The sequence below is a fragment of the Klebsiella sp. CN_Kp104 genome (assembly GCF_040064515.1).
Taxonomy (GTDB): Bacteria; Pseudomonadota; Gammaproteobacteria; order Enterobacterales; family Enterobacteriaceae; genus Klebsiella; species Klebsiella aerogenes.
Window position 1 is genome coordinate 57,672 of sequence record NZ_JBEAII010000029.1, and the last position, 57,304, is coordinate 114,975.

Below are 57,304 nucleotides of genomic sequence, written 5' to 3' on the forward strand. Positions count from 1 at the left end.
CAACCGCGCCGTGAATATCGCTACGCAGGTTAATCTGCAGCGCTTCGGCACGCGCCAGCACCGCGGCTTTATCCGCCACTTCGACGCAAAGGGTGTCGAAGTAGTGAGCATGGCGCAGCTTCAGCCCTTTCTTCTTCAGGCCGTCGGCCAGAATGTCGGTCAGGCGATGAATGCGGCCAGCGATACGTTTCAGGCCCGCCGGGCCGTGGAATACCGCGTACAGGCTGGCGATGTTGGCCAGCAGAACCTGCGAGGTACAAATGTTGGAGTTCGCTTTCTCGCGGCGGATATGCTGCTCGCGAGTCTGCATCGCCATGCGCAGCGCGGTATTACCCGCCGCATCTTTCGATACGCCGATAATACGGCCCGGCATGGAGCGTTTGAATTCATCTTTCGCCGCGAAGAAGGCCGCGTGCGGGCCGCCATAGCCCATCGGCACGCCGAAACGTTGAGCGGAACCGAAGACAATATCGGCGCCCTGCTTCCCCGGCGCCGTCAGCAGCACCAGCGCCATAAAGTCGGCGGCGACGCTGACAATCACTTTGCGCGCTTTCAGCTCGGCGATCAGTTTACTGTAATCGTGGATTTCACCGGTGGTGCCAACCTGCTGCAGCAGCACGCCAAAAACATCCTGGTGATCGAGCACTTTGTCGGCGTCATCGACAATCACGTCGAAGCCAAAGGTTTCCGCACGGGTGCGAACCACATCCAGGGTTTGTGGATGAACGTCGGCGGCAACGAAGAAGCGGTTGGCGTTCTTCAGTTTGCTCACGCGTTTGGCCATCGCCATCGCTTCGGCGGCGGCGGTGGCTTCATCAAGCAGCGAAGCGGAAGCGATATCCAACCCGGTCAGATCCAGAGTGACCTGCTGGAAGTTGAGCAGCGATTCCAGACGGCCCTGGGATACTTCCGGTTGGTAAGGGGTATAGGCGGTGTACCAGCCCGGGTTTTCCAGCATGTTGCGCTGAATGACCGGCGGCAGTTGCACGGCGGTGTAGCCCATGCCGATGTAAGACTTGAAGCGCTTGTTGCGACCGGCGATCGCCTTCAGCTCCGCCAGCGCGGCGAATTCGGTAGTCGCGTCGCCCACCTGCGGTGGGGTCGCCAGCTGGATATCCTGCGGCACAATCTGGCCGATCAGGGCGTTAAGCGAATCCGCGCCGACGGTCTTCAGCATCTCTTGCTGCTGCTGAGCGTCCGAGCCAATGTGACGTTCAATAAAGGCGTCGCGGTTTTCAAGCTGACTTAAAGTCTGAGTCATGAGCGATGGTTCCTGAAACGTGCGGTGAATCGTGATTGTCTCTACTTACCTGAATTGCCCGGTGGCGCTAGCGCTTACCGGGCCTACAAAGTTCGTAGGCCGGATAAGCGCAGCGCCATCCGGCACACATTTATTCGTCTTCTAACAGAGCTTCATACGCGGCGGCATCCAGCAGCGCGGCAACCTGCGCTTCGTCGCTGGCTTTGATTTTGAAGATCCAACCGTCGCTATACGGGTCGCTGTTGACCAGTTCCGGAGAGTCGTTCAGCTCTTCGTTGACGGCAACGATTTCACCGCTAATCGGCGCGTAGATATCGGAAGCCGCTTTCACGGATTCGGCAACGGCGCAATCGGCGCCCGCTTCAACGGTGGCGCCCACTTCCGGCAGGTCAACGAAAACCATGTCGCCAAGCAGCTCCTGCGCGTGCTCGGTGATCCCGACGGTATAGGTGCCGTCCGCTTCTTTACGCAGCCACTCGTGTTCTTTGCTGTATTTCAGTTCTGCTGGTACGTTGCTCATCAATTCATCTCCAAAAAAGGGAAATCACACAATGGCTTTGCCATTGCGTACAAAACCAGGTTTAGTCACTTTTACCGGCATTTCACGGTTACGAATTTGCACCACCGCGGTGTCGCCAATCCCGGCCGGTACGCGAGCCAGCGCGATGCTGTAGCCCAGCGTCGGCGAGAAGGTGCCGCTGGTGATAATGCCTTCTTTTTGATTACCGTCGCTATCGGTAAAACGTACCGGCAGGCCGCCGCGCAGGACGCCTTTCTCGGTCATCACCAGGCCAACCAACTGCTCGGTGCCTTTTTCGCGCTGCATTTCCAGCGCTTCGCGGCCGATGAAGTTACGATCGGCGGGCTCCCAGGCGATAGTCCAGCCCATGTTCGCCGCCAGCGGCGAGACGCCTTCGTCCATCTCCTGGCCGTACAGATTCATCCCGGCTTCCAGGCGCAGGGTGTCGCGCGCGCCAAGACCGCAAGGCTTAACGCCGGCGTCCAGCAGACCGCGCCAGAAATCCGCCGCCTGCTCGTTCGGCATAGCGATTTCATAACCCGCTTCGCCGGTATAACCGGTGGTGGCGATAAACAGGTCGCCGGCCTGTACGCCGAAGAACGGCTTCATGCCTTCCACGGCCTGGCGCTGAGCGTCGGTGAACAGCGTCGCCGCCTTCGCTTTCGCCTGCGGGCCCTGCACCGCGATCAGCGACAGATCGTCGCGAACGGTAATTTCAAGACCGTAAGGTTCGGCTTGTTCGGAAATCCAGGCGAGGTCTTTTTCACGAGTGGCGGAGTTAACAACGAGGCGGAAATAATCTTCAGAAAGGAAATAAACAATCAGGTCATCGATGACGCCGGCGGAAGCGGTTAGCATGCCGGTGTAGAGCGCTTTGCCTGGGGTGGTAAGCTTCGCCACATCGTTTGCCAGCAAATAGCGCAAGAACTCTCTGATCCGGCTGCCGTGGAAATCGACGATGGTCATATGCGACACATCGAACATCCCTGCATCGCCGCGCACCGCGTGGTGCTCATCAATCTGGGACCCGTAATGCAGCGGCATCATCCAGCCATGGAAATCCACCATGCGAGCGCCGCACAGCGTGTGTTGTTCATACAACGGAGTCTGTTGAGCCATCTTTTCCTCATCGAATAAAACGGAACCAGCCACGATATTGTCGGCGATTTTGCGCCACGAAATCCGGCGACGGCACCGCTTACGGACACCGACGCAAACGTTCTCTTTTGCCTGAACTTACCACCGAACCCGGTGCTAAACCATAAGGTAAATCAGGACATCACATTAGCTTATGACCAAAGCGCGCCGAAAAGCCTACAGAGTTATTGACTGGAAAAAAGCGATTTGTGCCACATAAAATTAACATAATGAGCAAACCAGTCAGGTGATGATGGTGTTTTATGCGATTTTATGGGCCTAATTTCTTTAACAAAAAAAAGAGCACATTAATAAAACTAATGCGAAAAAAGAGGTGAAATTAGAATATTTCAAATGAGAGAGAAAACCCGGCACGCAGGCCGGGTAAAAGAAGTGTGACGGGGTTAACGTAACCAGGCGGGGAGATCGTTGAGGCCCATGGCCTGGCGAATCAACTGTGGTTTTACGCCAGGCAGCGAATCGGCCAGTTTGAGCCCCATATCGCGGAGGAGTTTCTTCGCCGGATGGCTGCCGGAAAACATTTCGCGGAACCCCTGCATACCCGCCAGCATCAGCGCGGCACTGTGCTTGCGGCTGCGCTCATAGCGGCGCAGGTACAAATGCTGACCGATATCTTTACCCTGCGCATGCAGGCGCTTCAGCTCGTCGATAAGCTCGGCGGCGTCCATAAAGCCAAGGTTCACCCCCTGCCCGGCCAGCGGATGAATAGTGTGGGCGGCATCGCCAACCAGCGCCAGACGATGGGCGGCGAACTGACGCGCGTAGCGTCCGGTCAGCGGGAAAACCTGCCGATCGCTTTCAAGCTGGCAAAGGCCAAGGCGATTATCAAAAGCGATGTTCAGCGCCTGGTTAAACGCGGCTGCATCGGCCTGCTGCATTCGCTGCGCCTCCTCCGGCGACAGCGACCAGACGATCGAGCACAGATGCGGATCGCTAAGCGGCAGGAAGGCCAGAATGCCTTCACCGTGGAACGCCTGACGCGCCACGGCCTGATGCGGCTCGGTGGTACGTATCGTCGCCACCAGCGCATGATGGCGATAGTCCCAGAAGGTCAGCGGAATATCGGCTTTATTACGCAGCCACGAATTGGCGCCATCGGCGCCGACCACCAGCCGCGCGGTCAGCATGCTGCCGTCCTGCAGGCTCAGAAAGGCTTCGTTTTCGCCCCACGCTACCTGCTGCAGTTGCGCAGGCGCCAGCAGGGTAACGTCAGCACAGCGCTGCGCCTTCTGCCACAGCGCGTGATGCACCACGGCATTTTCAATAATATGGCCCAGATGGCTAAAGCCCATGCTCTGGTCATCGAAGCTAATGCGGCCAAAGCTATCTTTGTCCCACACTTCCATGCCGTGATAGCAGCTGGCGCGCTGGGCGATGATTTCGCTCCAGACGCCCAGCTTATCCAGTAACTTTTCGCTGGCGGCATTAATAGCCGAAACGCGCAGCGCCGGCGGCGCATCGGCGTCAAGAGGCTGCGGCGCCGCTTGTTCCAGCACCGCGACGCGCAGGCCGCTGCCCTGTAAACCACAGGCTACCGCCAGTCCCACCATTCCGCCGCCAACAATGGCAACATCAACACTTTGCACGTTCTACTCCTTAACGGGGAACCCAACCGAGGGTACGCTGCGCCAGCGCATCGCGCGCCGGGGTAAATAATTCCATCGCCATCAGACCGACGTTGCGCCCCGCCACCAGCGGCGCCCAACGGTTGGCAAAGAGATGCACCAGCCCATCGGTCACGCCGATGGTGGCGGCTTTATCATCCGCTCGCCGCGCCTGGTAGCGGCACAGCAGAGAATAATTGCCCACATCCTCGCCGAGCGCATGGGCGTCGGCAAGCATTTCAGCCAGGCTCATCACGTCGCGCAGACCGAGATTAAAGCCCTGCCCGGCGATCGGGTGTAATGTCTGCGCCGCGTTGCCGACCAGCGCCAGACGGTGCGACACCGAACGGATAGCGGTGGTTAACGCCAGCGGATAAACACTACGCTTACCGGCATGGGTAATGCGCCCCAGCCGCCAGCCGAACGCCTGCTGTAATTGTTGGCAAAAACGTTCGTCAGACCAGCTCAGCACCTCATCGCGCCGCGACTGCGGATGGCACCACACCAGCGAACAGCGCCCTTGCGACATCGGCAGCATCGCCAGCGGACCGTGCTCGGTAAAGCGCTCGAAGGCGCGGCCTTCGTGCGGCAACGCGGTGCTAACGTTGGCGATAATCGCCAGTTGCTCATAGGGCTGCTGCTGCCAGCTAATGCCGCAGCGGGCGCCCAGCGACGAACGCGAACCATCTGCCGCCACCAGCAGCTTACCGTTGATCGTTTCGCCGCTATCGAGGGTGAGGCTGACGCTATCCTGGCTGCGGTTGACCGCTTCCACTTTCGCCGGACAGTGCAGGGTGACGCCCGGCGCCTCGCGCAGCAGGCTAAACAGCCGCTGGCCGACATCGTGGAGTTCAACCACCTGCCCCAGTGCCGACAGGCCGTAATCGGCCGCCGCCAGGTTTACAAACCCGGCATGGCCGCGGTCACTGACGTGTACCCGCTGGATAGGCGTCGCTCGTTTAGCAAGGTTCTGCCAGATACCGATGCGCGCCAGCTGCTGGCAGGTGCCCGCAGCGAGGGCGATCGCCCGATCGTCAAAACCTGGGTGGCGTGACGACGCCGGATCCTGCGCTTCAATCAGATGAACCGGCAGCGCGCCGCCGGTCATACGGGAGATGGCCAGCGCGAGCGTCGCGCCGGTCATCCCGCCGCCGACAATCAGCACGCTCATGACTGGCGCGCCGCCGCCATCAGCGCCTCGATCTCATCCGCCTTCTTCACCACGCTGGCGGTGAGATTTTCGTTGCCATCTTCGGTAATCACGATGTCATCTTCAATACGAATGCCGATGCCGCGATATTGTGCCGGTACGTCGGCGTCGGTGGCGATATACAGCCCCGGCTCGACGGTCAACACCATTCCCGGTTCCAGCACGCGCGAACGGTCGGTGTCGTAATTACCGACATCGTGCACATCCAGACCCAACCAGTGGCTCAGGCCATGCATGAAGTAAGGGCGGTGGGCGTTGTTGGCGATAAGCTCGTCAATCTCGCCTTTCAGGATCCCCAGCCGCACCAGGCCGGTAATCATAATGCGCACCACTTCCTGATTAACCTCATAAATGGAGGTACCCGGACGATACAGCTCCAGCGCGGTTTCCAGCGATTCCAGCACGATGTCGTAGATTTCACGCTGCGGTTTGCTGAATTTACCGTTAACCGGGAAGGTGCGGGTGATATCGCCCGCATAGCCGCGGTATTCACAGCCGGCGTCAATCAGCACTAAATCGCCATCACGCAGTTCGGATTCGTTTTCGGTGTAGTGCAGGATGCAGGCGTTTTCGCCGCCGCCAACGATGGTGTTATAAGACGGGAAACGCGCGCCATGGCGGTTGAATTCGTGGAGAATTTCGCCTTCCAGCTGATATTCGAACATGCCCGGGCGGCATTTTTCCATCGCCCGGGTATGGGCAAGGGCGGAAATTTCACCGGCGCGGCGCATCACTTCCAGCTCTTCCGCGGATTTAAACAGGCGCATTTCATGCACCACAGGCCGCCAGTCGATGACGGAGTTCGGCGCCTGCAGGTTCTGACGTGAACCTTTACGCAGTTTTTCGAGGGCGTTAAACACAATTTCATCGGCATAGGCATATTCGCCCTGGGCAAAATAGATAGCGTCCAGGCCGTTGAGCAGTTGATACAGCTGCTGGTTGATTTCGCTAAACGCCAGCGCGCGATCGACGCCGAGTTTACCCGGCGCGGCATCCTGGCCCAGACGGCGGCCAAACCAGATTTCCGCCGTCAGATCGCGAACGCGGTTAAACAGCACGCTATGATTGTGCGTTTCATCGCTTTTGATCAGCACCAGCAGCGCTTCCGGTTCGTTGAAGCCGGTGAAGTACCAAAAATCGCTGTTCTGCCGGTAGGGATATTCCGAATCTGCGCTGCGTACCGCTTCCGGCGCGGCAAAAATCAGCGCCGCGCTGCCCGGCTGCATCTGCGCCAATAATGCCTGGCGACGAGAAAGAAACTCCTGCTGTGTCATGACGCCCCCTGAATGTCGTTTTTATTTAGTGTAACGTTGGCTTGCGTACTTCCGGTGCGGTTGGCTGCTGGCGCGCGAAGGTATCGTGGCACAGTAACGCGGCGACGCGTACGTACTCAATAATCTCTTCGAGAGACATTTCCAGCTCTTCCTGGTCTTCATCTTCGTCGTAGCCGAGTTGCGCAATGTTACGCAGATCATCGATGGCTTCGCCGGTCTCATCCTTCACTTTATCCAGCTTCGGCTGGGTCACGCCAAGGCCGAGCAGGAAATGGTTTACCCAGCCCGCCAGCGCGTCGGCGCGGTCGAAAACGCTGACGTTGTCGCCTTCCGGCATATACAGCTGGAACAGGAAACCATCATCTTCCAGCGAATCGCTGGTGGCGGAATGCATGCTACGCAGCGCCTGGGCCAGTTCATGACCAAAGGCAAGGCCTTCGTTGGTCAGGTCATGCACCAGGGGCTGCCAGCTGCTGTCGGTGTTGCCGCCGCAAAGGATGCCGCTTATCAAACCGTGCATTTCGGCCGGGGTTAATCCCACCCCTTGTTGGTTCAGTAACTGGTCTACATCGTTGTAACCAGGCATTTCGTTCTGTATAGACATGCGCATTCGTCATCGTTGGGAGGAATATTCATGATATGCTACCACTTTGGACCCTGGTGAACCAGAAAAGGGCTTGTATCCCCGCACCAGGGTAGCTATAGTGTCGCCCCTTCGCAGAGCCGGGCTCGGACGTGAAGGCAGCGCAGTCAATCAGCAGGAAGGTGGCATGTCTGCACAACCCGTAGATCTCCAAATTTTTGGCCGTTCACTGCGAGTGAATTGCCCGCCTGAACAAAGGGATGCCCTGAATCAGGCAGCTGAAGACCTTAATCAGCGGTTGCAAGATTTAAAAGAACGCACTAGAGTCACAAATACTGAGCAGCTGGTCTTCATCGCCGCGTTGAACATCAGCTATGAGTTGACTCAGGAAAAAGCGAAGACCCGCGACTACGCCTCCAGTATGGAACAGCGCATTCGCATGCTTCAGCAGACCATCGAACAGGCATTGCTTGAGCAAGGTCGCATAAGCGAAAGACCGGGGTCGAAGTTTGAATAACACTTTGTCGTTAACTGTGTTAGAGTAATCGCAAGAACAAAATTTCTCTGAGATGTTTGCAAGCGGGCCAGTCCCCTGAGCCGATATTTCATACCACAAGAATGTGGCGCTCCACGGTTGGTGAGCATGCTCGGTTCGCCCGAGAAGCCTTAAAACTGTGACGACGCATTCACCTTGAACCAAGGGTTCAAGGGTTACAGCCTGCGGCGGCATCTCGGAGATTCCCTTCTTAAGTTCGCATTATCCCCTCAACGTTGTTTTCGGCCTGTGCCGCCCTGTATTACACTTTCCCGTATCGTTTCGCCTGCTCGTAATGAGACCAGCATGACTATACAGCCCGATATCCCGCTCTCCAGACAGCAAATTCGCCAGCAGATCCGCGAGCGTAGACGCGCGCTTAGCGCCGAACAGCAGCAGCGCTTCGCCCTGCAGGCCGCTGAACGAATGATGGCGTATCCGCCCGTCGTTCTCGCTCATACCGTGGCGCTGTTCCTCTCCTTCGACGGCGAGCTGGACACCCAACCGCTGATTGAGCAATTGTGGCGGGCGGGCAAGCGGGTTTATCTGCCGGTACTGCATCCGTTTAGCCCCGGTAATCTGCTGTTTTTACATTACCATCCGCAAAGCCAGCTGATTTTCAATCGCCTGAAGATTTACGAACCCAGGCTCGACGTGCGCGATGTCCTGCCGCTGGCCGAGCTCGATGTGTTGATTACCCCGCTGGTCGCCTTCGATGCCAGCGGTCAACGCCTGGGGATGGGCGGCGGTTTCTATGATCGTACTTTACAGAACTGGCGGCAGTATCGCCTGCAGCCGGTAGGCTACGCCCACGACTGCCAGCAGGTGGATACGCTGCCGAGCGAACAGTGGGATATACCGCTGCCGGCGGTGATTACGCCAGGTAAAACCTGGCGCTGGTAGAAAGTGATGTGGGTTCGAGAATTGCGCCCGGAAGGCGTTAAAAAAATACGGGCAGGTATGCGACCTGCCCGTGAGGCAACAACAAATTAGTACAGCAGACGGGCGCGGATGGTGCCCGGGATCGCTTTCATCGCCAGCAGCGCCTGCTGCGCGACGTCGCCATCGGCTTCGATATCAATTACCACATAGCCCATCTGCGGAGTCGTTTGCAGATACTGGGCGGCGATGTTGATGTTCTGCGCGGCGAAAATCTGGTTAAGCGCCGTCAGGATGCCCGGGCGGTTTTCATGAATATGCAGCAGACGGCGTCCGCCGTGCAGCGGCAGAGAAACCTCCGGGAAGTTCACCGCCGACAGCGTAGAACCGTTATCGGAATACTTCGCCAGCTTGCCTGCCACTTCCAGACCAATGTTTTCCTGCGCTTCCTGAGTTGAACCGCCGATATGCGGCGTCAGGATCACGTTATCGAATTCGCACAGCGGAGAGTTAAACGGATCGCTGTTGGTCGCCGGCTCCGTCGGGAAGACGTCAATGGCCGCGCCGGCCAGGTGTTTACGCGACAGCGCATCGCACAGCGCCGGGATATCGACCACCGTGCCGCGAGAGGCGTTGATCAGCAGCGCGCCCGGCTTCATCAGCGCCAGTTCTTCCGGCCCCATCATGTTTTTGGTGGAGGCGTTTTCCGGCACGTGCAGGCTAACGACATCGCTCATGTTCAGCAGGTCGGAGAGATGCTGAACCTGCGTGGCGTTGCCCAGCGGCAGTTTGTTTTCGATATCATAAAAATAGACGTGCATCCCCAGTGATTCCGCCAGAATGCCGAGCTGGGTGCCGATATGGCCGTAACCGATAATCCCCAGTTTTTTGCCGCGCGCTTCAAAGCTGCCTACCGCCTGCTTATTCCACACGCCGCGATGGGCCTTGGCGTTAGCTTCCGGCACGCCGCGCAGCATCAGCAGCAGCTCGCCGATGACCAGCTCAGCCACCGAACGGGTGTTCGAGAACGGGGCGTTAAATACCGGGATACCGCGCTTTGCCGCCGCATCCAGATCGACCTGATTGGTGCCGATACAGAAGCAGCCCACCGCCACCAGTTTTTCCGCCGCGGCGAAGATCTCTTCAGTCAGATGAGTACGGGAACGCAGGCCGATAAAATGGGCATCACGGATCGACGCTTTCAGCTCTTCAGTATCGAGCGCGCCTTTGTGAAATTCGATGTTGGTGTAACCTGCCGCACGAAGGTTATCGATTGCTTTCTGATGCACGCCTTCAACGAGCAGAAATTTAATCTTGTCTTTTTCCAGTGATACCTTAGCCATTTCCCCGTCCTGTTTTTATTGGTACTGATGTCGTGCTGAACAAAAACTCTTCCAGCAACATATCAAAAAAAACTATCGCGGCAATATGAACGTTTGCCTCGCCGACCTGAAGAAATATCACGTTGAAGCAAAAGACAGGACAAAACACCAGAAAGAGAATAGATGGCAGATTGTTACTCAGAAAGGTTACGTAAATGTGACACAAGTCACCAAATTAAGGCCATAGAAAAAAATTTAGGGGGAAGCGCGAAACTTCCCCCCGATCGTCTTATTTGTTGACGATGGTCTTCACGCCGTCGGCGGTACCGATCAGCGCCACGTCGGCGCCGCGGTTGGCGAACAACCCGACGGTCACCACGCCCGGGATACCGTTAATGGCGTTTTCCAGCGCGATAGCGTCAAGAATTTCCAGGCCGTATACATCGAGGATCACGTTGCCGTTATCCGTCACCACGCCCTGACGATATTCCGGGCGGCCGCCCAGTTTCACCAGTTGACGCGCGACGGCGCTACGCGCCATTGGGATCACTTCCACCGGCAGCGGGAAGTTGCCGAGGATATCAACCTGCTTAGAGGCGTCGGCGATACAGATAAACTTATCGGCAACCGAGGCGATGATCTTTTCGCGGGTCAGCGCCGCGCCGCCGCCTTTGATCATCTGCATGTGGCCGTTAATTTCATCCGCGCCGTCAACGTAGATGCCGAGGCGGTCAACGGAGTTAAGGTCGAATACCGGGATACCGAGGCTTTTCAGCTTCTCGGTGGAGGCGTCGGAGCTGGAGACCGCGCCTTCGATCTGCCCTTTCATGGTCCCAAGCGCATCAATAAAATGCGCCGCCGTGGAGCCGGTGCCGACACCGACAATGGTGCCCGGTTGTACATATTGCAGCGCTGCCCAGCCGACTGCTTTTTTCAGTTCATCCTGCGTCATGATTATCGTCCGAGATGTGAATACTTACCGCGCATTATAGAACATCGGCGGATGAAATGTCCCTGCGATGGCGATCACACATCTGAGCAGACCATTTTCGTCTTTATCAAAAACAAATTTATGTCATAGTGCGGGTTAACGAAAAGTTATGGGGGTACGCCAGAATAATGAAACGACCGGACTACAGAACATTACAAGCGCTGGATGCGGTGATTAGGGAACGTGGGTTTGAGCGCGCCGCGCAGAAGCTATGCATTACACAGTCCGCCGTCTCACAGCGTATCAAACAGCTGGAAAACATGTTTGGCCAACCGCTGCTGGTGCGTACCGTACCGCCGCGCCCGACCGAGCAGGGGCAAAAACTGTTGGCTCTGCTGCGCCAGGTTGAGCTGCTGGAAGAAGAGTGGCTGGGCGATGAGCAGACCGGCTCCACGCCGCTGCTGCTGTCGTTGGCGGTCAACGCCGACAGTCTGGCGACCTGGCTGCTGCCGGCGCTGGCCAACGTGCTATCCGACTCCCCTATTCGCCTCAATCTGCAGGTTGAAGATGAAACCCGCACCCAGGAGCGCTTGCGCCGTGGGGAAGTGGTCGGCGCGGTGAGTATTCAGCCGCAGGCGCTGCCAAGCTGCCTGGTCGATCAACTCGGCGCGCTCGATTACCTGTTCGTCGCCTCGAAGGAGTTTGCGCAACGCTATTTCCCTAACGGGGTAACGCGTTCTGCGCTGCTGAAAGCGCCGGTGGTCGCCTTCGATCATCTCGACGATATGCACCAGGCGTTCCTGCAGCAAAACTTCGACCTGCCGCCGGGCAGCGTGCCCTGCCATATCGTCAACTCGTCGGAGGCCTTCGTGCAGCTGGCGCGTCAGGGCACCACCTGCTGTATGATCCCGCATCTGCAGATCGAGAAAGAGCTGAAGAGCGGCGAGCTTATCGACCTGACGCCGGGGCTGTTCCAGCGCCGGATGCTCTACTGGCACCGCTTTGCGCCGGAAAGCCGCATGATGCGCCGGGTGACCGATGCGCTTATTGATTACGGCCACAAGGTGCTGCGCCAGGATTAAACGGCGGGCATAAAAAAAGCCACTTCAGTGAAGTGGCTTTTTTGTCGCTACGGCTTACTGAGCCGGTTTCGGCGCTTCAGCTGGTTTTGCCGGCGCGGCAGGCGCGGCGGCCTGTGCTGGCTGCAGTTCAAAGACCACGTCAACCTGATCATCAAACTGGATGGTCGCCTGCTCGTAGGTTTCCTGCGCGGAGACCGGCGCGGCGTCAGCCGCTTTCATCATGCGAACCATCGGGCTCGGCTGATAGTTGGAAACATGGTAACGCACGCTATAGACCGGACCCAGCTTGCTGTGGAAGCCAGCAGCCAGTTCCTGCGCCTGATGTACCGCATCATCAATAGCCGCTTTACGCGCTTTATCTTTATAGGCGTCAGGTTGCGCAACGCCCAGCGATACGGAACGAATTTCATTCAGCCCCGCTTTCAGCGCGCCGTCCAGCAGGCCATTCAGCTTATCGAGCTGACGCAGGGTTACTTCGACGGTACGCACCGCGCGATAGCCTTTGAGGATGCTTTTGCCGTTCTGATAGTCGTAATCAGGTTGGGTACGCAGGTTTGCCGAGCTGATATCCTTTTTGGCAATGCCGCTCTTTTCGAGGAAAGAGAGATATTGCGCAACGCGATCGTCAGCCTGTTTTTTTGCCGATGCCGCATCTTTTGCCGCGACGTTAACTTCAATCGCCAGAGTGGCGATATCCGGAACCGCTGCAACGCTTGCTGTGCCTGAAGTCACAATGTGCGGGCCATCCGGCAATTCACTTGCCTGCGCCGCCATAGTGCTGAATCCGAGTGCTGCCGCCAGGGCTAAGACTTTTAACTTCACTGTCGTTTCTCCATCTTGCTTAGGTCGCCCATTTTAAGGACGCATGCCAGCTAGCTTAGCGCTTACGCGCGGAAAGTCCATCGGACTAAGCCTGGTTGATGAGCATCTGTATATGTTGCAGGCCATCTTTTGCCAACTGCAGGGCGATAAACCACATCACCAGCCCGACAAGCACGTTGATGATTCGCTGCGCCCGCGCGGTACGTAAACGCGGCGCCAGCCACGCGGCCAGCAGCGCCAGGCCGAAGAACCATAAGAATGACGCGCTAATCGTCCCCAGCGCGAACCAGCGTTTGGGCTCGACCGCCAGCTGTCCGCCGAGGCTTCCGAGCACCACAAAGGTATCGAGATAAACATGAGGATTAAGCCAGGTCACCGCCAGCATGGTGACGATGATTTTCCAGCGCCCCTGCTTCATGACCTCGGCGCTGGCCAGCTCGAGATTATTGCTCATCGCCGTTTTCAAGGCGCCGAAGCCGTACCATAACAGGAAAGCGACGCCGCCCCAGGTGACCAGCGCCAGCAGCCACGGCGACTGCATCAGCAGCGCGCTACCGCCGAAAATTCCGGCGCAGATCAACGCCAGATCGCTAAGCGCGCACAACAGCGCAATCATTAAATGATACTGGCGGCGGATCCCCTGATTCATCACGAAAGCGTTTTGCGGCCCGAGCGGCAGGATCATCGCCGCGCCCAGCGCAAGCCCTTGAAAGTAATAAGATAGCATCGTTTTATTTTCCGGTTTCATCGTTAATGCCGGAGAATATAGCGCGCCGTCAACATTAGCGGAAATTGATAATTTTAATCATTAATAAGCAAAGCTAATATACAAAGACAAAAAAAGACCGGCAGTGCCGGTCTTGCACCATTGCTGGAAAAAATTACTGCGCTTTTTCCTGCTGATTCACCATGTGTACGTCCATCTGCGGATACGGGAAGCTGATGCCGTTGGCGTCGAAATCGCGCTTAATGCGCTCCAGCACGTCCCAGTAGACGTTTTGCAGGTCGCTGCTTTTGCTCCATACGCGAACCACGAAGTTTACCGAAGAGGCGCCCAGTTCGTTAAGACGAACGGTCATTTCGCGATCGCGCAGAATGCGGTCGTCGGATTCGATAATCGCGGTCAGCAGTTGTTTCACCTTATCGATATCGGCATCGTAGGAGACGCCGATAATAAACTCATTACGGCGCGCCGGCTCACGGGAGAAGTTAATGATATTGCCAGCGATGATTTTGCCGTTCGGCACCACCACGATTTTGCCATCGACGGTACGCAGAGTAGTGGAGAAAATCTGCACGTTCTGCACGGTGCCCGCGATGCCGCCGAGATCGACATATTCACCGGCGCGGAACGGGCGGAACATCACCAGCAGCACGCCTGCGGCAAGGTTCGACAACGACCCCTGCAGCGCCAGACCCACGGCCAAACCGGCGGCGCCCAGCACGGCAATCACTGAGGCAGTCTGCACGCCAACGCGGCCCAGAGCGGCAATCAGCGTAAAAGCGATAATCGCATAGCGCACCAGCGCAGAGAGAAAATCGGCGACAGTTGCGTCGATCTTACGCGCCAGCATCAGGCGGTTGACGGTGTTAGAAACGATGCGCGCCACGATCATCCCGATGATCAGGATAACGATAGCGGCAACGATGTTGACGGCATAGCTCAGCAGCAACTCCTGGTTGCGCGCCAGCCAGGTCCCGGCATGGTTGATGCTATCGACAACGTTCAAATCTTCCATTTAGTAATCCTTGGGTCATATCAAAAAAAAGCAAATGAGATCATTCTCACGAAAATGACCTTTTAAAGGTAAACAAAAACCACCGAAGATGCCATTTCTCAATCTGATCCAGTTGAAACTAACGCAGCATTACGCTTGCGCAGGACAATCCACCATCCGCAAAAAACCGCTGACTAATGCCTCTTTGCGCTCGAACGCCCTGGCGATTTCACTGACAACTTTACCGCTGCCGGCATTCTTCCAGGCAACGGAGAGCGGCGAAGGCTGGCGGGGGTTGGCGACCGCACGGGCCACCAGCGCGCCGGACTCCAGGTAAGCGCGGCACATTCTTTCTGGCAAAAAGCCGACCCCCAGACCGCTAAGATGGCAGGCCAACTTGGTGCTGAGATCCGGAACCTTGATCTCTTTTTGCCCATTGAGCAGCCAGGCGACACGACGCGTCAGAGTCCGCGACGTATCCTCAATGTTAATTGCCGGATAGCGGCGTAGCGCGTCGTCGGAGAGTACCGCCGCGGGGTGACTGGCAAGGGGATGATTCTGCGCCACCACAAACTGCCAGCGAATATCGCCGAGCGGCAATAAAGAGATATTGTTGGACAGGGATTCCGAGCCGGTGACGCCAATCGCCAGCTGGAAATCGTCGTATAGCAAAGAGTCCCAGACCCCCATATAGACCTGGCGGGAAAGCTGAAAGCGGGTAAAGGGAAACTGCTGATGTAGCCAGGTCAGAAGATCCGCGGCGCTTTGCGGCTGATACAGAAGATTATTGATAACGATATTAACCTGTCTTTCGACGCCGGCATTAATCTGCTGGAGTTCATCGGGCATCACGTCCAGCCAGTTCAACCACTGCCGACAGTGCTCAAGCAGATGTTGCCCGGCCAGCGTCAGGCTTACCGAGCGGGTCGTGCGTAAGAAGAGCTGCGTTGCCACCTGCTCCTCCAGCGTTTTGATACGATAGCTAATCGCCGCCGGCGTTTTGTGCAGCAGGCTGGCCGCGCGGGAGAAACTCCCGGTCTCGGCGACCTGTATAAACGTGCGGATGGTTTCCTGATCGAGCATGCGTTCTCCTTGAATCCACTCTCTGTAACCAGTGCTGCGCGAATGCCATCCCCAGCAGCGTATCAGCCCCAGAAGTATGACCTACCGCCAGCAAACGCTGAATTGCCCGCCTGGGATCGCCTGTCGACCGCAGCCCGCGCATTACCTTAACCACCGGCAGCGAAAACTCGCCGCGCCTGGCGCTATTCAGATAGCTACAGCTTACCGAAGTTGTCAGCGAGGTAAGTTGATCCGCCGGGGGGATAAACGCGTGCAGGCGGTCAGAAAAACCGGCGCCGTACAGCATCGCCAACATCCCGGCGAGCATATCATCGCCGCTGGGGGTTAATCCCGGCCCGTTGCCAATCAGCCATCCCCAGTCCGGGAGATCGCCGTGCCGCCAGCGCTCAAGCTCGCCCATAATAGATGAATAAAGCGGCATATCCGCTAACGGTTGATTGAGCGCAACGCGAAGTCCGCTCTGACATGAATAAGACGAAAGATCGAGAGGAAACGAGTGGCCGACGGGAAAGCGAAGTTTGAGCGTCCGACGCGGGCGGATGGCGACTCCCGCCCCCCATAACAAGCGCCCTTGCTTAACCAGCCGCGGAAGATTAGCCAACTGCGCAAACTGTGTGCTGCTAAGCAGAATCCCCGTCGGACCCATACCTTTGCCGTAGCGAAACAACGTCAGTAAAGTCCCATCGGCGTGGACGAAATTAACCGCCTGTGAAAACCGGCTATGACGCTGCCACACGCCATCGGCTAACTGTTCAAGGCCGGTACAGGCCAGCGCATTGAGGGTTTTCATCGACGTCTCTCCGGGGCGGCAGCGCCGCCCCTTTCTCGACTCAGGCAGTGATGTGGTGCAGTTCCGCTAACGCTTCCAGCGCCTTTTCAAAGCACAGCAGCGGCGCGCGAACGGTTCCCGCCCCCACCTGACCTATCCCTGCTTCGCGGTGGGCAATACCGGTATTGATAAGCGGCGTGATGCCGGTTTCTACGACCCGACGAACATCCAGCCCCAGACAGGCGCCTTTGAAATCCCATGATGGGATCTGGAACAGCGGGTTGTTGGCAAGATAGATTTCAGACATTTCTTCAGATGTTTCCAGCGCCGCGCCCATTCCGCCAGCGCCGACGAACCGCGTCACGCCCGGGGCGGCAATCATCGCCGCGCCGCCGATCCCCAGCGTTTCGGTAATCGCGCTATCGCCGATATCCGGGTTAGCATCCGCCTGGCTGTAGCCGGTGAAGAACAGCCCCTGCGGCGTATTCACCGGTGCGGTAAACCAGCGATCGCCGGTACCGCTAACGCGAATGCCGAACTCGCGGCCATTGCGGGTCATGGCGGTCACCACCGAGCCGGCTTTGATTTCCGCCGCCGCATCCATCACCGCTTTGCTGTAAGCCATCGCCAGGTTGAGGAAGAACTGATCGGTGACGCTGAGGAACTGCAGCACGGCGACAATTTCCGCATTCGGCCGATCCAGGCCGGCAATGACCGGCGATAGCGTGCGCAGCAGCAGCGACGAGGCGGCGATATTACGCTGGTGAAACTCATCGCCCATGGTAATCGCCTGCGCCATCATCGCCGTCAGGTCAACGCCGTTTTCCATCCGCGACAGCGCCTCCTGCAGCACCGGCGCGAGCGTGTCGCGCATCCAGCGCAGACGCGTTTGCACATCCTCGCCGTAAGCGCCGAAGCGCATCACTTTGCCGATCCCTTCGTTCAGGTTGCAGCAGGATTGGTTGCCATGAACCATATCGCGCACCACCAGCACCGGCATGTTCGCCGAGGTGATCCCGCCCATCGGCCCCACCGCGCCCACGTGATGACAAGGGATGAATTCCACCTCTCCCTGCTCCAGCATCCGCACGGCTTCTTCTTCGCTCGTCGCCCAGCCTTCAAACAACGAAGCGCCGATACAGGCTCCGCGCATCGGCCCGGTCATCTCTTGCCAGGCGATTGGCGGCCCGGCGTGCAGTAATTTACGTCCAGAAGATAATTCAGCCACCGCCTCTTTCGCAGGGCGGACGGCAACCCAATGCGGGCGCGCGGCTTTAATTCGTTCGATAATGGCTTCGTTAGCCTGTGCAATTGATGAGTACATATCCATACCTCTGAACTTAATGTAACTGCTTGAGTAAACTGGCAAGACGAGCGTTACCGCCGGCAACGGGCGCCCACTGATAATGCACTACCGGCGTACCGCTGCTTTGTAGATCCAGCGCGAAGCTGCGCAACCCGGCATTAATGACCTGCACGCCGTCGAGCAGCGGGTTATGCGCTGTCGATTCGCTCTGCGGCTGATGCTGCGTCAGGCTAACCGCCAGTAGCGTCGCCTCTTCGAGGGTTTCGACCACCGCGACCCCGGCATTGTCCAGGATGGCTATCTGCTCGCTACGGCCCTGCGGGTCGGCATCGGTACCGGTCATGGTGGCGATAACTACCAACGGCGCGACACGTTTACGGCGAACCTGCTCGATGGCCTCAACCACTGCCCCGGCGGGATCGGCGCAGGCGCCATAGCCCAGCACCACATCCAGCAACAGCACGCCAACTTCCGGCATCGCCGCCAGCTTCTCAATTTCAATGCTGCGGGTGGTGGGGTCGATCATCGGGTGCGGTCTGCCGAGGGTGTAGCTATCGTCGCCAAGGTCGACAATGCGATGCCCGCCGGCTTCCAGCATCACACCGTCGGCGTGGCTGTCGCTGACCGGCACTCCCAGATGGGCGGAAAGCAGCATCGCGGCCTCGGCGGCAAGGGTACCGCCAGCGTACAGGCCATAAATCCCCTTGCCTGCAACCTGCGGCTGGCTCTGCCGCTGTTGCGCGACCCGCATCAGCAGTACCGCCAGTTGCGCGGCGTCCGCCAGCGAGTTCGCCAGCCAGACGTTGCCCTCGCGGCGCTGCTCGGCACGGCTGCCGAGGAACAGCGCCACCACCGGTTTATTCTGTTTTTGCATGGCGGCAATGATGCGGGCACGCACCTGTGGCGAAGGCGGTTTGGAGACAAAAGCGATAACCTGCGTCGCGCTATCGGCCGCCAGCATCTCCAGCGCGGTCAGGGCGCTGATACCGCCGACTTCGGCGCTGAGATCGCGCCCGCCAAGGCCGATGGCGTGGCTAATTCCCTGTTGATGCAGCGCCACCTGCGAGGTGATTTCCTGGATGCCGGTCCCCGATGCGCCGATGACGCCAATTCCGCCCTGCGGCAAAACGTTAGCGAAAGCCAGTGGACTACCGGCGATCATCGCCGTCCCGCAGTCCGGACCCATTACAATGAGCCCCTTCTCGCGAGCCAGCGTTTTCAGTTCAACTTCTTGCTCCAGCGGGACGTTATCGGAAAACAGCATCACGCTCTTATTGGCTAACAATCCCTCTTTCGCCACCCCGGCGGCGTACTCGCCTGCCACCGAAACCAGCAACAGATTCGCGTCCGGTAATTTCTGGCAGGCGCTCTCCCAGCGCCGCGCCTTGACCAGCTGCGTTGAACTGCCCGATGCATTAGCGATAGCGCTCAGCTCTTTCTCTAATTGTTCACGGATTAAATCGAGAATTTCCGGCTGCGCTTCCTGCGTGCGGACTGCGACACAAATATCGTTGGGCGTCGCCTCGGCGAAATCCGGGTGCCAGAATCCGGTCGACTCCAGCATCGATTTATTCGCCGGGGTACCCATCATGACCGAAACCTGATCCACTTCCGGGCGTTCACTTAATTTTCGGGAGATAATCATCAGGCTTACGGAATCCTGAAAGCTTCCCTTTTTAATAAAAGCGTAAATCATTACCGCTACCTCTTTATGTGCGTTTTTCTTTTAAAAACAGCATGGCGACCAGACCAATGACCAGCAGCGCCGCGGAAACATAAAAACTCGAAGCCAGACTGCCGGTAATATCACGCGCCGCCCCTGCAATAATTGGCGCCAGAATCGATGAGCTCATCCCAATAAAATTAAATAAACCAAACGCGGTACTGTAATTGGTCTCATCGACGCTATCGGCGACCAGCGCCACCAGCACCGGATCCAGCGCCAGTTTGCCAACCAGGCCGTACACGCACAGCGCCACGATGACGCCGGTCATACTCGGCATCCAAATAATGGAAAGCATGCTGGCAATCGCCACCGGCACGAGGAATAAAATTAACGGTTTGCGGCGGCCTAATTTATCCGACAGCCCCGAGAACAACAGCGCGCCGGGAATAGAGATCCACGCGACCAGCGACGAAATAAACCCGGTTTCGCTACCGGCAATACCGCGCTCGTTTTGCAGATAATAAGGAAGCCAGGTCAGAATAACGAAGAAACCAAACAGGCTGCAGAACACCATGATATAGGTCAGAATTAAATTACGATTCTTCAACAGATCGCTAAATTTGCCTTTTTGTACCGGCTTGCCCTCGGCGTCGGCGGTGCGTTTTTTCTCTTTCACAAAGAGCCAGATAGCAACCCCTACCAGCACCGAAGGTATCGCCATGGCATAAAACGGCATCCGCCAGGAGTAACCCTGGTCATAAACCAGCCAACTGGAGGTCATCAGACCCAACGCGATGCCAAAGGCCATTCCGCTATTGATAATCGCGCTACCCAGCGAGCGGAACTTTTTCGGGATCTGCTCGGAAGACAATCCGTACTGCGGGCCATAATATGTCCCCTCGCCTGCGCCGGTGACCACGCGGGCAAACAGCAGCATATACCAGCTTTTTACCCAACCGGTGACCGCGGTAAAAACGCCAAACAGAATAAACCCAGGCACCAGCACTTTTTTCTTACCGATTTTGTCCCCGAGGATCCCCGCCGGCACCTGCAGCAATGCATAAGAAAAATAAAATACGGAGTTGAGCACTCCTAATTGCGTACCGCTTAAACCAAATTCTTTTTCCAGTTCGCCCATCACTGGATTTAATACCGTGCGATCGGCATACATAAATACCCAACCTAACCAGAAAAGAAATACCGTGACCCACCAGGCGGGTATTCCTTTTCTTTTGGTCACCTCGGTTACCTCATACGTTCCTGACATAAGCTATCTCCCGGCAATATTCACCTCAGGCCATCCCAGCGGATGGGTGAAGGATTGATGTTTTAACTCTGCTAACCATATCGGGGTAACCATGTATTTCATTTGAACAAAGTCACACAAAATCCATTGTTTTAAATTCCTAAAGACTGCTGACGAAATTATTAAAAAAAATCTAATAATCATCTTTAAAAACATTTAAATAAAACCAGCGAATATAATATTTATTAGCGAGATATTTTTTACTCTCGATAAAGTGGCGATCTCATCACATTACCTGGCCGCTAAAACGATATTTTTAGCGCACTTCTATAATTCAATGAGGTCATCATGAAAAAGAAAATCGTCATTGCGCTGGGTGGTAACGCACTGCTGCAGCGCGGAGAAGTGCTCAGCGCGGAAAACCAACAGCGCAGCATTCAACTTTTTGCCCGGATGGCGGCGGAATTAGCCCGCGATTACCAACTGGTGATCGTACACGGCAATGGCCCGCAGGTCGGATTGCTGGCGCTGCAAAACGCCGCCTATCAGGAATCTCCCGCCTGGCCGCTGGATATTCTGGTCGCGGAAAGTCAGGGGATGATAGGCTTCGCTATCGCTCAGGAACTGATGCAGTACGCCGGTGCGCCGGTCAGCACCCTGATGACGCGCGTAGAGGTGGCGGCAAATGATGACGCTTTCGCGGCGCCGGGGAAATATATTGGCCCGGTTTATCCGCCGCAGCAGCAGGCGGAACTGGAAAAACGCTATGGTTGGCAGATGAAAGCGGATGGCGACTATATCCGTCGGGTGGTCCCTTCCCCCAGACCGCTAAATATTGTTGATAGCGCGGCCATTCAGACGCTGATGGATGCCGGTCATCTGGTGATTTGCTGCGGCGGAGGCGGGATCCCGGTGGTTGCCGATACTCACGGTTACCGGGGAGTCGAAGCGGTTATCGATAAAGATCTGACGGCGGCGGCGCTTGCCAGCGCCATTCATGCCGACCACCTGCTGATACTGACGGATGCCGATGCGGTCTATGTTGACTGGGGGACGCCGCAGGCTCGCCCGTTGCATCACGCCACCATTGCAACGCTCGCGCCATTTGCCGCGCCGGACGGCGCAATGGGGCCGAAAGCGGAAGCGGTCATTCAGTTTGTCAAACAGACCGGAAATAACGCCTTTATCGGCGCGTTAAAGGATGCGCCACAGATATTAGCCGGGGAGAAAGGGACCTGTGTAAGTCGCTAAAAAAAAGGCTTCCCGCAGGAAGCCTTTTTTATGCCGGTAATAAAAGGAAACGCCGTTTCCCTTCATTACCTCGCAGCAAGCTAAATTACAGAACGTCGATCGCGTTCAGCTCTTTGAATGCCTGCTCCAGACGGGTCACCATAGAGGTCTGAGCGGCACGCAGCCATACGCGCGGGTCGTAGTATTTCTTGTTCGGCTGGTCTTCGCCTTTCGGGTTGCCCAGCTGGCCCTGCAGGTAAGCTTCGTTCGCTTTGTAGTACTGCAGGATACCGTCCCAGGTCGCCCATTGGGTATCGGTATCGATGTTCATTTTCACAACGCCGTAGCTGACGGAGTCTTTGATTTCCTGAGCGGAAGAACCGGAACCGCCGTGGAAGACGAAGTTCAGGCTGTTGTGCGGCAGGTTGTGTTTCTTAGAAACATATTCCTGAGAGTCGCGCAGGATAGTCGGGGTCAGAACCACGTTACCCGGCTTGTAAACGCCGTGTACGTTACCGAAGGAAGCGGCGATGGTGAAGCGCGGGCTGATTTTGCTCAGCTCGGTGTACGCGTAATCAACGTCTTCCGGCTGGGTGTACAGTGCGGAAGCGTCCATGTGGCTGTTGTCCACGCCGTCTTCTTCACCGCCGGTGCAGCCCAGTTCGATTTCCAGAGTCATGCCCATTTTGGCCATGCGAGCCAGGTACTTAGAGCAGATCTCGATGTTTTCGTGCAGGGACTCTTCGGACAGGTCGATCATGTGGGAAGAGAACAGCGGTTTGCCAGTGGCAGCGAAGTGTTTTTCACCCGCGTCCAGCAGACCGTCGATCCACGGCAGCAGTTTCTTCGCGCAGTGGTCAGTGTGCAGAATAACCGGCACGCCGTAGTGTTCAGCCATCTGGTGAACGTGATGCGCGCCAGAGATAGCGCCGAGGATAGCAGCGCCCTGCGGAACGTCAGTTTTCACGCCTTTGCCCGCGATGAACGCAGCGCCGCCGTTAGAGAACTGTACGATAACCGGAGAACGAACTTTCGCAGCAGCTTCCAGAACGGCGTTGATGGAATCAGTACCCACGCAGTTTACCGCTGGCAGAGCAAAGTTGTTTTCTTTAGCTACCTGGAACACTTTCTGAACGTCGTCGCCAGTGATGACGCCCGGTTTTACGAAATCAAAAATTTTAGACATGTTACTTAGTCCTGTATCTGTATCTTCGACCGTTGAAGAAGGTTCGCGAGCTGTACAAAATTGTACGTTAGCGCGCTGAAAAACAGGCGGGTTTCCCCGCCTGAACTAAATTACTGCTTAGCGCGCTCTTCGAGCATTGCTACTGCCGGCAGAACTTTGCCTTCCACGAATTCGAGGAATGCGCCGCCGCCAGTGGAGATGTAGGAGATTTTGTCAGCGATGCCGAACAGGTCGATCGCCGCCAGGGTGTCACCGCCGCCTGCGATAGAGAAGCCTTCGCTGTCTGCGATAGCATTAGCGACGATTTCAGTACCTTTACGGAAGTTCGGGAATTCGAATACGCCAACCGGGCCATTCCACAGAATGGTTTTGGCGTTTTTCAGGATTTCAGCCAGTTTCTGTGCGGAAACGTCGCCGAGGTCCAGAATCTGCTCGTCATCTTTGATGTCGTTAACGGATTTCAGGGTCGCAGTGGCGGTTTCAGAGAACTCGGTAGCGACGCGAACGTCAGTCGGAACCGGGATATCGCAGGTGCTCAGCAGGCGCTTAGCTTCGTCAACCAGGTCCGCTTCGTACAGGGATTTACCGACGTTGTGGCCTTGAGCGGCAACGAAGGTGTTAGCGATACCGCCGCCTACGATCAGCTGGTCAGCGATTTTGGACAGAGAGTCGAGAACGGTCAGTTTGGTGGAAACTTTAGAACCGCCAACGATAGCAACCATCGGACGAGCCGGCTCTTTCAGCGCTTTACCCAGCGCGTCGAGTTCAGCGGCCAGCAGCGGGCCTGCACAAGCGACATCGGCGAATTTACCGATACCGTGGGTGGAAGCCTGCGCGCGGTGCGCGGTACCGAAAGCGTCCATGACGAATACGTCGCACAGCGCAGCGTATTTCTTAGACAGTTCTTCGTCGTCTTTTTTCTCGCCTTTGTTGAAGCGAACGTTTTCCAGAACCACCAGTTCACCGGCAGCAACGTCAACGCCATCCAGGTAATCTTTAACCAGACGAACCGGGTTAGACAGTTTGTCTTTCAGGTAATTAACAACCGGCAACAGAGAGAATTCTTCGTTGTACTCGCCTTCGGTCGGACGACCCAGGTGAGAAGTAACCATTACTTTAGCACCCTGTTTCAGCGCCAGTTCGATGGTCGGCAGGGAGGCGCGGATACGCGCGTCGCTGGTCACTTTGCCATCTTTAACCGGTACGTTCAGATCAGCACGGATGAAAACGCGTTTACCAGCCAGATCCAAATCGGTCATCTTAATTACAGACATGGTGAATCCTCTCGTTGATTCTTGATAAAGTTTTGCAAGCGCCGCAGCGCCTTACCTGAAACCTTGCGCGGCCATCGCTAACGTCGTGTCGAGCATTCGGTTAGCAAAGCCCCATTCGTTATCGCACCAGACCAACGTTTTGATCAGATGCGCGCCACTGACCCTGGTTTGCGTGCCATCGACGATGGCGCTGTGCGGGTCGTGGTTAAAATCTGTCGAGACCAACGGTAATTCCGTATAGTCAACTATACCATGAAATGCTCCCTGTGCTGCTTTTTGCAGCAACTGGTTGACTTCACAGGCCTTTACCGGTTTTTTCACCGTCACGCTCAGGTCAATTGCGGTGACGTTAATCGTCGGTACACGTACCGCGATCGCCTCAAAACGGTCGTTAAACTGCGGGAAAATACGGGTGATCCCCGCCGCAAGTTTAGTATCAACCGGAATAATTGACTGGCTGGCCGCACGGGTTCGCCGCAGATCCGGATGATAGGCATCGATCACCTGCTGGTCGTGCATCGCGGAGTGGATTGTCGTGACCGTTCCTGACTCAATGCCGTAGGCATCATCTAGCAGTTTAATGACCGGAATAATGCAGTTGGTAGTGCAGGAGGCGTTGGAGACAATGCGGTGCTCCGCGCGCAGTTCATCATGGTTGACGCCGAAGACTACCGTTGCGTCGAGATCGTTGCCGCCAGGATGTGAAAAGAGCACTTTCTTCGCGCCAGCCTGAAGATGGGCTTCGCCATGTTCACGGCTACCGTATACGCCGGTACAGTCCAGCACCACATCTACCGCCAGCTCCTGCCAGGGCAGCGCGGCGATAGAAGGCTCATGCAGTAGACGAATGACGTCATCGCCGACATACAGCTGTTCCCGCTCCTGGCGAACATCCCAGGAAAAACGGCCATGGCTGGTGTCGTACTTCAATAAATGCGCGATGCCTGCGGCATCCGCCAGTTCATTGATCGCCACCACGGTGATTTCCGCACGACGCCCGGATTCATACAAAGCGCGAACCACGTTGCGTCCTATGCGACCGAAGCCATTAATCGCGATGCGTATGGTCATAGGTCTCCTGCAAGGTTATCCCTGATTTGAGGTGGCTGACAGAGTAATCCAGCAACGCCTTTAGGGGAACCTTACCTGTCGCAAACTGCGACTGATTGATTAATTGTCGAACATTTATACGACTGAAACGCTTCAGCTAGAATAAGCCAAAGTCGGAATAAAAGGAATGTTTGTCCAGAGCAATAAACCAGCTATATGACTTGCGTCACATTTTCTTTGGAATAATTCACAGGGTGGTTACATGTTCGAGGAATAGTGCCTTCAAAAAAACCGGGTGGCGAGATAAAAGCAAAACGGTAACCCAGGGGTTACCGTTTTTGGTGTTCGCACCCTCTCCCACAGGATAGGGTTGAGGTGCGGGCATCAGCCCGCACCGTACCAGCGATTACAGCAGTGCTTTCGCTTTGGCGACAACGTTGTCAACGGTGAAGCCGAACTCTTCAAACAGCTGCTCTGCCGGCGCAGACTCACCGAAGGTGGTCATGCCAACGATGGCGCCGTTCAGGCCAACGTATTTGAACCAGTAGTCCGCGATACCGGCTTCTACCGCTACGCGGGCAGAAACGGCTTTCGGCAGTACGGATTCACGATAGGCCGCATCCTGCTTGTCGAACGCGTCGGTGGACGGCATGGAGACCACGCGCGCCTTCACGCCTTCAGCGGTCAGTTTGTCCCACGCGGCAACCGCCAGTTCCACTTCTGAACCGGTGGCGATGAAGATCAGTTCCGGCTGGCCGGCGCAATCTTTCAGCACATAACCGCCGCGGGCCACGTTTGCCAGTTGCTCTGCGGTACGCTCCTGCTGCGCCAGGTTCTGACGGGAGAGGATCAGCGCGGTCGGGCCGTCCTGACGCTCTACGCCATATTTCCACGCAATCGTGGATTCAACCTGGTCACACGGACGCCAGGTGGACATGTTCGGCGTGACGCGCAGGGAAGCCACCTGCTCTACCGGCTGGTGAGTCGGGCCATCTTCGCCCAGACCGATGGAGTCGTGGGTGTAGACCATCACCTGACGCTGTTTCATCAGCGCCGCCATGCGTAGCGCGTTACGCGCATATTCCACGAACATCAGGAAGGTAGAGGTGTACGGCAGGAAACCGCCGTGCAGCGAGATACCGTTGGCAATCGCGGTCATACCGAATTCACGTACGCCGTAATGGATGTAGTTACCGGCGGTGTCTTCGTTGATCGGCTTAGAGCCGGACCACAGGGTCAGGTTGGACGGCGCCAGGTCGGCAGAACCGCCGAGGAATTCCGGCAGCAGCGGGCCAAACGCTTCAATGGCGTTCTGCGATGCTTTGCGGCTGGCGATCTTCGCCGGATTCGCCTGCAGCTTAGCGATGAACTCGTTAGCTTTCGCGTCGAAGTCAGACGGCATTTCGCCTTTCATACGGCGGGTGAATTCGGCTGCTTCCTGCGGGAAGGCTTTGGCGTAGGCGGCAAACTTGTCGTTCCACGCGGCTTCTTTCGCCTGGCCAGCTTCTTTCGCATCCCACTGCGCATAGATGTCAGACGGGATTTCAAACGGGCCGTAATTCCAGCCCAGCGCTTCGCGGGTCAGCGCGATTTCCGCGTCGCCCAGCGGCGCGCCGTGGGAATCATGGGTGCCTGCTTTGTTCGGCGAACCGAAGCCGATGATGGTTTTGCACATCAGCAGGGACGGTTTGTCGGTGACCGCGCGCGCTTCTTCTACCGCGCGTTTGATGGCGTCAGCGTCGTGACCGTCAACGCCGCGCACCACGTGCCAGCCGTAGGCTTCAAAGCGTTTCGCGGTATCGTCGGTGAACCAGCCTTCAACGTGACCATCGATGGAGATGCCGTTGTCATCATAGAACGCCACCAGTTTACCCAGTTTCAGGGTACCGGCCAGGGAGCACACTTCGTGAGAAATGCCTTCCATCATGCAGCCGTCGCCCATGAAGGCGTAGGTGAAGTGATCGACGATGTCGTGTCCTGGACGGTTAAACTGCGCCGCCAGCGTTTTTTCCGCGATAGCCATACCGACTGCGTTAGCGATACCCTGGCCCAGCGGGCCGGTGGTGGTTTCCACGCCTGCGGTGTAGCCGACTTCCGGGTGGCCCGGAGTCTTAGAGTGCAGCTGACGGAAGTTTTTCAGTTCTTCAATCGGCAGATCATAACCGGTGAGGTGCAGCAGGCTGTAAATCAGCATGGAGCCGTGACCGTTGGACAGCACGAAGCGGTCGCGATCGGCCCAGGACGGGTTCTGCGGGTTATGGTTCAGGAAATCACGCCACAGGACTTCGGCAATGTCAGCCATGCCCATCGGGGCGCCAGGGTGGCCGGATTTGGCTTTCTGTACAGCGTCCATGCTCAGCGCACGAATAGCGTTGGCAAGCTCTTTACGTGAGGACATTTTGACTCCAGTTCGGATGTTATAAGGCCATGCCCTTAACGACTTGACGAGAGCGCGTTTTGGGCTACGCCGGAAAAAAGTGTGAACAATGTAACCCAAGCGACAAAGCATGTACATGGAGCATCCTTTTGCCCATTAAGAAATCTCTGGAACACGTTGTGCTGCCGCGGAATCCACTCGCCCGGATCATGAGATACTATTTATACTTTGCACAGGACGAGGCGGGTCCGTCGTCGCCCATTATTCAGATAAAAAACCATAAGATTGTGGAAGATAAAAATGAAAATTCGCTCAACCCTTCTTGCCTTCGGGATCGCAGCAACGTTAACCGGATGTCAGAACATGGACTCCAACGCCCTGCTGAGCTCGGGCGCGGAAGCATTCCAGGCCTACTCTCTTAGCGACGAACAGGTAAAAACCTTAAGTGACCAGGCGTGTAAAGAGATGGACGCCAAAGCCACTATTTCTCCGGCCAGCAGCGAGTACAGCAAACGCCTGAGCAAGATTGCCGCGGCGCTGGGCGATAACATCAACGGTCAGCCGGTCAACTACAAGGTTTATGAAACAAAAGACGTCAACGCCTTCGCGATGGCCAACGGCTGCATCCGCGTTTATAGCGGCCTGATGGACCTGATGAACGATAATGAAGTGGAAGCGGTTATCGGCCACGAAATGGGCCACGTTGCGTTGGGCCACGTGAAGAAAGGGATGCAGGTCGCGCTGGGCACCAACGCCGTGCGCGCGGCGGCGGCCTCCGCTGGTGGTATCGTCGGTAGCCTGTCGCAGTCGGAGCTGGGCGATCTCGGCGAAAAACTGGTGAACTCGCAGTTCTCCCAACGCCAGGAGTCGGAAGCGGACGACTACTCTTACGACCTGCTGCGTAAACGCGGCATCAATCCATCGGGACTGGCCACCAGCTTCGAAAAACTGGCCAAGCTGGAAGCCGGCCGTCAGAGCTCCATGTTTGACGATCACCCGGCATCGGAAGCCCGCGCGCAGCATATTCGCGATCGCATGAAGGCCGACGGTATTAAATAAGCGACAGCGGGAGGCATTATTGCCTCCCTTTTTTATATACCCGTAAAAATATTTAGCCGCATCAATTGATAATTTAAGCGCACAAACCGTTAATTATTATCACAGCGCATCACAGCCAATTATTTTATGCCCGGCGATTCAGAAATATATTATTTGGTAAATTAAAAAGGCCGCACACTATCTGGCTTCCAGAATCGTCTTTAGCCGAATAATAAATAGTCCACCCCTTACTACCTGGCGCACGGCTCATGCGCCATACAGCCTGTTTCCGGCTGCAATAACTGCTCACACAATGATTGCTTTCGACATTATTTCAGGAGAATATCTGACTGGCAGTGATTCCCATGAATATATCGACAGACAGAGAAGTGCCCTCAGTGAAAAAAGAATTATCATTACTCGCACTTGGCATTATTGCCGCCGCGCCGGCTTTCGCCAGCCAACAATCTACCAGTCAGGGCTTTATTGAAGACAGCCACCTCGATCTCTTTTTACGTAACGCTTATATCAAACGCGATTATCGCGATGGTTTGCCGGATAAAGCCGAATGGGGTCAGGGTATCATCGCTACCTTCGAGTCCGGCTTTACTCAAGGGCCGGTCGGCTTCGGCGTTGACGGCATTGCGCAGTACGCCGTGCGCCTCGACGGCGGCCGCGGCCGCAGCGGCGCGGGCGGTATCGACTTTTTCGCCCAGGATGATGATGGCCGCGCGAAGTCCGATTTAGCCAAATTCGGCGCTACCGCTAAAATGCGCTTCTCGAATACCGTACTCAGCTACGGCAGCCAGCGCCCGATGCTGCCTATCGTCTACGCCGATGACTCGCGGCTGCTGTATGAGAGCTATACCGGTACCATGCTGACCTCAAGAGAAATCGACGGCCTGGAAATTAACGCCGGGTATTTCACCGATCAGCAGCGCAAAAGCGACGACAGCCACAATAGCGGCCTGAAGAGCCTGACCTTTGGCGGCGCCAGCTATCAATTCAACGACCAGCTTAGCGGCGCGCTTTACGCTTCACACGTCGAGGACGTGCTGAATAAGCAGTATCTCGGCCTGAACTACAAGCAGCCGTTCGCCGCCGACCAGCAGCTGATTGTTGACTTCAATGGCTATAACTCGCGCTTAGATCAAGAATATGCCGACGCCAATGACACCGGGCGCAGCAACAGCATCTGGAGCCTGGCCGCCAGCTACATCTGGGATATTCATACCTTTAAAGTCGCTTACCAGCAAAGCAGCGGCAGCACCGGCTACCACTACGGCGGGTATCAGAATCAGGGCGGCGTTGGCGATGGCGGCAACACCATCTGGCTGGCTAACTCCTACTGGTCCGATTTTAACGGCGAGGATGAGCGTTCCTGGCAGGCCTCCTATGGCCTGGATTTTGCCGGACTGGGCGTACCGGGCCTGAGCTGGACCACCGCCTACGTTCGCGGCGATAACATTAAAACCGCCGAGACCAGCAACGGCAAAGAACACGAATGGTTCAACCAGGTGCAGTACCAGGTGCAAAACGGCATGGCGAAAGATTTGAAATTGAAACTCCGCTATTCGATGCTGCGCGTTTCCAGCAACGCCAGCGACTATAACGTCAGCGGTAATGAAGTGCGGTTCTACGTCGAATATCCGTTTAACGTGTTTTAACCGTGTCATGAACCCTCTCCTGTGAGCCGGCCCTCTCCCGGCGCGCAGGAGCAACCGTCCGGCGCCTTGATTAACCCCCTGTGCCGTGCGGTACCCTCTCCCCGGAAGGGAGAGGGTTGGGGTCACTGGGTTATCATTAATACAGCGTCTTCTGCGGCGGGCCGGCAAAGCGCAGCGCGCCAATCTGGCCCATTTTCACTTCCACCACCGATGGCCCCGGCATCGCCAGCGCCTCGGTCATCACCGCCTGGAAATCCTCCGCGCGTTCCACGCTCCACGCCTGCAGGCCAATCGCCTGCGCCAACAGGGTAAAGTCCGGCGTGTGCAGCTCGTTGTAATACTGGCGGCCGCCAAAGTACTTATCCTGAATACCGCGCATCACGCCGTAGCCGCCATCGTTCATAATCAACAGCGTCACGTTGGCCTTCTCCTGCGCCAGAGTCGCCAGTTCGCCAAGGTTGAGGCTCAGGCCGCCGTCGCCGACCAGGCCGACCACTTTCCGTTGCGGATTGGCAATCGCGGTACCCACCGCCATCGGTAGCCCCATACCGATGGCGCCGGCCAGAGAATGGATATTCATCAGCGGGCCGTGAGCGCGGAACAGACGGCTGCCCCACAGGCTGCCGGAAACGGTAATATCGCGCACCAGGATGCCGTCATCGGGCAGCGCCTGCGCAATCGCGTCATTCAATTTAGCGTAAGCGCCGCACTGGTCGCGCAGCCCCTGCTCCGCCGCCTCTACCGCCGCTTTAAGCTGGCTATCCCAACGCGCATCGCCCCACATCCGGCCCTGTACTCGCTTCGCCAGCGCGTCTAATAAAGCGCGGCAGTCCGCCACCAGCGTGTTGTCCATCAGGTAGTTACGGCTGGCCGCCGCCGGGTCGATATCAATCTGCACCCGCGGCGTGGGCAGTTCCAACGTCCACGAGCGCGTTTCGTTACTGCGTAGCCGGGAACCGGCCACAAGTGTGAAATCACATTGTGAAATCAGCGCTTCAACCGAGGGAGAATTATGAAACGCGCGTAGGCTGGCGCGATGGCTGTCCGCCAGAATGCCGCGGCCGTGGGTACTGGAAATCACCGTCACCCCGGCATCCGCCAGCGTCTTCACCGCCTCGCCGCTCTCTAACGCGCCGCCGCCAAGCCACAGCAGCGGCTGCTTCGCCTGCTTAAGCTGCGCCCACAGCGCATCGACCAGCGACACTTCCGGCTCAACCGCCGGAGCGCGTTCCAACGGCGCGGTCAGCAGTGAAAGCGGAATTTTGGCGCTCTGAATATCGATGGGAATTTCCACCGATACCGGGCCGCACGGTGGCGTCTGCGCCTCCTGAATCGCCTTATGCAGGATAGCCACCGCCTGGTTGGCGTTGCTAATGCGGTAAGCGCGCTTCGAACTGGCTTTAAGGAAGGTCAACTGATCGCGGGTTTCATGAATAAAACCGGTGTCGGCGTCCAGCCAGGCTTTTTCGACCTGTCCGGTCAGGTGCAGCAGCGGCGTACCGGCGTTCATCGCCTCAACCAGCGCGCCAACCGCATTACCCGCGCCCGCGCCGGTACTGGTCAGCGCCACGCCGAGCCCGGAAAAACGGCCGTGGGCGTCAGCCATGGTCACCGAGCCCGCTTCACCGCGCGCCGGAACAAAGCGGATTTTTTCCCGCTGGCCGACGGCGTCGGCGATCGGCAGGTTATGGATAGAAATGACGCCATAAATGGCTTCAACGTGATACTGCTCCAGCGTTCTGGCGATGGCATCGCCGACGGTTATCATTTCGCTCATTGCTCACCCTTTCTCAGTCGCACCAGTGGTTGACGCTATTACCCGTCGCCAGATAAATGCTCTTTTGTTGCATCCAGGCTTTCAGCCCCTGGATCCCTTTTTCGCGGCCCAGACCGCTCTCTTTAAAGCCCCCAAACGGGGTCGAAATGGAGAAAACTTTGTAGGTGTTGATCCACACCGTACCGGCTTCCAGTTGCTCGCTCAGACGCAGCGCGCGGCCGGTATCGCGCGTCCAGATCCCCGCCGCCAGTCCGAAGACCGAATCATTGGCCTCGCGGATCAACGCCGCTTCATCGTGAAAACGCATTGCCACCAGCACCGGCCCGAAGATCTCTTCCTGGCAAACGCGGGCCTGATTGTTCAACCCTTCAATGATGGTCGGCAGGAAGTAGCTCCCCGCCGCCAGCGCCGGATCCGCCGGGATCTCGCCGCCGCATAGCACGCTGCCGCCTTCGCGTTTCGCCAGCTCGACGTACTCCAGCACGCTCTGGCGGTGTTTATCGTTGATCAGCGGCCCGACGTGGGTGCCAGCGCTGAACGGATGACCAACCCGCAGCCCTTGGGTTAACTCCAGCAGGCGGGCCATTAATTGTGGATACACTTTGTCATGAACAAACAGCCGCGAGCCGGCAATGCAGGCCTGACCGCCGGAGCTGAAAATGCCGTAGCAGATGCCCCGCGCCGCCTGTTCGATATCGGCATCTTCCAGCACGATGGTCGGCGATTTACCGCCCAGCTCCAGCGACGCCGGGATCAGCTTTTCCGCCGCCACGTGCGCCAGGTGACGTCCGGTGGTGGTGCCGCCGGTAAAGGAAATTTTGCGCACCTTAGGATGGCGGGCCAGCGCATCGCCGATAATCGATCCTTTACCCGGCAGCACGCTCAGCAGTCCCGCGGGTAAACCGGCCTGCTCAAAGATCTTCGCCAGCTCCAGCGCCATGAGCGGCGTGGCTTCCGCCGGTTTGAGGATCACCGCATTTCCGGCGGCGATCGCCGGAGCCACCTTCTGCATTTCGCTGGCGATCGGCGAGTTCCATGGGGTGATCGCCGCCACCACGCCCAACGGCTCATAGCGGCTCAGAGTCAATAGATCCGCCTGCCGCGGCGTCGGCAGCTCGCCTTCCAGTAACTCGCAGGCGGCGGCAAAATAGCGCGCCGTCCCCGCCGCGCTCATCACCAGCCCTCGCGCTTCCGCCAGCGGTTTACCGTTATCGCGGCTCTGCTTTTGGGTGAGCGCATCAAGCTGTGCTTCAATCAGATCGGCGACTTTATGCAGGATCTTCGCCCGCTGATGCGGCAGCATCGCCCGCCACGTTGGCTGCCGCCAGGCGCGGTCGGCGCAGTCGATCGCCTCCTGTAAATCATCGAGGCTTGCCGCATGCAGCGCCGCGTTAATAGCGCCATCCGCCGGAAACTGGCTGTGCATCAAATTGCCGCCGCCGCGACGCCACTGGCCGCCGATAAAAATGTCTAATTCGTCCATCTCAGCCTCTCTGCGTTATGCCAGTTCACGGCAGGCGCGTACCGCGCTCAGTGCCGCGAGGGTCGATGTTTTCGGATTGCTGGCGAGCGGCAGGCCGCTCAGCTCCAGGTGAAACTCGCCGAACAATCCTTCGGCGTGTAGCGTATGGGTGTTGCGTTGCGTCGCCGGATCGACCATCAGCTGTACTCGGGTCGCGTCAAGGCCGATACCGCCCAGCGCGATGGTTGCCGCCACGTTGGCATTTGCCGGGAATAGCCGCGCCGCCTCGCGGGCGCTGCCTTCGAAGAAAATTTGCGCTTCATTGACCGCGCTGAGGTCGATAAGCTGTTCGGCATAGCTGCCGCGCCAGCTGGCCGGGCTTTTACGCGACTGATAGGTCACTCGTTCAAGCCCCCCCTCTTTGGCCGCCGCCAGGCCGTCAATCCCGGCAACTGCGCCAGCCAGCAGCGTCAACTTGCCGCCCGCCTGACGTAAACGCTGTTCCAGTTCGCTGTCCGCCAGCGCGCCGGTCGAGATCACCGCCAGATGCCAGCCGCGCGCCAGCACCGCTTCGCCGTACTGCGCGACCGCCTGCTGGCTGGCGCATTCCAGCACCAGATCCGGTGTCTCTTCGCACTGCAGCGGATCGGTAAGCGGCGTCACCGTGTGGCCGAACTGCTGGCGGATCGCCGCATGATGCGATTCGCGGGCGACGATCCAACCCAACGTCACCTGCGGCGGCAGGCGTTCAATCACCGCCTGCGCCATCGCGCCATAGCCGATTAACATGACCTTTTTCATCATCTTTCCTTACAGATGGCGGCAGAAACCGCCGGAAACGTCCAGCGCCGCGCCGGTGGTAAAGGAGGCCAGCGGCGAAGCGAGGAATAGCAACGCCTGTGCCGGTTCCTGCGGTTTGCCAAGGCGCGCCATCGGGATCCCGCGTTTGCGGGCGATATCGGCGGTCCACTGCGGCCAGCTCTGGCTCTTATCGCTGCGGTTTTCGAAACGGCGCTGCCACTGCCCGGATTCGACCATTCCCAGCAGGATGGAATTCACGCGGATGCCTTTCTCCACCAGCTCTTTCGACAGGGTCAGCGTCATATTGAGCAGCGCGGCACGGGCAGCAGAGGTGGCAATCATGTGCTCTTCCGGCTGCAGAGCCAGCAGCGAGTTCACACAGGTAATCGAGGCGATATCCGACTGTTCAAGCTGCGGCTGGAAGGCCTTTACCGGGTTAATCACGCCGAACAGTTTCAGTTCGGCTTCGTGCAGCCAGGCCTCGCGCGGCGTATCGGCGAAATGGGCGACATAGCCCTGCCCGGCGTTATTAATCAGCATGTCGGTGCCGCCGAAACGCGCGGCGACCGCGTCAGCGAAGGCCTGAACTTCCGCTTCGTTCAGTACGTCGCAGCGCCAGGAGAACACCTCGCCTTCTGGATATTCGTTTTGCAACGCCGCATGGGCACTGGCCAGCCGATCCGGGTTGCGGCCGCAAAAGGCGACCTTCGCCCCTTCGCCCAGCAGCAGGCGCAGCGTTTCAAAACCGATCCCTGACGAGCCGCCGGTGACTACCGCGACGCGTCCTTCAATTTGTGCATTCATCGCGCACCTCTTCCCCTATGCGTAAAAGCTGTTGATTAAAAAAGGTTTCGTTATCGAGATAGCTGGCATGTCCAGCCTGCGGGATGGCGATGTAAGGGGCGCCGTAACGCAGCGCCACTCCCTGCACCAGCTCCGGTTGGGTAATGGCATCCTGCTCGCCGCACCACACCGAGAGACGACCGCGATAGTCGGCAAGCCAGCGGTGGATGTCGTCATGCGCCAGCATCCAGGCGGCGGCGAGGTAGCCTTCGCTACGCAGCCTGCGCATACCTGCCGCCACCGTCGCCACATCGGCTTCGCGCGCGCCGGGGCGTAGCAGTTTTGCCGCCCGCCCCTGCGCCATCGCCTCGCCGCCCAGCGCTATCTGCTGTTGACGTCCCTGCCAGACTTTTTCCCGCTGTGCGGCTTCCGCCTGGCCGTAGCCCTGCGCGACGTCGGCGAGCACCAGGTAAAGCACCCGCTGCGGGTATTTCGCGGCGAAGGCGGCCGCCACCAGCGCGCCCAGCGAATGGCCGACCAGTACGGTTTGCTCTACTCCAGCGCGGTCCAGCATTCGCGCCAGCGCGTCGGCGTAATCACCGGCATCCGCCGACGCCGCCGCCAGCATCGGGCTTTCGCCATAACCGGGCATATCCCAGGCCAGTACGCGGTAGCCGGGAAGCGCCATCTGTTTATGCCAGGAGGCCGCGCCGGAACTGATGCCGTGCAGCAGCGTCAGCGGAATACCGCTTCCTTGTTCACGAAACCCCGTCATCATCGCCCCTTAGTTACGTTTTACTTTTGCCAGCGGATGATCTTCCGGGTAGGTCGGAATATGCGGCTTATGGGTGCCGAGCATCACGCACATCAGCGCCTCTTCTTCGCCGTGGTTAAACAAACCGCGGTAAATTCCAGGCGGCACCGAGATCAGATCGCGTTCGCGCAGCACGGTTTCGGTATAGTTGTCACCGTCCTGAATCATCAGGGTGATCTGCCCTTTGAGCATGAAGAACACCTCTTCTACGTCATCATGCAGGTGCAGCGGGCCTTCACATTTGGACGGCAACACCATGGTGGAGAAGGTGAAGTGCTCGGCCGGAACGGTGTTGGTATCACTGGCGACGCCGGTGGCGCCGGTGCCGATGTAGCGCATCTGCGCGCGGCGATATTTCGGATCGAAATCGGCCTGGAATTTCAGCGCATTCCAGTCGTATTTACGGCCTTCAAAGCGCGCGATACGCGACTCCACCCACTCTTCCATCGTCATATGGTCAGGTTTCAAACTCTGTTTTGCAGTTACGGTTGAATCAGTCATCGTTTTATCCTCAGTAACGTCTCAGCAGCGGCAGTAACAGGGCGCAGCCCACCGCCGCCATCACCGCCAGAAAAATCAGCCCGGAATCCATGCTATTGGTGAAGGCGATAAGCGCGCCCATCACCGCCGGCGATAGCGCCCCGGCAAAGTTTCCCAGTCCGTTGAAAATTCCACCCGCCGTGGCGCTGACCCGTGGATGGGTCGCTTTAGCCAGCAGCGCGAAAATGTTTGGCGCGCCGGTGCCCCACATAAAGGTGCTAAAGCTCATCGCCGCGATCACCGGCAACGGCGCGCTAAAATGCATCACCGCCGCCAGCCCGATTCCGGCGCCCGCCAGGGAAATAAAGCAGGCGGCGGCGCGCTTATCGACGCGGTCGGACAGCCAGGCGCCGATAATTTCGCCCAGCAGCATGGCGATAAACGGCATCGAAGACAGCCAGCCGGCGTGTTCCAGATGAATGCCTTTGCCTTTAATCAGGTAGCCCGGTAGCCAGCCGTTGATCCCCCACAGATAGGCGAGAAAGGCGATGTTGAAAATGCAGATCATCCAGAAATGCGGACTCACGAAGAGCTCGCGACGCGCGCTGCGGCGTGCTTCCTGCGACGTTTTATCGCTGCCGACTTTCGCCTCCAGCTGCACGCCGCGCAGCCCGATGCGCACAAAAATCAGCACCGGTACCGTCAGCATCGCCATCACGAAAAAGGTGCTCTGCCAGCCGAAGGTATTGAGTAGCCAAATTGACAGCGGGAAACCCAGCGCCGCGCCAACCGGCGTGCCAAGCAGCCACAGCATGGTGGCGCGGGCCTGTAGCCGCTGCGGGAAGGTGTGACGCACCACGGCGAACGCCAACGGGAACAGCGGCCCTTCAGCAATGCCCAACAGGATGCGCAGCGTCACCATCAGCGCGTAGTTGTGGGTGAAACCCATGATCACCATCAGGATGCACCACACCACCATCATTCCAGTTAGCAAGCGCAGCGGCGCAATCCGGTCACCAAGACCGCTTAACAACACTGATGAGAAGCCATAGCTCAACAGAAAGGCGCTCATCAAGATGCCCAGCCGGGTGGTATCGAAATCGATCCCCATCGCCTGCTGGAAATGGCTATCGGAAAACAGCGCGGCGATGCTGATTTTGTCGAAAAACGCCAGCAGTACGCAGGCCAGCAGCGACAGCGGAATGGCCCAACGAACCGCCTTTTCAGGCGTGCGGACGCCCTCGCCGCTCGCCTCAGCAGGCGCGGCGTTAGTCTCTAATGTGGTCATTTCTCTCCCTTAAGGGTTCGCGTTAATTATCGCAATGACATCAGCGAGAAAGTCGGGTCAGCGAGCGGGACGTCAGAGAGCTCCCTCCCCGCCGCCATCCAGCGCTTCGCCAGCTTCACGGTACGTGCATTATTGAAGGCCACCAGTTGCGTTAAACGTCCATCGGCATTGAGCGAGAAATAGAGCGCGCCCTGCGGCTCGTCACGCACGATAGTGCGGCTGCCCGCCTGAGGGATCCCGAGGATCTGGATATTGCGATCGTATTGATCCGACCACAGCCACGGCGCCTCGTCGTAGCCGCTGGCCTGCGGATCGAGCATCGCTTTCGCCGTCGCGATGGCCTGATTTTGCGCAAAGGCCCACGACTGAATGCACAGGCCATACTGATGATGCTGAGCGACATCGCCGGCGGCGAAAATCGCCGGATCGCTGCTGCGTCCCTGGGCATCGACGACAATCCCGCGCTCGATAGTGAGCCCGGCATCGCGCGCCAGTTCGAGATTCAGATCGACGCCGATCCCCACCACCACCGCATCGAAGGTTTCCCGCTGGCCATCGCAGTGCAGCGTCGGCAGGCCGTTATCATCTTCCAGCTCCAGCGCGCCGCAGCCGCGGCGAATATCAACGCCCTGCCCGCGATGCAACTGATCCAGGGCCTGCGAGACCTCCATACTGACCGAACGCATGCACAGCGCCGGCTGCTGTTCATAAAGGGTCACGGCCACGCCGCTTTTGCGCGCCGAGGCGGCGATTTCGAGGCCAATCCAGCCGCCGCCGACGATCGCCAGCCGCGTTGCCGACGCCAGCCGCTGCTTCAGACGCTGCGCGTCCTGCCAGTGGCGCAGGGTATACACCTGCGGATGCTGCCCCCAGGCCTCGGACGGCAGCCGCGCGCGGCCGCCGGTGGCGATCAGCAGTTGGTCGTACGCCAGCGTTTCGCCGTTGCTCAGCGCCAGGGTTTTATTTTGCCGGTCGATCGATTCCGCGCGCAGCGGGCGGTACCAGCGCAGATCCAGCGCCTGCTGCGCCTCGGCGCTGAATAACCGCGGCAGCGCCGGTTCGGCCTCCAGCAATGCCGCTTTCGACAGCGGCGGGCGCTCGTAAAAATCCCATTGCTCTTCGGCAACCACGCAAATCTCGCCGCTAAACCCTTCATCACGCAGCGTTTTCGCTGCCCAGCCGCCAGCCTGGCCGCCGCCGATAATGACTATCCGCGCCGTCATACCGCCTCCGGTTTTTTCTGCTGGCGACGGGTATCGTGATCGATACCGCCTTCCACCGCCCATTCGGTAAAGGACACGAGTGAATGCTCCAGCTCGCGCGGCTGCCAGTTTTCCGTCAGATAGTCATCGTTGGTGTAGTACTCAAAAGCGCCGCCGGTCGGGCTGTTGACATACCAGAAGTAGGCCGAGGAGACCGGATGGCGGCCGGGACCGATAAACGTGCTCCACGCGTTTTTATTCATCGCAATGCCGCCGCCGATCACTTCATGAATATCCCGTACGGTAAACGCGACGTGGTTTAGCCCGCGCTTGCGGTTGGGCAACTGCAATAAGAAGAGGTTATGGTGTCCGCCGCGCACGCCGCAGCGCAGGAACACCGCGCGATTGATGTAGCGGTCTGACACCTGGAAGCCGAGTACTTCGCGATAGAAACTTTCCACCGCCGCCAGTTCTTCCACGAAGAAGACCACGTGGCCGACATTAATCGGCTGCGCGCGGTCGTACACCGGGCTCGGGGTGTCGATGCGACGCACATCGCCCCACTGGTTGATCGGTTCAACGTTCAGTTCAACCGCCGTTTGCTGGCTAACCTGCACCCGCAGCGTCATACCGTTGGGATCGCGGCACTCCAGCGCGCCGTCGATTTCACGGAAAGCGGGCTGACGTTCCAGCTTCGGGCGCAGCGCATCCAGCGCCGCCCGATCCGCCACGCCCCAGGTCATGCGACGCAGGGTGTTGCCCGCCTCAAAGGCTGGCGGCAGGTCGGCGGCATCGGTCGGGTTAAGTTCGACCCGCGCGCCGCTGAGGGTGGTAAACGCGCGGCCGCTGGCGTCGCCGGTCAGGCCAAAATCGCGCATAAATTTGGCGCTGTGGTTCAGGTCGTCTACGCCAAATTCCAGCTTTTCAATTCCGGTAATACTCATTATTCGTCGCCTCTTTACCGTTCAGTCGCCCGAATTTGGGCGTAAAACATGCCCGACGCAATCAAGCGTCTGCCGTTAAGTTGTTGATTTAACTTGCCTGTGACAAATATCCGAGGAAGCCGGAAATTTTGTCCGCCGCCATACTGACGTCGTTCTGCAACCGTTCGCGATCGCTTTGCGGGATCTCGTCCGACGGCACCAGAATGCTGACGACCGCCGCCACCCGGCCGCTGCGGTCAAAGACCGGATAGACAATCGATGAGATGCCGTGGCGATAGAACGATTCGCCAATCACGTAGCCGCGGGCTTTATCCTGCTGCACCATCTGCCACAGCGCTTCGCGGTCGTACAGCTGGCCCGGCGTATTGCCCGGCAGACGTTCATTCGGGAACAATTGTTCAAACTCGCTGCGGGAAACATCGGTCAGCAGCATGCGGCCAAGCGAGGTGCAGTGCACCGGTAGCCGCGTTCCGACGCTGACCTGGTTGATACGCGAACCGGCGGCGCTGACGCGGGCGATGTAGATAATGTCGCGGCCGTCGCGGATCGCCAGATGGCTGCTGCACTGGCTGATATCGCGTAGTTGCTCGATGACCGGCTGACCCACCTGAGCGACATCCAGTGAGGCGATATATTCAAAGCCCAGACGCAGTACGTTCATGCCCAGCGAAAAGGTATTGGTTCGGGCGTTACGCTCGAGAAAGCCCATATATTCCAGCGTCTGCACCACGCGATAGGCGGTCGCTTTCGGCATATCCACCAGCCGATGCAGCTCGGCAAAGGTCAGATCGCGATGCTGTTCGCCAAACGCCAGCAGCAGTTGTAAACCGCGCTCCAGACCCGGTACCAGGTACTTCACTTCCTGATCGTTCGCCATACCGCCTCACTTGTTAGTTAAAGACAAAACCGCCGTTGACCGGGATCAGTTGGCCAGTGATAAAGCGCGAAAGATCGCTCAGCAGCCAGACCACGCTACCGGTGACATCTTCCGGCTGCTGCGCGCCGCTGAGCGCGCGGCCGTTCTCATACAGCTGATGACGCTCGGCGGGAACGTATTCCGTGGCCTCAACGCGGGTCAGTCCCGGCGCGATGGCGTTGATACGGATCCGCTTTTCACCCAACTCGCGGGCCATGGAGCGGGTCATCGCAATCACCGCGCCCTTACTGGCGACATAGGCCATCAGCCGCGGCGCGCCCCACAGCGCGGTATCCGAAGCGACGTTGACGATCGCCGACCCTTCGCGCAGCAGCGGTACCGCCTCGCGGGTCACCAGCCAGGTGCCTTTGACATTGACCGTCATCACCCGATCCCACAGGTCCGGATCGTAATCGATCATATTTTTACCGCCGACGCCGGTGGCCATCGCCGCGTTATTGACTAAGCCATCGATAGGCCCCTGCGCGCCGATGGCGCTGAAGACCTGCTCGATCGACGCTTGACTGGCAAGATCGATGGCGTGGGATTCGATCTGATAGCCCTTCTGCTGCAGGCGATGAGCGCTTTCCGCCAGCTCCCCCTGCAGGATGTCGCACATCACCACCGTCGCGCCCTGCGCGGCGCAGGATTCGGCAAAATGGTAACCGAGGCCGCGCGCCGCGCCGGTGACGACAATACGTTTACCGTTCAGCAGGCCGTTCATCAGGCGGCACCCTGCTGCGCTTCGCGAAGCGCTAACTGCTCTTTCGCCGCTTTCTGCATCATGCGGCGCAGGCGGGACAAACCGACGTCATGTTGATAGAGATATTCATGATCGCGGGCGTTCGGCGCCAGGCTTTCCAGCACCACGCGATCCTGTTCCAGTACTTCCCAGTGCAGTTTTTCCAGACGGTTGCGGTACATAAAGCGCCACAGATCGCGCTGCCAGCCCTGAACGCCGCGGATGCGCCAGAAGAAGACGCGGCAGTTGTCGTTATCTTCCGGAACCACCATGCCGACGATCCAGAAGTGGCCGCCCGGCCCGAAACGCTTTTTGTACGGAATAGACAGGCGCATCCAGTAGGCGCCGCTGTTGCCCAGTTCAACCCAGTCAAAGTTGACGCCGCTCTGCCCTTTTTTCTCGAAGATAAAGCCGGTTTTCGTCGGCTGCAGCACCATATCGGCTTTGCGATCGCCTTCCGCCATAGAATGCGATGATGAGTGCAGATAGGTGCCGTGCATCGGGTCCATCACGTTTTCCAGCGCGTACTGGTAGTTGCATTTCCACGCCGCGGTGCACAGGAAGTTACTGTATTTTTCGTGATCGGCCAGTTCCTCCGGGAAGCTCAGTTCATCAGGCTGCTGGTCGGCGGTGACGCCGAACCACAGGAAGATTGCCCCATGCGCTTCCTGCACGTTGTAGCTGCGCACGCACTGCTGGCCGACCAGCGGGCAGCGGTCAACCGCCGGGACGTCTTTGACTTCGCCGTTGCCGGCGACTTCCACGCCGTGATACCAGCAGGCGATACGATCGCCTAAGTTCCAGCCCATCGACAGGCGCGCGCCGCGATGCGGGCAGCGGTCTTCCAGCGCCTGCACCTGACCGTCTTTATTCCGCCAGACCACGATCTGCTCGCCGAGACGGGTAATGCCCACCGGCGCAGACTGCACTTCCCAGCTCGCCAGCACCGGATACCACAGGCCGCGCAGTCCTTTATCAAGATAGTTTTGTACCGTTGTCGTCATCGCTGTGTCCTCAGTAGCCGTTAACCTGTAAAAATGCCTGGAAGCTGCTTTCGCTCCACGGTTCGCCCTGTTGGTCATGCATCCTGACGCCATTGAGGCCGTTCACCAGCTCACCGAGACTTTCCGCGCCCTGCTCGAACAACGTTTCCAGGGTGGCGATAAGCTGCAGTTCCCAGTTTTCCGGCACCCGGCTGCGGGTTTGCCAAATCAGATTGTGATAGTCGCCAGGCTTATGGATATTGCCGTTTCCGCCTTCCGCCGGTGGCGTAAACTGGCGGCTTTCCGGTAGCGCCGGGTTGAAGTCCAGGGATTCGCTCATGCCACGTTCTCCTCGATAAAGGTAATCTGGATCTGATTGTCGTATACCCGCACCGGGTAACGATTAAGGTTGCGACCGCCGGGGCCATGCAGGCACTGGCCGGTTTTCACGTCGAATACCGCCTCATGCAGCGGGCATTCCACCTTGCCATCTTCGACAAAGCCCTGGCTCAGGAGCGCATAGGCATGAGGGCAAACGTCTTCCAGCGCGTAATATTCGCCATCAATCAGATAAATACCGATTTCCTTACCGTCGATATTGCCGCTATATGGGAAATCTTCCTGTACTTGCTCCGCGTCACATACGCCTATCCAGCTCATCGCAATCCTCCAGGCTTTTGTTTCATATATGAAACTCTGTTTCTTATTTAATACGGTCAATATAAAAGCGGTGAATGTTTCGTCAAGCGTTAATGTGACGAACTTGTTAATGAATGGCTTTTAAATTAGCTAAGTGTGCAATTGATCACGAAAAACTGCATTCAGATGAAATGATGATATTTAAAGCGGTGATCCATTATAAATAAAAATGCCAATTTAAATTTCACATCCGACTATTGACTTCTTTTCAAATCGATCATTAAAAATGGGCAACAGTGGAAGCCATGGTGTTTCACCCATGAAACAACTCTTTATTTAATCATTTAAAAACAATGAGTTTCACAGGTGAACCATTTTACTCATGTAACTATTTCTGGCGTTAAAAAATAATAACTGGCAATCATTAAATTAAGCGTGGAGACAACGAATGGCGGCAAGATGGCAAGGGGTAATAGCATTACTTTTGTTAATAATTATTTCCTACGTCGATCGGGTAAATATCTCGGTGATGATCCTTAACCCGGAATTCGCTGCCCATTTTCAGTTAAATGAAAACAGAATGTTACAAGGCATGCTAATGACATGCTTTCTTCTGGGTTATGGGTTTTCGGCATTATTATTAACACCAGTTATAGAAAGTAGATGGCATTATCGTCAGGGACTGTTAAGCAGCATTGCGATATGGGCGCTGGTGTGCGCCATTTCCCCGTTACTCGGTTCACTAATGGGAATGTTAATCGCGCGCATTGTTCTTGGCGTGGCGGAGGGGCCGCTGTTCTCACTGAAAACGCGCTTTATCAACGACAACTTCGCCGCCGATGAAATAGGCAAGCCGAATGCGCTGACCGCCCTTGGCGTATCGTTGGGGCTGGCGGTAGGCTTCCCGCTGGTCACCTGGCTGATGGCGCACGTTGGCTGGATCGGCTCCTTCTACGCGCTGGCGCTGCTTAACCTGCTACTCGGCGGCGGATTAATCTGGCGGTTTCTCCCCGCGCCGCAAGTGACCGCCCAGCGCGCGAAGCCGGGCTTCAGCCAAACTTTTTCCCTCGCCTGGCGTACGCCGCTGCTAGGCTGGATCCTGCTGGTGGAAATCGCCACGCTCAGCTATCTGTGGGGGAGTAGCGCCTGGTTGCCCGCCTGGCTGCGCGACGAGCACCACTTCTCACTACAGGCCACCGGGCTGCTGGCGGCAGTCCCCTTTCTGTTAAGCCTCGGCTCAAAGTTTCTTGGCGGCGTGCTCCTCGACAAAATGCGCCCGGAGCAGGCACCGCTGCTGTTTATTATCGGCGGCCTACTCACCGCCGGTTCTGTGCTGGCGCTGATGCTCAGCCATCAGCCGGCGATGCTGGCGCTGTTTATGCTGGCGGCGAACGTTTTCTGGGGATTACAGGGGGCGGCGATCCCCGCGGTGGTTCAGCATCACGCCCCGCGCGAAGCGGTGGGCAGCGCCTATGGGATCATTAACGGCATTGGCAATATTTGCGCGGCGTTTATTCCGCTGCTGATGGGAGTGGTGATGAAATCGGTGGGATCGGTCAGTTCAGGTTTTTCCGTTCTGGTGGCCTCGCAGCTGATCACGCTGTGCGCCGGCGGCGTACTGCTGCTGCGCATGCGTCGCGCAGCAGCAGTAAACGCTTAAAAATTAGTCGCCTTTCTTCGCCGCCTGAATGTAAAGCATCTCCAGCGCCAGAGTCGCCGCCGCCAGGGCGGTGATTTCGGACTGGTCATAGGCCGGGGCGACTTCAACCACGTCCATCCCGACGATGTTCAGATCCTTCAGGCCGCGCACCAGTTTGATCGCGCGGTCGGAGGTGAGTCCACCGATCACTGGCGTACCGGTACCCGGCGCAAATGCCGGATCCAGACAGTCGATATCGAAGGTCAGGTACACCGGCATATCGCCGACGATCTGCTTCACCTGAGCGATGATGTCATCGACGCTGCGGTCGTTAACCTGGCCCGCATCAAGCACGGTAAAACCGTTATCTTTATCGAATTCGGTACGAATACCGATCTGCACGGAGTGGTTCGGATCGATAAGCCCTTCGTTCGGCGCGGTGTAGAACATGGTGCCGTGGTCGAATTCACAGCCGTTGGCGTAGGTATCGGTGTGGGCATCGAAGTGTACCAGCGCCATTTTACCGAAATGCTTGGCGTGGGCGCGCAGCAGCGGCAGGGTGACGAAATGGTCACCGCCGAAGGAAAGCATGCGTTTACCGGCCGCCAGCAGTTTCTCCGCGTGCGCCTGCAGTTTCTCGCTCATTTCGCGGGCGTCGCCGAAGGCGTAGACCAGATCGCCGCAGTCCACGACGTTCAGGCGTTCGCGCATGTCGAAGTTCCATGGGAAACGGTTGTGCTCCCAGGCGAGGTTGGTTGACACCTGACGGATCGCCGCCGGGCCATGACGGCCGCCCGCACGCCCGGAGGTCGCCATATCAAACGGCACGCCGGTGATGACCCAATCCGCATCGCTTTCATACGGCATAAAGTTCATCGGCAGACGCAGGAAACCAAAGGCGTTGGATACCAGGGAGTTATCGTATTGATGACCTAAAGTGCTCATGGATATGACCTCTTTTCGCAGTCGTGGTACGTAAAAAATAAGTATAAAAAAACCCCTCCGCGTCGTTAGGCCCGACGAGGAAGGGTTTGAATTGGGTTACTGCTTATGGGCATAAATTATCGCCCGAAAAACGCTCGGCAGCAAGCGGGACGTTTATTTTTGACAAGGCGCCGGGGCGAAACCGTCCGCCGGGAAGGCCTGGCTCGCGCACGGCGGTAGCGACGCTTGCTCTTTTCCACGTAAAGCGAAGGCCGCAAAACCAATGACTCCAACGTTACGCGTGTCGCCCTCTACGGAATGGGCGGCATAAGATTGCGCGACGTTTGAAAATTCGAATGCCGCCTCGATACGGCTGTTTTTACGAAAGCCTTTGATCGCTAACGAGCCACCAGCAGGCACAATGTAGCCGTTGTTGTTAAGCGAACCGGCCTTACCGCTCAGGACATCGAGACCATCCACCGTGGCGACAATTTCATAATCCACGCTGTGGCTATAATTACGGACATATAATTGATACTGAGTACCAACGCGGGCCGCAATGGCGTATTGCCATTTTCCCGTGGAATTATTATAGCGGCGAGTAATAGGGAGAGAGTTAAAATTAGCATCGCGTACCGCATATTCCAGATCGCTATTACGAATGCTATAGCGCTGGTCAAACCCGGTTTGATATTGACCGGAATAATTAATTAATACGATCTCATCAGGATGGGAATCTACGCGCTCTGCAGGCACGCCTTTAACCGTTGAGTGAACGTCGCTGCCCCAGCGGGTGGCAACCTCAGTGGAGAGTGCCGTGCGGGTATTGTACTCCGGCTGTTTTGCGCAGCCGCTTAAAAATAATAAACCGATAATAAGACCGTAACGCGGTATGCTTTTCATATTCCGTCCCTGTTTCGCTGAATGTTAATTCCCTGCGGCAGTGTACGGACCTTTGTCATTTTAAAAAGCAGCTACCATGATGTTTCAGATTTCATTTATAAAAAAGGGCCGGTTCAGGAATATAAACCGGCCCGCCAGCGGATAACTCTTAGTTACTCATCTTCAAGATAAGTATACCCGTACAGCCCCGCTTCGAACTCTTCGAGGAACTGCTGCTGCAGCTCGGCGTCGAGGCCGGTATTTTTCACCTGATCGCGGAACTGGGTCAGCAACGTATTCGGATCCAGTTGAACATACTGCAGCATATCCGCCACCGTATCGCCCTCATCGGAGAGCTCAACCTCAACGCTACCGTCCGGGAAGACGAAGACGTCTACCGCTTCGGTGTCGCCGAACAGGTTGTGCATGTTGCCGAGGATCTCCTGATAAGCGCCAACCATAAAGAAGCCCAGCATTGGCGGGTTCTCCGGGTCGTATTCCGGCATCGGCATGGTGGTTGCGATCCCGTCGCCGTCAACATAGTGATCGATGGCGCCATCGGAGTCGCAGGTAATATCCAGCAGCACCGCGCGGCGTTCCGGCGACTTGTTCAGCCCTTCCAGCGGCATCACCGGGAACAGCTGATCGATACCCCAGGCATCCGGCATCGACTGGAACAGCGAGAAGTTGACGTAGATTTTATCCGCCATACGTTCCTGCAGCTCATCGATAATCGGGCGATGGGCGCGGTTGCTCGGATCGAGCTGTTTTTGTACCTCATGGCACATGTTCAGATACAGCTGTTCCGCCCACGCGCGCTCCTGCAGGTTGAAGGTGCCTGAGGAGTAGCCGATGTGGATATCGTGCAGATCCATTTGGCTGTCATGCAGCCATTCACGCAGCGAGCGGCGGTTGCCGGTTTCGTGCATCTCCAGCCAGGTTTCCCACATGCTCTGCAGCGGACGCGCGGCGTCTTCCGCCGGCGGGGTCGCCTCGGTGTATTCGTTGCGCTCGACGCCGATAATGTTGGAAACCAGTACGGTGTGGTGCGCGGTCACCGCGCGGCCGGACTCAGTAATCACCGTCGGGTGCGGCAGGCCGTTCTCTTCACAGGCATCGCCGATCGCCCAGATGATATTGTTGGCGTACTCATTCAGGCCGTAGTTCACCGAACAGTCGGACTGCGAGCGGGTCCCTTCATAGTCCACGCCCAGACCGCCGCCGACATCGAAGCACTGAATATTAACGCCCAGCTTATGCAGCTCGACGTAGAAACGCGCCGATTCGCGCACGCCGGTGGCGATATCGCGAATGTTGGCCATCTGCGAGCCGAGGTGGAAGTGCAGCAGTTGCAGGCTCTCAAGATGGCCTGCCTCGCGCAGAATTTCGACCAGTTGCAGCACCTGCGTCGCCGCGAGGCCAAATTTGGATTTCTCGCCGCCGGAGGACTGCCATTTACCGGAGCCCTGCGAAGCCAGACGCGCACGCACGCCAAGGCGCGGCACCACGTTCAGACGGGCGGCCTCTTCCAGCACGATGGCGATTTCCGACATCTTCTCGATGACCAGATAGACCTTATGGCCCATCTTCTCACCCACCAGTGCCAGACGGATGTATTCGCGATCTTTATAACCGTTGCAGACGATCACGCTACGGGTCATCCCCGCGTGCGCCAGCACCGCCATCAGTTCAGCCTTCGAACCGGCTTCCAACCCCAGCGGTTCGCCGGAGTGGATCAAGGATTCAATCACGCGACGGTGCTGGTTAACCTTGATCGGGTAGACAAGGAAATAGTCGCCGTTATAACCGTAGGATTCACGCGCGCGCTTGAAGGCGGCGTTAATCGAGCGCAGACGATGTTGCAGGATCTGCGGGAAGCAGAACAGCGCCGGCAGGCGTTGTCCCTGGGCTTCGCGCGCTTTGACCAGCTCGGCCAGGTCGACGCGCGCTTCCGGGACGTCAGGATCCGGGCAAACGCTGATATGGCCCAGTTCGTTAACGTCGTAATAGTTATTACCCCACCAGGCAATATTGTAGGTACGTAGCATTTTGCTGGCTTCCTGGGAGCTCATCGCAACCTCCTGCATGGAACGTAGTACACCGTGTTCGCCTGCTGACGAAAGCGAACCCAAAGACATGTCGTCAGACATAGCGAACCTCAACTTGTAATATTAACTACTATCGCAGTCGACAGACGCGATAACAACCCATGAACAGCCTTTAATCCCAGCAGATAGTGCTGGCACTGCAGCTGCGCGACCGGTTTCTTATTCATATATAGTAAAACACGTACCCGAAGCTGGTATGACAGCCCGGAGAAACCACGAGAAAACCCTTGCTCACGCAAGAGCGCCCTTGTTCAGTTTTCAAAAAGCCTGGAGGCCCTGGAATCCTGAGAAGCGCCGAGATGGGTAGAACATCGGCAGGTTTGCACGAAAGAGATGCAGATTGCGGGATAGAATTGCGCGACAGAACGACGCGACGAATCAGGCGAAAAACGTTGGTTCATTATCTGGTATCACCTCCACACTGCCCCGTAACAGGCCAGCGACAAGCCAAAGCTATACCCGTCATACTTCAAGCTGCAGATGCGTTGGCTGCGTGCGTTCATCCCAGTCACATAGTTATCTATGCTCCTGGGAATTCGCGCCCTTGCCGCCTTCCTGCAACTTAAATTATTTAGGGTATATACATATCGTACAGCCGGCGAAACCGCCGCTGTGTAACAGAGTGCTTAACCCGGCTGGAAGTGGCGTCACGAGATGGGGCTTCGTGCGCTTTTTTAATGAGCCGCGCGCGGCGTTTTATACCGAGAAGCGGGGTAAAATGCAAAATAAAAATACGCGCCTTGCCGGGGTTGTCAGGAAAAATTTCCACCACGCTTTTTCCATTAATGCGGGTGATGTCAAAAAAATGTGGAAATGCGATGAAGTTCTGACCTAAAATAGCCATCCAGAAGTTAATCCATCTATACTGATTAACACTCAGACTGCTCGTGTCACTACCTGCAAGCCTTGGTAGGGTCATCTATCAAAGCCTCTCTACACAACAGTATGAGCTACACGAATACTCACAGGTAAAATAAAACATGGCAAAACACCTCTTTACGTCCGAGTCTGTATCAGAAGGGCATCCAGACAAAATTGCTGACCAAATCTCCGATGCCGTGCTGGACGCGATCCTCGAACAGGATCCGAAAGCGCGCGTAGCCTGCGAAACCTACGTTAAAACCGGCATGGTTCTGGTTGGCGGTGAAATCACCACCAGCGCATGGGTTGATATCGAAGAGATCACCCGTAACACGGTGCGTGAAATTGGCTACGTGCATTCCGATATGGGCTTTGACGCCAACTCTTGTGCCGTCCTGAGCGCCATTGGTAAACAGTCCCCGGACATCAACCAGGGCGTTGACCGTGCCGACCCGCTGGAACAGGGCGCGGGCGACCAGGGCCTGATGTTTGGTTATGCCACTAACGAAACTGACGTGCTGATGCCGGCTCCGGTGACCTATGCTCATCGTCTGGTACAGCGCCAGGCTGAAGTCCGCAAAAACGGCACCCTGCCGTGGCTGCGTCCGGACGCGAAAAGCCAGGTCACTTTCCAGTATGACGACGGCAAAATCGTCGGCATCGATGCGGTAGTTCTGTCTACTCAGCACGCTGAAGATATCGATCAGAAATCCCTGCAGGAAGCAGTGATGGAAGAGATCATCAAGCCGATTCTGCCGACCGAATGGCTGAACGCTTCGACCAAGTTCTTCATCAACCCGACCGGCCGTTTCGTTATCGGCGGCCCGATGGGCGACTGCGGTCTGACCGGTCGTAAGATCATCGTTGATACCTACGGCGGCATGGCTCGCCACGGCGGCGGCGCGTTCTCCGGTAAAGATCCATCTAAAGTTGACCGTTCCGCAGCCTACGCGGCGCGCTATGTAGCGAAAAACATCGTTGCCGCAGGCCTTGCCGATCGTTGTGAGATTCAGGTCTCCTACGCCATCGGCGTCGCTGAACCGACTTCGATCATGGTAGAAACTTTCGGCACCGAAAAAGTGCCTTCTGAACAGCTGACCCTGCTGGTACGCGAGTTCTTCGACCTGCGTCCATACGGCCTGATTCAGATGCTGGATCTGCTGCACCCGATCTACAAAGAGACCGCGGCTTACGGTCACTTTGGTCGCGAACATTTCCCATGGGAAAAAACCGACAAAGCAGCCCTGCTGCGCGAAGCGGCTGGCCTGAAATAAGCCACCCCGCTTGACTACTTAAGGCCAGCCCCGCGCTGGCCTTTTTGTTGCCCCTCATTCCCCACATCTAACGCTTCCTGCCCTTTTTTTGCCATGCAGGCCATAGATAATGGAAGCGATTACATATCTGCTATAGAGCCTGGCGTAACTGAGCTTTCTGTTGACGCCAATTCTTTTCACAATGTTACATACCATGTCGAATTTCGCCATTTCAGCGCAATCTTATTGGCGATAATTGCCTTTTATATCTATGATTTGAATATGTTTTTGCTGATTACATATCTTTACCTTAGTGTAACCGATTACACAGTCGTGATTGTAATCACGTTTTTTTGTCCTGCACTCCCCTACTCTAAGCATCGACAGAATCAATAACTCAACTGGAGGGCGTTATGCCTGACAATAAAAAACAAGGGCGTTCAAACAAGACGATGACGTTCTTTGTCTGTTTCCTCGCCGCGCTGGCCGGCTTACTGTTCGGCCTTGATATCGGCGTTATTGCCGGCGCCTTACCGTTCATTGCCAATGAATTCCAAATCAGCGCACACACCCAGGAGTGGGTGGTCAGCTCCATGATGTTCGGCGCCGCCGTCGGCGCAGTGGGCAGCGGCTGGCTCTCTTTCAAACTTGGGCGTAAAAAAAGCCTGATGATCGGCGCGATCCTGTTCGTTGCGGGCTCGCTATTTTCCGCCGCCGCGCCGAACGTCGAAATCCTGCTAATTTCCCGCGTATTGCTGGGGCTGGCGGTTGGCGTCGCCTCTTACACCGCGCCGCTATACTTGTCGGAAATCGCGCCGGAGAAAATCCGCGGCAGTATGATTTCGATGTACCAGTTGATGATTACCATCGGTATTCTCGGCGCCTATCTTTCCGACACCGCCTTCAGCTATAGCGGCGCGTGGCGCTGGATGCTCGGCGTGATTATCATCCCGGCAGTCCTGCTGCTGATCGGCGTTATCTTCCTGCCGGATAGCCCGCGCTGGTTTGCCGCTAAACGCCGTTTCGTCGATGCCGAGCGCGTCCTGCTGCGCCTGCGAGATACCAGCGCCGAAGCCAAACGCGAGCTTGATGAAATCCGCGAAAGCCTGAAAGTCAAACAGTCCGGCTGGGCGCTGTTCAAAGAGAACAGTAACTTCCGCCGCGCGGTGTTCCTCGGCGTACTGCTGCAGATCATGCAACAGTTCACCGGGATGAACGTCATCATGTACTATGCGCCGAAGATTTTTGAACTGGCGGGCTATGCCAATACCACTGAGCAAATGTGGGGCACCGTGATCGTCGGCCTGACCAACGTACTGGCCACCTTTATCGCTATCGGCCTGGTCGACCGCTGGGGCCGCAAACCGACGCTGATCCTCGGCTTTATCGTGATGGCCGCCGGTATGGGCGTACTGGGCAGCATGATGCATATCGGTATTCATTCTGCTACCGCACAGTACTTCGCGGTACTGATGCTGCTGATGTTTATCGTCGGCTTCGCGATGAGCGCCGGCCCGCTGATTTGGGTACTGTGTTCGGAAATCCAGCCGCTGAAAGGCCGCGATTTCGGTATCACCTGCTCCACCGCGACCAACTGGATTGCCAATATGATCGTCGGCGCCACCTTCCTGACCATGCTGAACTCTCTCGGCAGCGCCAACACCTTCTGGGTCTACGGCGGTCTGAACGTGCTGTTTATCCTGCTGACTATCTGGCTGATTCCGGAAACCAAAAACGTCTCGCTGGAACATATTGAACGCAACCTGATGCAGGGACGTCCGCTGCGCGAAATCGGCGCTCGCGATTAATCCCCTCTGTGCTTCCTCCCCTTTGGGAGGAAGCTTCTTCTTGCTCTCCCCCGCGCGGCGCACTATCCTCTGGCGCTATGAAAACACCCCGTATTCCCATCGCTATCCAGCAGGCCGTCATGAGTAGCCTGCGGGAGCACCTTGCCACCGCCAATCTCAAGCTGGAACGCCGCTATGCGGAACCGACGCTGGTTTATCAGCAGCGCGGCACCTCCGCAGGCACCGCGTGGCTTGAGAAAAACGAGATCCGCCTTAATCCAGTGCTATTGCTGGAAAATCAGCAGGCGTTTATCGATGAAGTGGTGCCGCACGAACTGGCGCATCTGCTGGTGTGGAAACACTTTGGCCGCGTCGCGCCGCACGGTAAAGAGTGGAAATGGATGATGGAGGTCGTGCTGGGCGTCCCCGCCCGCCGCACCCATCGCTTTGAGCTTGATTCGGTACGCCAGAACACCTTCCCCTATCGCTGCCAGTGCCAGCAGCATCAGCTCACCGTTCGTCGTCATAACCGCGTGGTGCGCGGTGAAGCCACCTACCGCTGCGTTCGCTGCGGCGATCTGCTGGTGGCGGAAAAGTAACCACCGGAATTAATTAGAAACTTTCTGATCTGACTGATTGCATCTGACACCCTCATTCGCTACGTTGCGGGCTCGTTTTGACACGGAGTTTACGATGTCCCGTATGTATGTTTTTGCCGTCGCGTTGTTCAGCGTGGCAGCCAGCGGCCCGCTTGCGGCAGCTGGTATTCATAGTTTTTCCCAGGCGAAAGCCGCAGGCGTAAAAGTGAATGCCGACGTTCCCGGCGACTTTTATTGCGGTTGTAAAATCGACTGGCAGGGTAAAAAAGGCGTTATCGATCTGGAATCTTGCGGCTACAAAGTGCGTAAAAACGAGAACCGCGCCAGCCGGGTCGAATGGGAACATGTGGTTCCGGCGTGGCAGTTCGGCCACCAGCGCCAATGCTGGCAGGATGGTGGACGTAAAAACTGCGCCAAAGATCCGGAATATCGCAAGATGGAAAGCGATATGCATAACCTGCAGCCTGCGGTCGGCGAGGTCAATGGCGATCGCGGCAACTTTATGTACAGCCAGTGGAATGGCGGCGACGGGCAGTATGGTCAATGCGCCATGAAGGTCGATTTCAAAGATAAAGTCGCCGAACCGCCGGTACGCGCCCGCGGCTCGATCGCTCGCACCTACTTCTATATGCGCGACCGCTATCAGCTGACTCTTTCCCGCCAGCAAACCCAGCTATTTACCGCCTGGGATAAGCAGTATCCGGTGACCTCCTGGGAGTGCGAGCGCGATGAGCGAATCGCCAAAGTACAGGGCAACCATAATCCTTACGTCCAGCAGGCTTGCCAGGCGCAAAAGAGCTAACCTACACTAGCGGCAATTGTTAATTTGCAGCCGCCGTCTTCCCCGCTATGGGGAAGACGCTATCTGCGCGAAGAACGGAATATCAAGCATGCGCATTCCTCGCATCCACCACCCGGAACGCATTACCCCCGGCAGCCACATTGCCCTCAGCGAAGACGCAGCCAACCACGTTGGCCGCGTCCTGCGCATGAGCAAAGGTCAGGAAATCCAGCTGTTTGACGGCAGCAATCAGGTTTTCGATGCGGTCATCACCGAAGCGGGTAAGAAAAACGTCATGGTCGAGGTTATCCGTGGCCAGATCGACGATCGTGAATCACCGCTGCACATCCATCTCGGCCAGGTGATGTCACGCGGCGAAAAAATGGAATTCACCATCCAGAAATCGATCGAACTTGGCGTAAGCCTCATAACGCCACTGTTTTCCGAGCGCTGCGGCGTTAAACTGGATGCCGAACGCTTGCAGAAGAAGATTCAGCAGTGGCAGAAAATCGCTATTGCCGCCTGCGAACAGAGCGGCCGTAACATCGTGCCGGAGATTCGCCCGGCGATGCAGCTGGAAGCCTGGTGCGCCGAGGAAGAAAACGGCCTTAAGCTCAACCTGCACCCGCGCGCCAGCGCCAGCATCAATACGCTGCCGCTGCCGGTTGAACGTGTTCGCCTGCTGATTGGCCCGGAAGGCGGTCTGTCGGCGGAAGAGATAGCGATGACCGCTCGCTATCAGTTTACTGATATCCTGTTGGGACCGCGCGTTCTGCGTACTGAGACCACCGCGCTCACCGCCATCACCGCGCTGCAGGTGCGTTTTGGCGATCTGGGCTAAAATCTGGCGCAACGTTCCGCAAACACGACAGCGCTAATGGAGAAAAGAATGATCAAGCTCGGCATCGTGATGGACCCTATCGCATCCATCAACATCAAAAAAGACACCAGCTTCGCTATGTTGCTGGAAGCGCAGCGTCGCGGCTATGAACTCCATTACATGGAGATGAACGACCTGTATCTCATCAACGGCGAATCCCGCGCCCGTACGCGCACGCTGAGCGTCGAGCAGAATTACGACAAGTGGTACGCGTTCACCGGCGAACAGGACCTGCCGCTGGCGGATCTCGACGTTATCCTGATGCGTAAAGACCCGCCGTTCGATACCGAGTTTATCTACGCCACCTACATTCTCGAACGCGCGGAAGAGAAAGGTACGCTTATCGTCAACAAGCCGCAGAGCCTGCGCGACTGTAACGAGAAGCTGTTTACCGCCTGGTTCTCCGATCTAACCCCGGAAACGCTGGTCACCCGTAATAAAGCCCAGTTGAAAGCGTTTTGGGAAAAACACGGCGATATCATTCTCAAACCGCTGGACGGCATGGGCGGCGCCTCAATCTTCCGCGTGAAAGCGGGCGACCCGAACCTCGGCGTCATTTCCGAAACCCTGACTGAACTGGGTAGCCGCTACTGCATGGCGCAGAATTATCTGCCGGCCATCAAAGACGGCGACAAACGCGTGCTGGTGGTAGACGGCGAGCCGGTGCCATACTGCCTGGCGCGTATCCCGCAGGGCGGTGAAACGCGCGGCAACCTGGCTGCCGGTGGTCGTGGCGAAGCGCGTCCGCTGACCGAAAGCGACTGGGAAATCGCCCGCCGCGTTGGCCCAACGCTGAAAGCTAAAGGCCTTATCTTCGTCGGCCTGGACATCATCGGCGATCGCCTGACCGAAATTAACGTTACCAGCCCGACCTGCGTGCGCGAAATCGAAGCCGCTTTCCCGGACGTGTCGATTACCGGCATGCTGATGGACGCCATCGAAAAACGTATCAACAAATAAGCACTGGGGCGGGCAAACGCCCGCCCGCAAGGCGCCCCTCGGGCGCCGGTAAAACAAAGTGCATCGACACGTTTCTACTTTACCCGCATACTGGGTGTTGTTTTTTTAAACCAGGAACAGAACCTCTGACAATGAATTTACAGCATCACTTTCTGATTGCCATGCCTGCGCTACAGGACCCTCTTTTCCGTCGCTCCGTCGTCTATATCTGCGAGTACAACGACGATGGCGCCATGGGCATTATCATCAATAAGCCGCTGGAAAATTTGCAGGTGGAAGGGATCCTGGAAAAATTGAAAATCGCGCCGCAGCCGCGCAACCCGGATATCCGTCTGGATAAGCCGGTGATGGTCGGCGGCCCGCTGGCGGAGGATCGCGGTTTTATTCTGCACACGCCGCCGTCTGATTTTTCCTCCAGCATCCGTATCTCCGACAACACGGTGATTACCACCTCACGCGACGTGCTGGAAACCCTCGGTACCGATAAACAACCGAGCAACGTGCTGGTGGCGTTGGGCTACGCGTCGTGGGAAAAAGGGCAACTGGAACAGGAAATTCTCGATAACGCCTGGCTTACCGCACCGGCCGATCAGAATATTTTGTTTAAAACGCCGATTGCCGACCGCTGGCGCGAAGCGGCCAAACTTATCGGTATCGATATCGTGACGATGCCTGCCGACGCGGGGCATGCATAATGAGCGGTACCTTTCTGAGTTTTGATTTTGGCACTAAAAGCATTGGCGTCGCCGTTGGGCAGCGCATTACCGGCACGGCGCGTCCGCTCCCGGCGCTGAAAGCGCAGGACGGCAAACCGGACTGGAACATCATCGAAAAGCTGTTGAAAGAGTGGCAGCCGGAAGCGGTGATTGTCGGCCTGCCGCTGAACATGGACGGCACCGAACAGCCGCTAACCGCGCGCGCACGTAACTTCGCCAATAAAATTCATGGCCGCTTCGGCGTGAAAATCACCCTCCACGACGAGCGTTTAAGCACCGTCGAAGCCCGCGC

General features: G+C 57.3%; 55 protein-coding genes and 1 other RNA gene (2 of these 56 only partly in view). 16 read left to right on the top strand and 40 right to left on the bottom strand.

Features of this window, described 5'->3' with window-relative positions; translation table 11 throughout:
- The 7 genes from gcvP to ABLU80_RS15245 form a co-directional block, all read right to left on the bottom strand.
- Positions 1-1,261, bottom strand: the start of a protein-coding gene (gcvP, locus tag ABLU80_RS15215; protein ID WP_348850145.1) for an aminomethyl-transferring glycine dehydrogenase. It extends 1,613 nt beyond the left edge of the window; the window shows 1,261 of its 2,874 coding nt (coding positions 1-1,261); the start codon lies at positions 1,259-1,261; the stop codon falls past the left edge of the window.
- 130 nt (positions 1,262-1,391) lie between these two features.
- A complete protein-coding gene (gene gcvH / locus ABLU80_RS15220) occupies positions 1,392-1,781 on the bottom strand; it encodes a glycine cleavage system protein GcvH (protein WP_020077973.1) in 390 nt (129 codons plus the stop codon).
- Positions 1,782-1,805: 24 nt separating this feature from the next.
- Complete coding sequence (gene gcvT / locus ABLU80_RS15225) at positions 1,806-2,900, bottom strand: glycine cleavage system aminomethyltransferase GcvT (RefSeq protein ID WP_002916480.1); 1,095 nt, start codon at positions 2,898-2,900, stop codon at positions 1,806-1,808.
- 422 nt (positions 2,901-3,322) lie between these two features.
- Entirely contained in the window at positions 3,323-4,525 is a 1,203-nt protein-coding gene (gene ubiI / locus ABLU80_RS15230) for an FAD-dependent 2-octaprenylphenol hydroxylase (protein ID WP_015369779.1), read from the bottom strand.
- Between the two features lie 10 nt (positions 4,526-4,535).
- On the bottom strand, positions 4,536-5,714 hold the full coding sequence (ubiH, locus tag ABLU80_RS15235) for a 2-octaprenyl-6-methoxyphenyl hydroxylase (protein WP_212769243.1): 1,179 nt from the start codon (positions 5,712-5,714) through the stop codon (positions 4,536-4,538).
- Positions 5,711-7,027, bottom strand: coding sequence for a Xaa-Pro aminopeptidase (gene pepP, locus ABLU80_RS15240; RefSeq protein WP_032709116.1), 1,317 nt, complete (start codon positions 7,025-7,027; stop codon positions 5,711-5,713). Before pepP ends, ubiH begins: the two co-directional genes overlap by 4 nt.
- A 25-nt stretch (positions 7,028-7,052) precedes the next feature.
- Positions 7,053-7,631, bottom strand: a complete 579-nt coding sequence (locus ABLU80_RS15245; protein ID WP_015703432.1) for a YecA family protein — start codon at positions 7,629-7,631, stop codon at positions 7,053-7,055.
- A gap of 166 nt (positions 7,632-7,797) precedes the next feature.
- On the opposite strand from ABLU80_RS15245, the gene zapA reads away from it, so the two are divergent.
- The 3 genes from zapA to ABLU80_RS15260 all read left to right on the top strand — a co-directional run bounded on the left by zapA (position 7,798) and on the right by ABLU80_RS15260 (position 9,048).
- Entirely contained in the window at positions 7,798-8,127 is a 330-nt protein-coding gene (gene zapA, locus ABLU80_RS15250) for a cell division protein ZapA (RefSeq protein WP_004205298.1), read from the top strand.
- Between the two features lie 41 nt (positions 8,128-8,168).
- Positions 8,169-8,352: non-coding RNA, 6S RNA (gene ssrS, locus ABLU80_RS15255), on the top strand.
- 99 nt (positions 8,353-8,451) lie between these two features.
- The gene (locus ABLU80_RS15260) at positions 8,452-9,048 is read left to right on the top strand and encodes a 5-formyltetrahydrofolate cyclo-ligase (RefSeq protein ID WP_020077968.1); all 597 of its coding nucleotides are present in this window, start codon (positions 8,452-8,454) and stop codon (positions 9,046-9,048) included.
- 86 nt (positions 9,049-9,134) lie between these two features.
- Here ABLU80_RS15260 and serA read toward each other — a convergent pair whose 3' ends face one another.
- On the bottom strand, positions 9,135-10,367 hold the full coding sequence (gene serA / locus ABLU80_RS15265; protein WP_015369774.1) for a phosphoglycerate dehydrogenase: 1,233 nt from the start codon (positions 10,365-10,367) through the stop codon (positions 9,135-9,137).
- Between the two features lie 268 nt (positions 10,368-10,635).
- Entirely contained in the window at positions 10,636-11,298 is a 663-nt protein-coding gene (gene rpiA / locus ABLU80_RS15270) for a ribose-5-phosphate isomerase RpiA (RefSeq protein WP_348850146.1), read from the bottom strand.
- Positions 11,299-11,465: 167 nt separating this feature from the next.
- On the opposite strand from rpiA, the gene argP reads away from it, so the two are divergent.
- The gene (gene argP, locus ABLU80_RS15275; RefSeq protein WP_008806448.1) at positions 11,466-12,359 is read left to right on the top strand and encodes a DNA-binding transcriptional regulator ArgP; all 894 of its coding nucleotides are present in this window, start codon (positions 11,466-11,468) and stop codon (positions 12,357-12,359) included.
- 54 nt (positions 12,360-12,413) lie between these two features.
- On the opposite strand, the gene ABLU80_RS15280 is transcribed toward argP, so the two are convergent.
- The 8 genes from ABLU80_RS15280 to ABLU80_RS15315 all read right to left on the bottom strand — a co-directional run bounded on the left by ABLU80_RS15280 (position 12,414) and on the right by ABLU80_RS15315 (position 20,990).
- Positions 12,414-13,181 (bottom strand): oxidative stress defense protein, encoded by a 768-nt coding sequence (locus tag ABLU80_RS15280; RefSeq protein WP_015369771.1) that lies wholly within the window; start codon positions 13,179-13,181, stop codon positions 12,414-12,416.
- A gap of 85 nt (positions 13,182-13,266) precedes the next feature.
- Entirely contained in the window at positions 13,267-13,908 is a 642-nt protein-coding gene (gene argO / locus ABLU80_RS15285; RefSeq protein WP_015703435.1) for an arginine exporter ArgO, read from the bottom strand.
- A gap of 154 nt (positions 13,909-14,062) precedes the next feature.
- Positions 14,063-14,920, bottom strand: a complete 858-nt coding sequence (locus ABLU80_RS15290; RefSeq protein ID WP_015369769.1) for a small-conductance mechanosensitive channel MscS — start codon at positions 14,918-14,920, stop codon at positions 14,063-14,065.
- A gap of 129 nt (positions 14,921-15,049) precedes the next feature.
- A complete protein-coding gene (gene allS, locus ABLU80_RS15295; RefSeq protein WP_063410826.1) occupies positions 15,050-15,982 on the bottom strand; it encodes an HTH-type transcriptional activator AllS in 933 nt (310 codons plus the stop codon).
- Positions 15,882-16,772 (bottom strand): DUF2877 domain-containing protein, encoded by an 891-nt coding sequence (locus ABLU80_RS15300; RefSeq protein WP_063410827.1) that lies wholly within the window; start codon positions 16,770-16,772, stop codon positions 15,882-15,884. The genes allS and ABLU80_RS15300 overlap by 101 nt, the downstream gene beginning before the upstream one ends.
- 40 nt (positions 16,773-16,812) lie before the next feature.
- Positions 16,813-18,075 (bottom strand): DUF1116 domain-containing protein, encoded by a 1,263-nt coding sequence (locus ABLU80_RS15305; protein ID WP_032712504.1) that lies wholly within the window; start codon positions 18,073-18,075, stop codon positions 16,813-16,815.
- Between the two features lie 16 nt (positions 18,076-18,091).
- Positions 18,092-19,753: an acyl-CoA synthetase FdrA gene (locus ABLU80_RS15310; RefSeq protein ID WP_063410828.1), complete on the bottom strand. Its 1,662-nt coding sequence runs from the start codon at positions 19,751-19,753 to the stop codon at positions 18,092-18,094.
- 13 nt (positions 19,754-19,766) lie between these two features.
- Positions 19,767-20,990 (bottom strand): MFS transporter, encoded by a 1,224-nt coding sequence (locus ABLU80_RS15315; RefSeq protein WP_032706367.1) that lies wholly within the window; start codon positions 20,988-20,990, stop codon positions 19,767-19,769.
- 327 nt (positions 20,991-21,317) lie between these two features.
- On the opposite strand from ABLU80_RS15315, the gene ABLU80_RS15320 reads away from it, so the two are divergent.
- Complete coding sequence (locus tag ABLU80_RS15320; protein WP_032712505.1) at positions 21,318-22,220, top strand: carbamate kinase; 903 nt, start codon at positions 21,318-21,320, stop codon at positions 22,218-22,220.
- Positions 22,221-22,305: 85 nt separating this feature from the next.
- Here the strand turns inward: ABLU80_RS15320 and fbaA are convergent, their stop codons facing one another.
- From fbaA to tkt, 4 genes are all read right to left on the bottom strand, one after another.
- Positions 22,306-23,385 carry a class II fructose-bisphosphate aldolase gene (fbaA, locus tag ABLU80_RS15325; protein ID WP_004144748.1) on the bottom strand — a complete coding sequence of 360 codons (1,080 nt, stop codon included), beginning with the start codon at positions 23,383-23,385 and terminating at the stop codon, positions 22,306-22,308.
- Between the two features lie 110 nt (positions 23,386-23,495).
- Positions 23,496-24,659 (bottom strand): phosphoglycerate kinase, encoded by a 1,164-nt coding sequence (gene pgk, locus ABLU80_RS15330; protein WP_015369762.1) that lies wholly within the window; start codon positions 24,657-24,659, stop codon positions 23,496-23,498.
- A gap of 51 nt (positions 24,660-24,710) precedes the next feature.
- Complete coding sequence (gene epd / locus ABLU80_RS15335) at positions 24,711-25,730, bottom strand: erythrose-4-phosphate dehydrogenase (RefSeq protein WP_015369761.1); 1,020 nt, start codon at positions 25,728-25,730, stop codon at positions 24,711-24,713.
- Between the two features lie 385 nt (positions 25,731-26,115).
- Complete coding sequence (gene tkt, locus ABLU80_RS15340; protein WP_348850149.1) at positions 26,116-28,107, bottom strand: transketolase; 1,992 nt, start codon at positions 28,105-28,107, stop codon at positions 26,116-26,118.
- Between the two features lie 279 nt (positions 28,108-28,386).
- Here tkt and ABLU80_RS15345 point away from each other — a divergent pair, with 279 nt between their 5' ends.
- Together ABLU80_RS15345 and ABLU80_RS15350 are read left to right on the top strand one after the other, a co-directional pair.
- A complete protein-coding gene (locus ABLU80_RS15345) occupies positions 28,387-29,145 on the top strand; it encodes a M48 family metallopeptidase (RefSeq protein ID WP_348850150.1) in 759 nt (252 codons plus the stop codon).
- Between the two features lie 377 nt (positions 29,146-29,522).
- Positions 29,523-30,791, top strand: coding sequence for an OprD family outer membrane porin (locus tag ABLU80_RS15350; protein WP_348850151.1), 1,269 nt, complete (start codon positions 29,523-29,525; stop codon positions 30,789-30,791).
- A 136-nt stretch (positions 30,792-30,927) separates the two neighbouring features.
- Here the strand turns inward: ABLU80_RS15350 and ABLU80_RS15355 are convergent, their stop codons facing one another.
- The 14 genes from ABLU80_RS15355 to ABLU80_RS15420 form a co-directional block, all read right to left on the bottom strand.
- Positions 30,928-32,568, bottom strand: coding sequence for a thiamine pyrophosphate-binding protein (locus tag ABLU80_RS15355; RefSeq protein ID WP_048231341.1), 1,641 nt, complete (start codon positions 32,566-32,568; stop codon positions 30,928-30,930).
- A 13-nt stretch (positions 32,569-32,581) separates the two neighbouring features.
- Positions 32,582-34,051, bottom strand: a complete 1,470-nt coding sequence (locus ABLU80_RS15360) for an aldehyde dehydrogenase (RefSeq protein ID WP_015369755.1) — start codon at positions 34,049-34,051, stop codon at positions 32,582-32,584.
- A 15-nt stretch (positions 34,052-34,066) separates the two neighbouring features.
- Complete coding sequence (locus ABLU80_RS15365) at positions 34,067-34,831, bottom strand: aspartate dehydrogenase (protein ID WP_015703441.1); 765 nt, start codon at positions 34,829-34,831, stop codon at positions 34,067-34,069.
- Positions 34,832-34,840: 9 nt separating this feature from the next.
- Positions 34,841-35,635 carry an SDR family oxidoreductase gene (locus ABLU80_RS15370; RefSeq protein ID WP_032712508.1) on the bottom strand — a complete coding sequence of 265 codons (795 nt, stop codon included), beginning with the start codon at positions 35,633-35,635 and terminating at the stop codon, positions 34,841-34,843.
- Positions 35,619-36,389, bottom strand: coding sequence for an alpha/beta hydrolase (locus tag ABLU80_RS15375; RefSeq protein WP_058674390.1), 771 nt, complete (start codon positions 36,387-36,389; stop codon positions 35,619-35,621). Before ABLU80_RS15375 ends, ABLU80_RS15370 begins: the two co-directional genes overlap by 17 nt.
- 9 nt (positions 36,390-36,398) lie before the next feature.
- The gene (locus ABLU80_RS15380) at positions 36,399-36,929 is read right to left on the bottom strand and encodes a cupin domain-containing protein (RefSeq protein ID WP_004174433.1); all 531 of its coding nucleotides are present in this window, start codon (positions 36,927-36,929) and stop codon (positions 36,399-36,401) included.
- A 10-nt stretch (positions 36,930-36,939) separates the two neighbouring features.
- Positions 36,940-38,196, bottom strand: a complete 1,257-nt coding sequence (locus ABLU80_RS15385) for an MFS transporter (RefSeq protein ID WP_047055810.1) — start codon at positions 38,194-38,196, stop codon at positions 36,940-36,942.
- A gap of 26 nt (positions 38,197-38,222) precedes the next feature.
- A complete protein-coding gene (locus ABLU80_RS15390; RefSeq protein WP_157195179.1) occupies positions 38,223-39,419 on the bottom strand; it encodes an FAD-dependent oxidoreductase in 1,197 nt (398 codons plus the stop codon).
- Positions 39,416-40,342 carry a VOC family protein gene (locus ABLU80_RS15395; protein ID WP_009308624.1) on the bottom strand — a complete coding sequence of 309 codons (927 nt, stop codon included), beginning with the start codon at positions 40,340-40,342 and terminating at the stop codon, positions 39,416-39,418. The genes ABLU80_RS15390 and ABLU80_RS15395 overlap by 4 nt, the downstream gene beginning before the upstream one ends.
- Before the next feature lie 88 nt (positions 40,343-40,430).
- Positions 40,431-41,219: an IclR family transcriptional regulator gene (locus tag ABLU80_RS15400; RefSeq protein ID WP_015703447.1), complete on the bottom strand. Its 789-nt coding sequence runs from the start codon at positions 41,217-41,219 to the stop codon at positions 40,431-40,433.
- Between the two features lie 13 nt (positions 41,220-41,232).
- Positions 41,233-41,982, bottom strand: a complete 750-nt coding sequence (locus ABLU80_RS15405) for an SDR family oxidoreductase (RefSeq protein WP_015703448.1) — start codon at positions 41,980-41,982, stop codon at positions 41,233-41,235.
- Positions 41,982-43,004, bottom strand: a complete 1,023-nt coding sequence (locus ABLU80_RS15410; protein ID WP_032413044.1) for an aromatic ring-hydroxylating dioxygenase subunit alpha — start codon at positions 43,002-43,004, stop codon at positions 41,982-41,984. The genes ABLU80_RS15405 and ABLU80_RS15410 overlap by 1 nt, the downstream gene beginning before the upstream one ends.
- A gap of 10 nt (positions 43,005-43,014) precedes the next feature.
- Positions 43,015-43,323, bottom strand: a complete 309-nt coding sequence (locus ABLU80_RS15415; RefSeq protein ID WP_004144765.1) for a recombinase-like helix-turn-helix domain-containing protein — start codon at positions 43,321-43,323, stop codon at positions 43,015-43,017.
- The gene (locus ABLU80_RS15420) at positions 43,320-43,643 is read right to left on the bottom strand and encodes a non-heme iron oxygenase ferredoxin subunit (protein WP_004151769.1); all 324 of its coding nucleotides are present in this window, start codon (positions 43,641-43,643) and stop codon (positions 43,320-43,322) included. The genes ABLU80_RS15415 and ABLU80_RS15420 overlap by 4 nt, the downstream gene beginning before the upstream one ends.
- A 427-nt stretch (positions 43,644-44,070) precedes the next feature.
- Here ABLU80_RS15420 and ABLU80_RS15425 point away from each other — a divergent pair, with 427 nt between their 5' ends.
- Positions 44,071-45,282 carry an MFS transporter gene (locus ABLU80_RS15425; RefSeq protein WP_157195178.1) on the top strand — a complete coding sequence of 404 codons (1,212 nt, stop codon included), beginning with the start codon at positions 44,071-44,073 and terminating at the stop codon, positions 45,280-45,282.
- A gap of 3 nt (positions 45,283-45,285) precedes the next feature.
- On the opposite strand, the gene speB is transcribed toward ABLU80_RS15425, so the two are convergent.
- From speB to ABLU80_RS15450, 5 genes are all read right to left on the bottom strand, one after another.
- Positions 45,286-46,206, bottom strand: coding sequence for an agmatinase (gene speB / locus ABLU80_RS15430; protein ID WP_015369744.1), 921 nt, complete (start codon positions 46,204-46,206; stop codon positions 45,286-45,288).
- 153 nt (positions 46,207-46,359) lie between these two features.
- Complete coding sequence (locus ABLU80_RS15435; protein ID WP_157195177.1) at positions 46,360-47,088, bottom strand: hypothetical protein; 729 nt, start codon at positions 47,086-47,088, stop codon at positions 46,360-46,362.
- Positions 47,089-47,240: 152 nt separating this feature from the next.
- Positions 47,241-49,217, bottom strand: a complete 1,977-nt coding sequence (speA, locus tag ABLU80_RS15440; RefSeq protein WP_020077953.1) for a biosynthetic arginine decarboxylase — start codon at positions 49,215-49,217, stop codon at positions 47,241-47,243.
- Positions 49,218-49,225: 8 nt separating this feature from the next.
- Entirely contained in the window at positions 49,226-49,342 is a 117-nt protein-coding gene (yqgB, locus tag ABLU80_RS15445) for an acid stress response protein YqgB (RefSeq protein ID WP_015369741.1), read from the bottom strand.
- Between the two features lie 404 nt (positions 49,343-49,746).
- Complete coding sequence (locus tag ABLU80_RS15450; RefSeq protein WP_015703452.1) at positions 49,747-50,019, bottom strand: hypothetical protein; 273 nt, start codon at positions 50,017-50,019, stop codon at positions 49,747-49,749.
- Between the two features lie 136 nt (positions 50,020-50,155).
- On the opposite strand from ABLU80_RS15450, the gene metK reads away from it, so the two are divergent.
- The 8 genes from metK to ruvX form a co-directional block, all read left to right on the top strand.
- On the top strand, positions 50,156-51,310 hold the full coding sequence (gene metK, locus ABLU80_RS15455; RefSeq protein WP_004149807.1) for a methionine adenosyltransferase: 1,155 nt from the start codon (positions 50,156-50,158) through the stop codon (positions 51,308-51,310).
- Positions 51,311-51,702: 392 nt separating this feature from the next.
- Complete coding sequence (locus tag ABLU80_RS15460; RefSeq protein ID WP_015369739.1) at positions 51,703-53,097, top strand: sugar porter family MFS transporter; 1,395 nt, start codon at positions 51,703-51,705, stop codon at positions 53,095-53,097.
- Positions 53,098-53,174: 77 nt separating this feature from the next.
- A complete protein-coding gene (locus ABLU80_RS15465) occupies positions 53,175-53,675 on the top strand; it encodes a SprT family zinc-dependent metalloprotease (RefSeq protein WP_157195176.1) in 501 nt (166 codons plus the stop codon).
- Between the two features lie 94 nt (positions 53,676-53,769).
- Positions 53,770-54,477: a deoxyribonuclease I gene (endA, locus tag ABLU80_RS15470; protein ID WP_015369737.1), complete on the top strand. Its 708-nt coding sequence runs from the start codon at positions 53,770-53,772 to the stop codon at positions 54,475-54,477.
- Positions 54,478-54,565: 88 nt separating this feature from the next.
- Positions 54,566-55,297, top strand: coding sequence for a 16S rRNA (uracil(1498)-N(3))-methyltransferase (gene rsmE, locus ABLU80_RS15475; RefSeq protein ID WP_015369736.1), 732 nt, complete (start codon positions 54,566-54,568; stop codon positions 55,295-55,297).
- A 48-nt stretch (positions 55,298-55,345) separates the two neighbouring features.
- Entirely contained in the window at positions 55,346-56,296 is a 951-nt protein-coding gene (gene gshB / locus ABLU80_RS15480) for a glutathione synthase (RefSeq protein ID WP_015369735.1), read from the top strand.
- Between the two features lie 131 nt (positions 56,297-56,427).
- Positions 56,428-56,991 carry a YqgE/AlgH family protein gene (locus tag ABLU80_RS15485; RefSeq protein WP_015369734.1) on the top strand — a complete coding sequence of 188 codons (564 nt, stop codon included), beginning with the start codon at positions 56,428-56,430 and terminating at the stop codon, positions 56,989-56,991.
- Positions 56,991-57,304, top strand: partial view of a Holliday junction resolvase RuvX gene (gene ruvX, locus ABLU80_RS15490; protein ID WP_015369733.1) — the 5' portion only. The gene runs 103 nt beyond the window's last position; only the first 314 of its 417 coding nucleotides appear in the window; its start codon is at positions 56,991-56,993; the stop codon falls past the right edge of the window. The genes ABLU80_RS15485 and ruvX overlap by 1 nt, the downstream gene beginning before the upstream one ends.

Coding starts and splice junctions, on each gene's coding strand:
- gshB (WP_015369735.1), top strand. CDS start 55,346: ATGATCAAGCTCGGCATCGTGATGGACCCTATCGCATCCATCAACATC.
- ABLU80_RS15485 (WP_015369734.1), top strand. CDS start 56,428: ATGAATTTACAGCATCACTTTCTGATTGCCATGCCTGCGCTACAGGAC.
- ABLU80_RS15425 (WP_157195178.1), top strand. CDS start 44,071: ATGGCGGCAAGATGGCAAGGGGTAATAGCATTACTTTTGTTAATAATT.
- ABLU80_RS15405 (WP_015703448.1), bottom strand. CDS start 41,982: ATGAACGGCCTGCTGAACGGTAAACGTATTGTCGTCACCGGCGCGGCG.
- ABLU80_RS15355 (WP_048231341.1), bottom strand. CDS start 32,568: ATGAGCGAAATGATAACCGTCGGCGATGCCATCGCCAGAACGCTGGAG.
- serA (WP_015369774.1), bottom strand. CDS start 10,367: ATGGCTAAGGTATCACTGGAAAAAGACAAGATTAAATTTCTGCTCGTT.
- ABLU80_RS15365 (WP_015703441.1), bottom strand. CDS start 34,831: ATGAAAAAGGTCATGTTAATCGGCTATGGCGCGATGGCGCAGGCGGTG.
- gcvT (WP_002916480.1), bottom strand. CDS start 2,900: ATGGCTCAACAGACTCCGTTGTATGAACAACACACGCTGTGCGGCGCT.
- speA (WP_020077953.1), bottom strand. CDS start 49,217: ATGTCTGACGACATGTCTTTGGGTTCGCTTTCGTCAGCAGGCGAACAC.
- gcvH (WP_020077973.1), bottom strand. CDS start 1,781: ATGAGCAACGTACCAGCAGAACTGAAATACAGCAAAGAACACGAGTGG.
- pepP (WP_032709116.1), bottom strand. CDS start 7,027: ATGACACAGCAGGAGTTTCTTTCTCGTCGCCAGGCATTATTGGCGCAG.
- ABLU80_RS15305 (WP_032712504.1), bottom strand. CDS start 18,075: ATGTACTCATCAATTGCACAGGCTAACGAAGCCATTATCGAACGAATT.
- ABLU80_RS15395 (WP_009308624.1), bottom strand. CDS start 40,342: ATGAGTATTACCGGAATTGAAAAGCTGGAATTTGGCGTAGACGACCTG.
- epd (WP_015369761.1), bottom strand. CDS start 25,730: ATGACCATACGCATCGCGATTAATGGCTTCGGTCGCATAGGACGCAAC.
- ABLU80_RS15310 (WP_063410828.1), bottom strand. CDS start 19,753: ATGATTTACGCTTTTATTAAAAAGGGAAGCTTTCAGGATTCCGTAAGC.
- ABLU80_RS15410 (WP_032413044.1), bottom strand. CDS start 43,004: ATGACGACAACGGTACAAAACTATCTTGATAAAGGACTGCGCGGCCTG.
- endA (WP_015369737.1), top strand. CDS start 53,770: ATGTCCCGTATGTATGTTTTTGCCGTCGCGTTGTTCAGCGTGGCAGCC.
- ABLU80_RS15290 (WP_015369769.1), bottom strand. CDS start 14,920: ATGGAAGATTTGAACGTTGTCGATAGCATCAACCATGCCGGGACCTGG.
- rpiA (WP_348850146.1), bottom strand. CDS start 11,298: ATGACGCAGGATGAACTGAAAAAAGCAGTCGGCTGGGCAGCGCTGCAA.
- ABLU80_RS15450 (WP_015703452.1), bottom strand. CDS start 50,019: ATGGCTATTTTAGGTCAGAACTTCATCGCATTTCCACATTTTTTTGAC.
- argO (WP_015703435.1), bottom strand. CDS start 13,908: ATGCTATCTTATTACTTTCAAGGGCTTGCGCTGGGCGCGGCGATGATC.
- metK (WP_004149807.1), top strand. CDS start 50,156: ATGGCAAAACACCTCTTTACGTCCGAGTCTGTATCAGAAGGGCATCCA.
- argP (WP_008806448.1), top strand. CDS start 11,466: ATGAAACGACCGGACTACAGAACATTACAAGCGCTGGATGCGGTGATT.
- pgk (WP_015369762.1), bottom strand. CDS start 24,659: ATGTCTGTAATTAAGATGACCGATTTGGATCTGGCTGGTAAACGCGTT.
- fbaA (WP_004144748.1), bottom strand. CDS start 23,385: ATGTCTAAAATTTTTGATTTCGTAAAACCGGGCGTCATCACTGGCGAC.
- ABLU80_RS15380 (WP_004174433.1), bottom strand. CDS start 36,929: ATGACTGATTCAACCGTAACTGCAAAACAGAGTTTGAAACCTGACCAT.
- ABLU80_RS15385 (WP_047055810.1), bottom strand. CDS start 38,196: ATGACCACATTAGAGACTAACGCCGCGCCTGCTGAGGCGAGCGGCGAG.
- ABLU80_RS15375 (WP_058674390.1), bottom strand. CDS start 36,389: ATGACGGGGTTTCGTGAACAAGGAAGCGGTATTCCGCTGACGCTGCTG.
- ABLU80_RS15370 (WP_032712508.1), bottom strand. CDS start 35,635: ATGAATGCACAAATTGAAGGACGCGTCGCGGTAGTCACCGGCGGCTCG.
- rsmE (WP_015369736.1), top strand. CDS start 54,566: ATGCGCATTCCTCGCATCCACCACCCGGAACGCATTACCCCCGGCAGC.
- ABLU80_RS15390 (WP_157195179.1), bottom strand. CDS start 39,419: ATGACGGCGCGGATAGTCATTATCGGCGGCGGCCAGGCTGGCGGCTGG.
- ABLU80_RS15435 (WP_157195177.1), bottom strand. CDS start 47,088: ATGAAAAGCATACCGCGTTACGGTCTTATTATCGGTTTATTATTTTTA.
- ABLU80_RS15245 (WP_015703432.1), bottom strand. CDS start 7,631: ATGTCTATACAGAACGAAATGCCTGGTTACAACGATGTAGACCAGTTA.
- ABLU80_RS15320 (WP_032712505.1), top strand. CDS start 21,318: ATGAAAAAGAAAATCGTCATTGCGCTGGGTGGTAACGCACTGCTGCAG.
- speB (WP_015369744.1), bottom strand. CDS start 46,206: ATGAGCACTTTAGGTCATCAATACGATAACTCCCTGGTATCCAACGCC.
- ABLU80_RS15360 (WP_015369755.1), bottom strand. CDS start 34,051: ATGGACGAATTAGACATTTTTATCGGCGGCCAGTGGCGTCGCGGCGGC.
- ABLU80_RS15400 (WP_015703447.1), bottom strand. CDS start 41,219: ATGGCGAACGATCAGGAAGTGAAGTACCTGGTACCGGGTCTGGAGCGC.
- ABLU80_RS15415 (WP_004144765.1), bottom strand. CDS start 43,323: ATGAGCGAATCCCTGGACTTCAACCCGGCGCTACCGGAAAGCCGCCAG.
- ABLU80_RS15420 (WP_004151769.1), bottom strand. CDS start 43,643: ATGAGCTGGATAGGCGTATGTGACGCGGAGCAAGTACAGGAAGATTTC.
- ABLU80_RS15260 (WP_020077968.1), top strand. CDS start 8,452: ATGACTATACAGCCCGATATCCCGCTCTCCAGACAGCAAATTCGCCAG.
- ubiH (WP_212769243.1), bottom strand. CDS start 5,714: ATGAGCGTGCTGATTGTCGGCGGCGGGATGACCGGCGCGACGCTCGCG.
- ABLU80_RS15465 (WP_157195176.1), top strand. CDS start 53,175: ATGAAAACACCCCGTATTCCCATCGCTATCCAGCAGGCCGTCATGAGT.
- ABLU80_RS15300 (WP_063410827.1), bottom strand. CDS start 16,772: ATGAAAACCCTCAATGCGCTGGCCTGTACCGGCCTTGAACAGTTAGCC.
- allS (WP_063410826.1), bottom strand. CDS start 15,982: ATGCTCGATCAGGAAACCATCCGCACGTTTATACAGGTCGCCGAGACC.
- ABLU80_RS15460 (WP_015369739.1), top strand. CDS start 51,703: ATGCCTGACAATAAAAAACAAGGGCGTTCAAACAAGACGATGACGTTC.
- yqgB (WP_015369741.1), bottom strand. CDS start 49,342: ATGAATAAGAAACCGGTCGCGCAGCTGCAGTGCCAGCACTATCTGCTG.
- zapA (WP_004205298.1), top strand. CDS start 7,798: ATGTCTGCACAACCCGTAGATCTCCAAATTTTTGGCCGTTCACTGCGA.
- tkt (WP_348850149.1), bottom strand. CDS start 28,107: ATGTCCTCACGTAAAGAGCTTGCCAACGCTATTCGTGCGCTGAGCATG.
- ABLU80_RS15345 (WP_348850150.1), top strand. CDS start 28,387: ATGAAAATTCGCTCAACCCTTCTTGCCTTCGGGATCGCAGCAACGTTA.
- ABLU80_RS15315 (WP_032706367.1), bottom strand. CDS start 20,990: ATGTCAGGAACGTATGAGGTAACCGAGGTGACCAAAAGAAAAGGAATA.